Origin of the sequence: Rhodococcus qingshengii JCM 15477, assembly GCF_023221595.1 — a bacterium.
In the GTDB taxonomy this organism is placed as follows: Bacteria; Actinomycetota; Actinomycetes; order Mycobacteriales; family Mycobacteriaceae; genus Rhodococcus_F; species Rhodococcus_F qingshengii.
In genome coordinates, this window is the sequence record NZ_CP096567.1 from 460,523 (window position 1) to 516,925 (window position 56,403).

The following is a 56,403-nucleotide window of genomic DNA, read 5'->3' on the forward strand; positions in this document are numbered from 1 at the left end:
GATTCCTCGTCAACACCGAACCCCTCGAAGTCCTGGGCGAGAACAGCGTCACCGGACTGAAGGTCCGTGACACCGTTACGGGCGAGACGTCCACCCTCGACATCACGGGCATGTTCGTCGCCATCGGCCACGATCCGCGCAGTGAACTCGTCAAGGGCCAGGTCGATCTCGACGACGCCGGCTACGTCCGCGTCGCCCCGGGCTCCACCGCCACCTCCGTCGACGGTGTTTTCGCGGCCGGCGACCTGGTCGATCACACGTACCGTCAGGCGATCACCGCTGCCGGCACCGGATGCTCCGCTGCGATCGACGCCGAACGCTGGCTTGCCGATCGTGGCGACATCACCGCCAACACCCTCGACGCAGCGGGCCATGCCGTCGATGTCGTCGGCGCCCCCTGACAATCGAACCCAGAGACAGGAATTTTCGATGAGTACACCGTCAGTGCTGTTCGTGTGCGTCAAGAACGGCGGAAAATCCCAGATGGCCGCCGGCCTCATGCGCAAAGCCGCCGGCGACCAGGTGGACGTGTACTCCGCCGGCACCAAACCCGGCGACGCGGTCAACGCCCTGTCCGCCGAAACCCTCCTCGAAGTCGGGGTGGACATCACCGGACAAACTCCGACGCTGATCGATCCGCAACTCGTGCGCGATGTCGACCTCGTCGTCACCCTGGGCAACGAAGCGAAGGTCGACTCCGTCGCCGGCACCGACTTCGAGAACTGGGACACCGACGAGCCGTCCGAACGCGGCATCGACGGAATCGAACGAATGCGCCTGGTCCGCGACGACATCGCCGCCCGCGTCGACGCACTCGCCGATCGTCTGACCACGCCCTGACACCTCGATCAGCGCAGCCGCACAATCGAAATCCTGGATGAGGAAAGGACACTCGTGAGTTCACAGATGCCGATCTCCACCGACGTGGTCGTGATCGGAGGTGGTCAAGCCGGAATGGCAGCCGGGTACTACCTGCGCCGCACCGGGCGCGACTTCGTGATCCTCGACGCCGAAACATCGCCCGGTGGATCGTGGCAGCACTACTGGGACTCACTGCACCTGTTCTCACCCGCCGGGTACTCCTCACTGCCCGGTTGGCCGATGCCGGCATGGAGCCCGGGTTTCCCGCCCGCCTCACATGTCGCGGAGTACCTCACCGCCTACGAGACCCGATACGACCTGCCGGTGCAGCGCCCGGTCCGAGTCACCTCGGTAACCCGGTCCGGCGGTGGGTATCTCGTCGAATCCGATCGCGGCAGCTGGTTCGCGCGGGCTGTCGTTAACACCACCGGTACGTGGCGCCAACCGTTCTGGCCGATCTACCCCGGTATCCGCGAGTTCACCGGCACCCAAATCCATACCACCAGCTACAAATCGCCGGCACCGTTCGCCGGTAGCAAGGTTGCTGTCGTCGGCGGCGGAAACTCTGCTGCGCAGATCGTCGCCGAAGTCTCCACCGTCGCCGAGACACTCTGGTTGACGACGCGGGAACCACGATTCCTGCCCGACGACGTCGACGGCCGGGTCCTTTTCGACGTCGCGCGTGAACATGCCCGTGAAATCGCAGCTGGCGAAACCGATTCCGGTGGCATCGCCGGACTCGGCGACATCGTGATGGTGCCGCCGGTCAAAGCCGCCCGCGACCGCGGCGTGATGGTGGCGCACCCGATGTTCGACCGACTCACCGCCACCGGACTGGTCTTCGGCGATCACGTCGAACCGGTGGACGTGATCATCTGGTGCACCGGATTCCGTCCGGTACTGCGGCATCTGCAGTCCCTCGGATTACGGGATGCCGAGACCGGGCGCATCGACATGGACGGAGCGCACGTCGCCGGCGAACCCGGATTGATTTTCCTCGGGTACGGCGACTGGACCGGACCCGCATCGGCCACCATCATCGGTGTCGGCCGCACTGCCCGCGACGCCATCGCAGCACTCGACGACGAAGTCTTTGCTCTCCCCGTCAACTGAGCTAGACCACACCCAACAACTAGAGGACATCGCCATGAGCACCATCGAAGTATTCGAACCCGCCCTGTGCTGCAACACCGGAGTCTGCGGCGACGACGTCGACCAGGCACTGATCACCTTCACCGCCGACCTCGACTGGGTCGCGGGCAACGGCGGCACCATCACGCGCCACAACCTCGCCAATGACCCCCTCGCTTTCGCCGGAAACGACACCGTCGCCGCATTTCTCAAGCTGTCCGGCTCGGAAGGGCTCCCGTTGGCGCTCGTCGACGGAGTCACCGCGCTGACCGGCAAATATCCCACCCGCAGCCAACTTGCGAAATGGGCCGGCCTCACCGAACCCGCCGCCGCAGAGGCGCCGGCCGGGATCATGATGCTCGGACTCTCCGACACCTCGGCATGCTGCGCCACCGACGACGCCGACTCCACCACCTGCTGCTGAAAGCACCCACGAACGCTATGAAGTTCCTCAACGACGCGCCCCGATTCCTGTTCTTCACCGGCAAGGGAGGTGTCGGCAAAACGTCCATCGCCTGCGCGAGTGCAATAACCCTCGCCCGTGCGGGGAAGAAAGTGCTGCTCGTGAGCACCGATCCCGCCTCGAACGTCGGGCAGGTGTTCGGGGTGAGCATCGGCAACACCATCACCGACATCCCCGCAGCGCCCGGACTGTCGGCACTCGAGATCGACCCGGAACAAGCCGCCGCCGCCTATCGTGAGCGCATCATCGGCCCCGTGCGCGGGCTGCTCCCGGACAAGGACATCGCTGCGATCGCCGAGCAGCTCTCCGGGTCCTGCACCACCGAAATCGCGTCGTTCAACGAGTTCACCGGACTGCTCTCCGGCCAAGACGACATCACCGCCGCCTTCGACCACGTCCTCTTCGACACCGCCCCGACCGGGCACACCATCCGGCTGCTTCAACTCCCCGGATCGTGGACCGAGTTCCTCGACGACGGCAAAGGCGACGCATCATGCCTGGGGCCGCTGTCCGGGCTCGACAAGCAGCGCGCCATCTACGCCGACGCCGTCGCTGCGCTCGCCGATCCGCAGCGGACCCGCCTCGTCCTGGTCTCACGTGCCCAGCGCTCGACGCTCGCCGAAATCACCCGCACCCACCGCGAACTCGCCGACATCGGACTGACCCACCAACACGTCGTCATCAACGGAGTTCTCCCCGAACCCGCCGACGACACCGATCCACTCGAGACCGCGATCCACCGACGCGAGCAAGCTGCGATCGCCGCCCTGCCAGACGAATTGGCGCAACTGCCCACCGATCAGGTCCCACTCAAAGCGGCCAACATCGTCGGTATCGACGCACTCGAGGGCCTCTTCATCCCCGACACCGGCGCGGTAGCTGCACCGCCGGCTGCAGCCCCGCAGCCGCTCAGCGCTCCGCTCTCGGCCCTGATCGACGAACTCGACACAGACGATCACGGCCTCATCATGTGCATGGGCAAAGGCGGAGTGGGAAAGACCACCATCGCCGCCGCGATCGCTGTCGCCCTCGCCGGCCGTGGACATCAGGTGCATCTGACCACCACCGACCCCGCCGCGCACCTCACGGACACTCTCGGCGGAGAACTCGACAACCTCCAGGTCTCCCGTATCGACCCCGCGGAAGCCACCGAGCAGTACCGCAACCGCGTCCTGACCACCAAGGGCAAGAACCTCGACGAACGAGGCCGCGCCAACCTCGCCGAAGACCTCCGATCGCCGTGCACGGAGGAAGTGGCGGTCTTCCAAGCATTTTCGCGAGTCATCCACGAATCGAGCCGCAAATTTGTCGTCGTGGACACGGCCCCGACCGGTCACACGCTGTTGCTGCTCGATGCGACCGGCTCGTATCACCGCGAGATCGCCCGCCAGATGGGGGAGAACACGAACTTCACGACACCGTTGATGCGACTTCAGGACCCACAGGCCACGAAGGTCCTGCTCGTGACCCTCGCGGAAACCACACCGGTGCTCGAAGCTGCTGGTTTGCAAGCGGATCTGCAGCGTGCGGGAATTGAGCCTTGGGCGTGGGTGGTCAACAATTCCCTCGCTGCTGCCGAACCGACCTCGCCGCTTCTGCAGCAGCGTGCGGCGGGTGAGATCACCGAGATCGACAGCATTACACGCCGATACAGTCAGCGAACGGCGATCGTTCCGATGCTTGCCGAAGAACCCGTCGGCACAACCGCATTGACGGCTTTGTGTAAGGCCTAGCCATCCCGCGACAGAGACGAATCGGCTCGGTGAGCAATGACCAGTCTCGAAGACGTTGACGCGCTGCTGAATTCGGTCCCTGAATCGCACCTCGAACCTTACGAAGTCGGAACCGCGGTCAACTCGCCCCGCAACAACACCCCGGAGCTTCTCAATCCAGTCTGACCGCAGCTTCTCGCTTGGCGCCGAAGACCCGGCACAGTGATAGGGGAGGGGACATGTCGTTTCCTATGGTCAATGCACATTTCTTGGCGGTATCGGGCAGTAGTCGGACTATCGCCAGCGGTGACGACACCGCCCCCTGTGCTTTCAGGTTTCGGACCCGAGTTTGCTCGGGTCGGCCGATGCGGAGTTCATGGCTCGGTCGCGGGTAGAGAAGCTGTCGGCTGTGCTGCCTGGTGGTCCTGGGCGGCCGTTCGGCGCATCGTTTGGCGTTCTGACCTGGGGTGATGACATGTCCCCATTCTTTGTGGTGGATGGGTGCCGGCGTCTGCCGAGGGTGGGTTGTGGTGTCTAGTCGCAGGGGAGTGTCTGCCAGGTCGGTTACGGTACGGCGCATGCACAGTGACGAGGAGATGGCGCGGCTGGTGGCCGCGGTTCGCGAGCTGGACCCCAAGCCCCGGGAGCGGCGGTGGGTGAGCGTGAGCTTCTGCGTGCTCGACGCCGTCTACAGCATCGGTGCTCACTACGACAATCATGTTGTGCCGGTGGTCGAGCGGGTCGCAGCGGACTTCGAGGTGCAGTCGCCGTCAGTGCAGATGTCGGTGCCGGAGACAGCAGATCCGGTCCCGCTCGACGTGTTCCTCGACCGCTACACGTCGGTGGAAGCATTGTTGGACACGACGAAGAACCGACAGAACACCTCGACCCGCGGCGGAATACGCAAAGCCGACGCGGCACTCCGGTATGCGACGGTGCTGCACGAGCACGGCGTGCTCACCCTCAACGATGCCCGCCGACTACTGACCGACACAGTCCGGCTCGACGCGGTCGAAGCCGCGCTGCGACAGGTACCCGGTGAGGGCAGTGCGGGTGTGCGCCGCGGCTATCTGTGGATGCTGATCGGGGACCAGGACACAGTCAAACCCGATCGGATGGTGTTGCGGTGGCTTGCTCGCCACGGCGCGGAGACGACACCGGATTCTGCGCGTCTGCTTCTACGGAACATCGCTCGGGCACTGACCACGGAGACGGGTCGCGTGGTGACTGCGTGGGAAATCGACCACGCCATCTGGCGGGCCGCACGCTCCGGACACTGACGGCGTCGGGGCTGCATACTGCCCGTATGAGTGATCGTGTCGACGAAGAATTGGCGATGCTGTCTGATGTCTGCCGATACCTACGCTCGGTGGAAGGGCAGGACTTTTCGGTCTCGACGGCGGTTGTGGATCGGGTCCTCGACGAACGCAACGAAACCCGGATCCGTTAGACCGGAGTGAGAGCGGGGCAGCGGGTCCGCCCGATCTTGCGACTGCTCGATGGCGATCTGACTGAGGGTCAAGTGTGCGTGCGGCCGGCGATGAGGGGGACGTGTCATCGTCCCTGTTCAAGGTAGCTATTTGAGGGTTCCCGCCGCATACCCCCAGAAGGTGATTAACCCGTTGAAGAAGTCCGGGTTCAGGATGTTCTGGCCGCGCCGAGCGTTTCGTTGTCTGTCAGCCCGTGCCGATGTTGGCGACGAGTCGTATGGCGACGTCCTCGGAGTTGGTTCCGCGGCGCGTTTCGGCGACGCCACCGGCGTTCGGCCGGGTCGTTGAACATCAGGAAGCGAGCATATGACGCCTCGTGAGGTGGCTATGTGCGGAAGCCGTGTGGTTGGTCGCGTGCGAGTTCCGGTTCGAACGGTGTGAACCAGTCTGCGGGGTCGAGGTTGACTCCGTCCGAGATGGGTTCCGGCCAGAACAGTGTCAGCACGTCGTGGTCCTGGAAGAGGTAGTCGAGTGGGCCGTCCCAGTCGTCGTCGTCCTTGTATGGAGGAAGATCCGCGATGTCGTCGATGAACCGGTCTGCTGGCATGGCTGTGCGGGCAGCTCCGATGATCAGATGGAGCGCCATTTCCTCACCGGTACAGCGAGGTTCGGGATCGAGCTCCGCAGCTGCATCGGCGGAAAGATCGTCGAACGCCCTGGCCATTGTTTGTCGCCACGTCGCATCCTGGGTCCAGGTGCATTCCGGAAGCTCCGCGAGCACCATGCATCCGGAACCTGGTTGGACCGCGAGATCGCCGAGCATGTGAACGTCGGCGAGCACTGCATCCGCCAACTCCGACGCTACCCGCGAAACGATGTGACACTGGCGTGGTGTCAACGTCGGAGCATCCGGATCGAAGGTGTCGTCGTAGTCGTCGTCAGGGGTCGGGACCAGGTGCATGCCTCGCAGACTAGACCGCGTCCTGTTGTTTCGTTGGGCCACACAGCATTTATCTCTTACGGGGTAGAAGCGTTCGCGAGAGCGTCGCCGAGTTGGTCGGATGCTCGATGCCGAACGCCGGAAGATTCGCGTGGCCCCCTGAGCTACGGATCAGAAGGCGCAGCACTGACGCGGTCTGAGGGTAGATCGACCGGTTCGGGTGGTCGCAGGTTGTTGCTGCCCAGAATCTCGGTGTCACCCAGCGGCTGTCGGATCTTTATCGCGGCAAGTTGAGTAAGTTCTCGCTCGATGCCTTGGTCAATCTGGGTAGCAAGGTCGGTGTGCACGTCGGAGTGCATGTCGACACCGATGCCTAACCGATCACTGACGTGCGCCCGGTGCATGAACGGGTCCCGCGTGCAGGCAAGATTGTGGGCTGAGCACGGTAGTTGTCGCGAGAGGTCGGATTTGTCATGGGTTCAGTGCACGAGGTCATCGAGGCGTTCCGTGAGGCTCCGTCGAATTCGGAGCGGGGCACGAAGTTCGAGCAGTTGATGGTCCGGTACTTCGAGCTCGATCCGCTGCTTTCGCAACAGTACGAGAAGGTGTGGCGCTGGATCGACTGGCCTGGCCGTAAGGGTAAGCCGGACACCGGCATCGACCTCGTAGCCCGCGAACGCGACACCGGCGAGTACACCGCTATCCAGTGCAAGTTCTACGAACCCACCAGAACCCTCTCCAAGGGCGATATCGACTCTTTCTTCACCGCATCGGGTAAGGCTCCGTTTTCCAATCGGGTGATCATCTCGACGACCGATCGGTGGGGGAAGAACGCCGAAGAGGCTCTGGAGGGACAGTCGATCCCGGTGCAGCGGATCGGGATGGCCGAGATCGCCGAATCCCCGATCGACTGGGACATCGCCTGGCCCCAAGGGGAGCTGCAGGTCAACCTGTCGGAGGCGAAACGTCACGAGCCGAAGCTGCATCAGCAGACCGCGATCGACGATGTCTTCGCCGGGTTCGAGAAGGGGAGCGACCGCGGCAAGCTGATCATGGCGTGCGGTACCGGAAAGACTTTTACAGCGCTCAAGATCGCGGAACGTGCAGCATTGGAGAACGGCGGCAACGCCCGCATCCTGTTCGCGGTGCCGTCGATCTCCCTGCTCTCACAAACCCTGCGGGAGTGGACCGCGCAAACACAGTTGGATCTGCGGGCGTTCGCGGTCTGCTCGGACACCAAGGTCTCCCGCTCCGCCGAAGACTTCAACATCCACGACGTCGCGATCCCGGTCACCACCGATCCGGCGAAGCTGGCGGCGGAGATGGCGCACCGTAAACGCGCCAAAGGTTTGACGGTGGTGTTCACCACCTACCAATCCCTGCCCGCCGTCGCGAAAGCGCAAGAGCTGGGGGTGGATCCGTTCGACCTGGTGATCTGCGACGAAGCGCACCGCACCACCGGCGTCACCTTGTTCGGGGAGGACGATTCGAACTTCGTCCGCGTCCACGATGCCGAGTTCCTCAAGGCCACCCGCCGGCTGTACATGACGGCGACGCCGCGGATCTTCGACGAGACGGTCAAGGACAAGGCCGAAGAGCATTCGGCCGAGTTGACGTCGATGGACGACGAAACCGTCTACGGTCCGGAGTTTCACCGGCTTTCGTTCGGTGCGGCTGTCGAGCGGGGTCTGCTCACCGATTACAAGGTGATCGTGTTGACCGTCGACGAATCGTTGATGGCCGCGCCACTGCAAGATCAGCTTGCCGGCGTGCACAGCGAACTGCGTCTCGATGATGCGTCGAAGATCATCGGCTGCTGGAACGCGCTGGCCAAGCGCGCCGGTGAAACCCCCGAAGGAACAGGCTTCGCACCGGGGGAGGCGCCGATGCGCCGCGCGGTCGCGTTCGCCAAGGACATCGCCGCCTCCAAGCAGGTCGCCGAAGTATTCCCGACGGTCGTCGATGCCTACCGTGACCTGCTCGAGAACAGCGAAAACGACGGCGGCACGGTCGATTCCACCAACCTGGACTTGACGTGTTCGGTGCGCCATGTGGACGGCACGTTCAACGCGCTGCAGCGCAACGAACAACTCTCCTGGCTCAAGGCACCGATCCCTGAGGGGGAAGCCCGGATCCTGACCAACGCCCGCTGCCTCTCCGAAGGCGTGGATGTTCCGGCGTTGGATGCGGTGATGTTCCTCAACCCCCGCAACTCGGTGGTCGACGTGGTGCAATCCGTGGGCCGGGTGATGCGCAAATCCGACGGCAAGGACTACGGCTACATCATTCTGCCGGTCGCGGTGCCGGCCGGAGTCAGCCCGTCGGAGGCGTTGTCGAACAACACCCGGTTCAAAGTGGTGTGGCAGGTCCTCAACGCGCTTCGCGCCCATGATGATCGGTTCAACGCGATGGTCAACTCCATCGCCCTCAACGCCACCACCAACAAGAAGGACGGCAAGGGCAACGACCGCCTCCTCGGTGGGCACATCGGACCACTCGTCGAGGTGGGCGAGAGCTTCGACAACAACGGCAACAGCAGTAGCGGTAGCAGCGGTAATGGTGTCGATGGAACGGGTTCCGGCAACGATTCTGCGCAGGGTGTCGCCGACGGCACCAACACCGGCGACGGTGGTGGGATGGCGACGCAGATGGCGTTGTTCTCCCTCTCCGAATGGCAGGAAGCGATCTACGCGAAGATCGTCGACAAGGTCGGCACCCGCGCCTACTGGGAAGACTGGGCCGGTGACGTCTCCGACATCGCCGCCGCGCAGATCACCCGCATCAACGCCCTCCTCGCCGGCGCCAACACCGCAGTGGCGGAAGAGTTCGAGCGGTTCCTCACCGGTTTGCGCGACAACCTCAACGATTCGATCAGCCGCGACGACGCGATCAGCATGCTTTCGCAGCATCTGATCACCAAGCCCGTGTTCGACGCCTTGTTTGCCGAGCACGACTTCGCATCCCACAATCCGGTTTCGCGGGTGATGCAGTCGATGGTCGACACCCTCGACGACAGCGGTCTGGAAGCGGAAACCGCCAGCCTCGACGCCTTCTACGCCTCCGTGCGAGTCCGGGCTACCGAGGTGACGAGCGCCGAAGGCAAACAGAAAGTCATCGCGGAACTGTATGAACGGTTCTTCAAGATCGGCTTCAAGAAGCAGTCCGACGCCCTCGGTATCGTCTACACCCCGGTGGAGATCGTCGACTTCATCCTCCGCGCCGCCGATGCGGCACTGCGGGATTCGTTCGGACGTGGCCTCACCGACGAAGACGTGCATGTTCTCGATCCATTTACCGGAACTGGAACGTTCATGACCAGGCTGCTGCAATCCGGGCTCATCAACCCGACCGATTTGGCCCGCAAGTATGCGAATGAGTTGCACGCCAACGAGATCACGCTGCTCGCCTACTACGTCGCCGCGGTGAATATCGAAACCACCTATCACGCACTGGTGGATCAGGGCGGAGACGCGGCGTACGTTCCGTTCGAGGGCATCGTCCTCGCTGATACCTTTCAGATCACCGAAAGCGGTGACAGCCTCGACGCGGAGATGTTCCCGCAGAACAATGCTCGGATCATCCGCCAGAACGACACCCGCATCAACGTCGTCATCGGCAACCCGCCGTATTCGGTGGGGCAGACCAGCGCGAACGATCTGAATGCGAACGTCGGTTACCCGACGTTGGACGGCCGCATCGCCGACACCTACGCGAAGCTCTCGACCGCGACGAACAAGAACAGCCTCTACGACTCCTACCTGCGCGCGTTCCGTTGGGCGACGGACCGCATCGGTGACTCCGGTGTGGTCGCATTCGTTTCCAACGGCGGTTGGGTGGACGGCAACACCGCCGACGGAATCCGACTGAGCATGGCCGAGGAATACGCACACATTTACGTCTACAACCTGCGCGGAAACCAGCGCACCGCCGGTGAACTGTCTCGCAAGGAAGGCGGAAAAGTTTTCGGCTCCGGTAGCCGCAACACCGTCGCCATCTTCATCGGCATCAAAAACCCGGCGCATCACGGTCTGTGCGAGATCCACTACCGCGACATCGGCGACTACCTCACCCGCGAAGACAAACTCTGGATTGTCTCCGAAGGGCACCTCAATACCGTCGAGTGGCAGGCGATCACCCCAAACAGTCACGGAGACTGGGCAAATCAGCGTGACGACACGTTCACGACCTGGCCGGCCATCGGAGACAAGAAGGGGACCGCGAGTACGGCAGTGTTCGCTCAGTTCTCAATGGGACTCAACTCCGCGAAAGACGCCTGGTGCTATAACTTCGCAGGTGATGCGCTGACCTCCAACATCGACCGACTTCTCGAGAACGTCAATCTTGCCGCGACGACTTTCGAAACGCTCGTAAGTAAGGGGGAAATGGCACGAACCGGTGTCGCGATGAGCAAGTTCCTTGATCAGAGACCAGACCTGGCTGACGGCACGAAGCTGAAATGGAGCCGGAACCTGATCAATAGCGCGGCACGATACGCCCCGCTGACCGCCGACGAGGATGGGATGCGTATCGGCAGCTATCGGCCGTTCTGTAAGCAGCGTGCCTACCTTGACCGCAAGGTCAACGACATCATCTACCAAATCCCGTCGATGTTCCCCACACCGCACCACACAAACATCGGCTTCTACGTGGTCGGTACAGGCTCGGACAAACTGTTCTCAGCGTTGATGACCGACGAGATTCCCGATTTGTCCTTCTGGGGCTCGGGAAGTGGTCAGTTCTTCTCCCGATGGACCTACGTCAAGCCCGAATCGGCTGATGGTGAGCTAGATTTCGCTTCCACCGACACCACCGAGGTCGACGAGCACGGCTACCGCCGGGTCGACAACATCACCGACGGCGTCCTAGCCCTCTATGTCGGCGCGGTCGGCGATCAGGTGACCAAGGACGACATCTTCTACTACGTCTACGGACTGCTGCACGATCCCGCCTACCGCGAGACCTACTCGGCGGACTTGAAGAAGATGCTCCCGCACATCCCGACCCCGGACAGCCGGGAACGTTTCGAGCAGTTCGCCGCGGCCGGTCGCCGGCTGTCCGAACTGCACGTCAACTACGAGTCCGTCGCGCCGTACGACCTCGACGTGCAGCTCAAGACCGGCGCGAACCTGGACGACCGTGAGACGCTGCGGATTTCGAAGATGAAGTGGGGCAAGCGGAAAGACCCGGATACGGGTAAGAACGTCGACGACCGCACTACCATCGTCTACAACCCGAAGGTCACCATCACAGGTATTCCGGAGGAAGCTGAACGCTTCATGCTCGGCTCGCGTTCGGCGTTGGCGTGGATCATCGAGCGCTACCAAGTCAAGACCGACAAGGCATCCGGGATCGTCAGCGATCCCAACGGCTGGTGCGACGAGCATGACGACCCGACCTACATTGTCGAGTTGATCAAGCGTGTCACCACTGTCGCAGTCGAAACCATGAAAACTGTTGATGGACTTCGCGCATGAAGACAACGGATCGCAGCGCGTGGCGCGAATCGCGACCCCGTAGACAATCGCCGAGGTGTAGGGCGTGCCATGCCGTCGCAGTTCCGGGCGGCGGTAACCGTTGAGTGCGACGTCCAGAAGTCAGGAGCGCGACAACGATTTAGCGGTCTTACGTGACCAACTCGAACCCGTGATCGCGAGCCTTCGTGACCTTCATAACGGCGATAAACTTGCGGCGGGGTGCGAGCATCTCGGCCTGCCGACGCCGCCCGGCGAAGGCACGAAGGCCGAGCGCATCGGTGCGAGCTTCACTGCATTACCCGACAGTGACCTTCCTCAGGTCGCCGTGGCGGTCCTACGTGAGCTGAGGATGGCTGCAGCAACGCGCAATGCAGTTCAGGATGCGCTCTGGGCCTTGGCAGATTCACCACAGATCGAGCGCCGAACTCGGCGGGACATCGCACGAAGCCTCGACATCGAGGACGTGGCCATAGGTGGAGAGCGGCTCGTCTCGATGCTGGACGCACTGTGGATCCTCGACGACAGACTGTTCGGCGACCTCTTCAATGACCGGGGAAACCTGCGAGACCGCGTCCACCGGCACGTCATCCACAATCCTGGGGACTGGTCCACCGAAGAGTTGTTCGAGCAACTCGGAGCGTTCGAGGCGAGTGACCGGCGGTTCGCGATGTTCCTCGAACGACTGATGTCAGCTGACGTCGTCCTCGACGAGGCGGTCCAGCGACGTCTCGTCGACACAGTGAATCCGCACCTACATGCGGTGGGGCTCGCACTGATCGAGACCGGTGCAGATGGCGGCTACCCGGTGTTCGAAGTTGTTGCCACATCGGTAGCGCGCAACAGGCGGCCGAAGAACCTCGTCTTCGCCTCACCGGTGCGGCCGGACATCCGTTTCGTCGACGCTGTCGACAACGACATCGAGATCGTCGATCACGAGGATGCCGACACCAGAGCCCTTGTCTACGACCGCTCCATTGGCCCGGACGGTATCTGTTGGCGTGATTTGCAGGCCTGGTGGAAAGAAACGGAAGGTTTGGATGACGACGAACTAGCGAAATCGACGCTGTACAAACGTCTTCGGTCCAGTCTCCCCAAGACTTCCCCGCCACAGGCCTTTCTGTTCGACCAGTACCACCACATCTTCAAAGACTTCGTCCAAGACCTTCCCGCGCTCCTGCCCGAAGTATGGCTGCACTGGGACCCCAAAACGATCCGGCACCGCGGCGTGAATGCTCTGCCGAGACTCCGTATGGACTTTCTGTTGCTCATGCCGGGGAGCACGCGGATCGTCCTCGAAGTCGATGGGCAGCATCACTATGCAACCGATGGGAAACCCGACCCGCGGCAGTACGCGAAGAACGTGTGCGCCGATCGCGAGCTGAAGCTGCGTGGGTACGAGGTCTTCCGGTTCGGTGCCACTGAGCTGCGAAACGACGCGCAGTCGCGAAAGTTGGTCCAGGACTTCTTCGAAGCACTCTTTCGGCGGTACGACGTTCCGGGCCTCACGTAGTGCGCGGTGACCTGGAAAACGGAACTCCGCTAGCGACTTAGGACCACTGACAGTTCCGTGCACGCTGTGGTGGAATCGCCCCGATGGAGACCCCGCGCAAACCGATGACAAGTTGCAAACAGTGGAGACGATCGCGTCGGTGAATAAGGATGCTGTTGTTCGTTTTCGAAATCGACCCTCACCCGATAGCGTGTGTACCTGTGCTCGATACCAGTCATCCGGGACCGGACTACACACTTCGATGGCCGAGGGAACTGTTCGTTCTCGAATCCAAAGCGCTGCGCGAACTTGTATTGAGTAACAAAGCGGAGTGGAACAGGGGAGTCGAGTGGTTGCTCACTGAAGCATTCGTCGCAGATGTACCTGCCGACGATTTTCGCGAAGCTAGTCAAGGATTCCTTCGCTCAAGTGACGTGTGGGCATCGACTCCGGCCAAGCTGGGGCGCATAGGTACTAAACCGGAGACCCTGTTTCTGCAAGATCTGATTTCGGCCGCTGAAAGACTTCCTGAAGAACATTCACCGCGACCCTATTACGCCGCCCGAGTATCCAGTCGCTCGTCTGAAGCTGCCCACCGTGACAGTCCTGACCTGGCTGCTGCGCAACGGGATTGGTTAAGAGAAGTGGCACTCATTCAAAATCGTGGATATCTAGATCGAGTTGCCCCCCGCCCGTGCGTCGATGACGATTTTCCTGGATTGCAGGATCAAGACCTCAAGCTAGACGAGGTGATCGCTGAACGATTGGGCGAAGCTGGCTTGTGGTGGCCACGCCCAGAAGTATGGGACGAACAAACGTTCTACAGTCTCATCGAAGTTTTCCATGATCTCGTGGCTAGACCGCGGGATCGCTGGCTCCACAATTTCAACGGTTGCGGATGGCACTACGAACGATTTGCTCCCTATCCGGCGCAAGTGCTGTACCGGTGGACGGTCAACCGAATGCTGAAGCGTCACGGGATCGATCTGATTCTGACCAAGAGCGGGGAAGACACTGGACGACTGGCTCATCGAGTCGACGAGGGACGCCAAGACCTCATCGATTCTGCGTTGGACGCTCCGGATCAGGAACGGAGAGTGTCTGTTTCGCACGCCATCGCACTATTTCGCTCACGAAACGCGGGTCGCGATGAGAAGCGCAGTGCATGCACCGTGCTCGCAAGCTTGCTCGAAGAGCGGCGCGCGCTTCTGAAATCTGAACTCTTCAAGAAAGACGAAGGAGCGCTGTTTCAGATTGCAAACGAGTTCGCCATTCGGCATCGAGATGCCAAACAACACCCCGAGTATGACGATGCGTATCTCGATTGGATCTTTTGGTGGTACTTGTCCACAATCGAGCTCACCGACAAGCTAGTCCGCCGCCAGACCGACGGATAGCCGATCTGAGAGCTGAGGGGACTGCTGTTGCCAGAAATCTTCCCGACTCGTGACTTTTTGTTGCGTTTCAGGGCAAACTCCGTGAACAGCAACGGCTTCCGGAGACTTTAGTGTTCTTCAAGTTTCGTGGAGTTGGGGACTGCCCCCGTTCACAGTGAGGTCTTGTCCCATAAGATCGTTTCCAATAGGTTTTTCAGTCTGGCTTGGGCGGCTGGAGACTGCTGCTGCAACATGTGCGCGATCTCAGCTTCTGCACTATCGATCAGAGGCAATCGCCGGCGGAGCAAATCACTCGATTCCCCGCGGTACGTCTCTGCCTTCTCGTACGCCGCAATGACGTTGTCGAACCATTTCGTCAGTTCGTAGGCATCGTCAGGCCCGCAACCGGGGCCATCGCTCCAGGACGTTTCGAAGTCGTCGAACTGCTTGGACATGTCTTCAATTGCCGAACGAACTTCGGCCTCCAAAGTCACAGTCTTTGCGTAGAAGACCGCACCGGAAGCCGCGGCGATCCGGTCCCGCAGAAGTGAATCTGAGGTCTTTAACTCGTCTTTGTCACCGCGTCTCGCTGCGTCTCTGGAGCGCTCCAGGGCCGGTCGGATTGATCCAATCTGTGCCCACATGTCTGCGATGGCCTTCGTGTTATCTCGGCGATGGTTGAACTCGCGTTCGCGGATTGCGCGTGTCTCCGCAGTTTCCACCGACCTCTCCGCGATCACTGCGGACTGCTGAGCAATCCCAATTGACTTCCGAGACGAGGTGAGGGCAACCACTACGGCGATGAGGGTGACCGATGCTGCCACCCATGCGGAGAGCGGTCCAAATACCTGCGTATTCCAGCCACCCCGAACGGTGATACCGCCGAATATTCCACCCACAAAGCCAGCGATGACCAGGGCAGTCACAGCGCCCAAGCGTCTCAAAAATTTTTGCATCTGCCCAGCCTATGGAGTGGCACCACATAGCACGAAGAGATGACGAAGCTAGGCTTCTTCGGCGGAGCCGGTGCTTTGTATATCGACGACCCCGTACCCGATCCAGATGATAGTGCCACCGCTAGGGTTGCTTTATGCCGATTGAGCTTTCAGGTCGTCCGATCTTCTTGGCGTCGCCGGGGAACCTCGCACACGAACGGGATATTTGTCGAAAGACCGTCTCCGCGTTCAATGAGGAACGAGCCAACCCCGCCCGGGTTCACTTTCTCGTCCGAGGTTGGGAACAGTTCCCCGCGGGTGTCGGAAGGCCGCAAGCGAGGATTAATCCGTATATCGACGACTGCGATTTCATGATCTTGATGTTGGGAGATCACTGGGGCTCTCCTCCAAGCCTCGACGGGCCCTATTCGTCGGGTACGGAGGAGGAGTTCCATCGCTGCCTTGAGCTGTTGGAATCATCGGATGCCTGCATGCGTGATCTCCTCGTTCTGTTCAAGACGATTGACGCCGGCCGTCTCCGTGACCCAGGCCCACAACTTTGCAAGGTGATGGACTTTCGTGACCGCTTGGAGCAGTCGAAGAGCTTGTTGTTTGATTGTCAATGGCCACGAAGTTCTCCCCGTAGGCGGCCAGTAGTTCTCCCCGCTGGTGGCCACGGGTTCTCCCCGGTGGCGGCCAGTTGTTTTTCCCCACCCGCTTTCTGATTTGGGTTAGCTGAAGGGCTTCACCCCCTTGCCGGTGGTGGCTTCGGTGAGGCGGAAGGAGTCGCCGTCGGTGACGACGACGTGCGCATGGTGCAGGAGCCGGTCAACGGTGGCGGTGGCCAATGTTTTGGGCATGATCTCGTCGAAGCCGGAGGGGTGCAGGTTGCTCGAGACGGCAATCGCTCGGCGTTCGTAGGCAGCGTCGACGAGGCGATAGAATCCTTCGGCGGCGTCTTCAGAGACCGGGAGCAGACCGATGTCGTCGACGATGATCAGGTCGGAGCGGATGATCCTCGTCAGGGCTCGGGCGATGGAGTCGTCGGCACGGTGCCGGCGGACCAGGGCACCGAGGTCTTCGATGGTGAACCAAGACACCGCCAGCCCAGCTTCGACTGCGGCCTGCCCGAGTGCCTCGGTGAAGTGAGACTTGCCAGTTCCCGAAGGCCCACAGACGCAGAAACATTCACGCCGCCCGACCCACTCCAGGGTGCGGAGCGCGTCCTGGGTGGCGCGGGGAATCGACGATTTCGTTTCGTCCCAGTCGCCGAAGGTCTTGCCGGTAGGGAAACCCGCGCGTTTGCGGCGAGTGTGCAGGTTCGCCCGGTCCCGGCCGGCGGCTTCCTCAGCGAGGAGAACCCGCACGACTTCGGCGGGGTCCCAGCGTTGGGCTTTCGCGGTCGGGATGATATCGCTCAAGGACCTGCGGATATGGGGCAGTTTCAGGCGTTTAGTCAGGTCGATCGCCTCGGCCAACGGGTCGCCGTTAGCGCTGGTAACAGTGCGCAAAGGGGTGCTCATCAGGCGTCATCGCTTTCATCGTCAGTAGTGGCTGGGCTGGCCGGCGCTGGTGTCTGGCCGAAGGTGGACCAGGCGGCGGTGCCCGGTTGCAGAGTGTGGTTCTCGCTGCGACGGACCGGATCAGCGTGTTCGTGGGTGACTTGGTAGTCGAGGATCGAGATCAGGTCCCGATCGGCGAACCGGCCGGTCATCGCCGCCGTCCCCAACGCTCTGTCGACTGCGTCCGGGGAGTGCAGCTTCGAAAGGTCCACGGCCTCGGCCATCTTCGCCCTGATGCGGCGCGCTCCCGCGGCGGCAGCCTCGACCAGCCAGCTGTTGGCACCCTGGCCCAACTGTAGGAAGGCGAGCTCGGCGGCGGTACGAGGCTTGGGCACCCGGTCGGCGGCGTCGCGGTCTGGGCGGGGTGGGTAGTGGTCGTTGTCGAGGACCGGTGAACCGGGTTGGCCGCGGCGGTGCCGCGCGACTTCGACTGCACCGCCATCATTGTCGACGGCGGTCACGATCAGCTCCTCACCATGGAAGCGGGCCCAGACCCGAGTGTCGATCAACGTGTGCGGCACCGAATACCGCACCCCTTCCACCGAGATCGTCGACTCCCAGTTCACCCGCCGGGTAGTGCCGAACACCGCGGTGAACGGAGATTTCGGCAGCGGATGCAGCCGCTGCAACTCTTCGGCCAGCCGCTCGACCGGCCGCCGCCGAGTAGAGCTGTGGACGCGGGTGTTGACGTCGGTGCAGAACTGCCGGCAAGCCGACTCGAGCTCACCGAAAGAGTGATACTGCTCGCGCAGGTTCACCTCCTTCGGCAACAGGTCGGCTTTGGCGATCCGCACCGTCGCCTCACTTCCTCCCTTCGACTCCGGATCAGCAGGTAAACACGTCCGCAGCGTCGTGCCGTAATGCCGTGCCACCTCCACGATCTCCGGATTGCGGACCGCGATCCCGGCCACGTGATCGATCGTCGCGGTCTTCTCGTTGTCGGTGAGGACATAGACCGGAACCCCGCCCAAGCGGCGGAATGTCGCATCCAAACACGCCGCCACCGTCGGCAATGTCTTGTCCCAGATCGGGATCACCACCCGAAATCGCGACCACGCCAACCATGCGCAGAACAACGTCGTCTTCCGGCCGGAAATCGTTGGCCCGTCACCGAAGTCGTACTGTAACCACAGCCCAGGTTCGGTTACCCACGGCCGATACACTCGCCGCCGACCAGCCCGAAACTGGGCCTTCGCCTCCGCGACCGTCCGGCGCGTGGTCCGCTCACCGCCGGTGAACCCCAGCGCGACGATCCGTTCGTGGATGACATCCGCGCGGACCTTGCCCTGCGAGCGGACCACCAACTCCTCGATCTTCGGCAGAAAGTCGTCGATCGCCCGCGCTCGATGCCGCCGGCGGTCCGGCGGCTGCCCCGCAGCGCGCATCTGCACATACCGGGCCACCGTGTGGTGATCACACCCAGCCAGCTCCGCCGCCGCCCGATAACTACCCGTGAGGTCGTACGCCTCCAAAATTTCCATGATCTCCCTGCTCGATTTCATCCACCCAGCGTTGCCGGGACCGAATCTGACTCACAGCAGGTGGGGAACTATCTGGCCGTACGCGGGGAGAAACCATGGCCACAAAATGCGCCATAAATGGCCGCCAGTGGGGAGCTTACGATGGCCGTCGACATTTGATACGTTCGATTCGGACGACAGTCTGTCGGGCGTCATCACGCGGAATCTCGTTGAATGGGCGGCTCAACCGCTTGGAGTTCGCGTTCCACAGACGATCACGTTGCCCGCGCAGATGACTCCAGCTGAGCTATCGGCTTCAACACCGATGCATGAGCTTTCGGACTCAACACCGATGCAACTCCTCGCGACTGCCAAGAGGCACGCGGCGGCTGGGCACCTGATGCAGGCCGAAGCGGCCTTCTCTCATGCAATTAAGGACGGGGATCCCGAGGCATTGACGGAGTTCGCCCAGTTCATGAGGCGAACAGGGCGGCTCGAACGGGCTCTCGCGCTCAACAATCAGCTACTCGCAGATCCCGCCTTACTGGCCAGAGGCGACGCCGAAGCGGTCGCTTATAAAACAAATTCTTTAGCCAATATGGGTGTGATTCATCGTAAGCGTGGTGAGTTGACCCAGTCCAGGGACCTGTTGCACGAGGCCGTCGAAACTGCACGGGCAAGCGCGCAACCCATCAATCAGAAACTGTGTTACGCGCTGGACAACTACGGGTTGACCTTGTTGAAGATCACGGAACCTGATGCAGCCATTCAACTTTTCGAAGAGGCACACAGTTTGCGTCAGGATTTTGGGTCCCCGAAAGAACTAGCGCAGTCTGCAATCAATCTCGGTCGGAGCCAAATGCGCCTTGGCGACTACGCGGCAGCGGAAGCGAGGTTCGCCGAAGCAATCGACTTTCTACGAGACGATCACGATGATCACCTGATGGCCAACGCGTTGTCGGGTCTCGCGGAGTCGGGGCTGCGGCAAGGTGCGGCCGACGGGGCCCAGGGCCACATCGAGCAGGCACTCAAAATTAATGAACGAATCCAGAACTCCGATGGGGTCAGCATTGCGCACGCGCTGTTTGCGCAGCTCCTGTTGCTGGAAGGCGCACCGGATGAGGCTGAGAGGCATGCGCTCGTATCGCAGGAGAAGAGCGAGAAGTCGAACAATGCTGCCGGCCTTGGCACAGCAGCCTGGCTGCTCGCGGAGGTGGCATTCGCGAAAGGAGGGACTTCACGCGCGAGGGCGCTACTGAGGGAAGCGACTGTACACGCCAGGAAGGCTCAGAGCCCCTTGCTGGATCGGGACATCGAGCAAACCTCCGTGAAGCTCAGCGCAGCGGGGACCTAGTAGTAAATTCTCGTCATCGAATCGGCTTACAAGGCTTCGACTGAATCCAAGTGAGGCTCGGCCAGAATAGACAGGTCAGCCGGCCGTCGGGCAGCGTGCCGCAACCTGTGTCGATGAAGGCTCGATCGTGTTCGATCCGGGGGAGAAGGCGACGCTGAGGAGAGTGACCATAGATTGCGAATCGCTCGGTGTCCCCTGTCGTGTCGATCTCATGGGCCGGGCGTTCATGCGTTGCAACAACGCCGTCTACCACAACCTGATTGGCGAGCGAGTTCAGAAAGTCAATGTGTGTGGCGGGAACACTTTCCCGAAGCTGGGACAGTACGTCGGCTCGCGGCGCACCGACGTAGGACACAACCGTGGATGCTCCCCCGATCCGCAAGAAGCTGTCAAAACCGTCGCCCACTAGCGAGTCAAGGAAGGCTTGATCGTGATTCCCCATGATGAATGACGTAGAGATTCCCTTGGTCTGCTGCAGTCGGATCAGGAAGTCAATTACCTCACGAGAGTGCGGTCCACGGTTCACGTAGTCACCGAGGAAGACAAGGTGGGAGGTGCGAGAGCGTGCCGCTGTTACGAGTTCGTCCAGTTCTTCAATGCAACCGTGAATATCACCGATGAACCCGATCTCGTTCATAGAATTACTTTCGGAAGCTCGGCGTAAGGAAGGGATTCGTCCACGCCGAGAGCTAAGGTAGCCAGCTTCTCAAGGTCAGGATTGCTTGTCGATGAGCTAACGATGAGCGCGTGTAGGGATCCAAACGGGTTGTCGCCGGGTGCGCCTACTACCTCAATCAGGCGTTGGCGCAAATCGTCGAGGACACCGAGACTAGGAGCAGGATACTGCTCTGGATGCGACGACAGCAAGATAGTCAACTCTGGCTGATTGAACCGCACCGCCAATTCCTCGACTGAGAAGCATGGACGCCCATCGCGTAGAGCCAGGGTGTAGATGGCCGTGCGGAGTAAGTACCGAGCGACCTGGCACAACCCCGGCAGATAGATAGATTGCTCCTCGCGTGGCAGATCGAGAACAATTGCGAACTCGCGAATCCGTTGGAGTAACTCCTGTGGGTCGGGCGGGGTGAACGTGCTCAAGATTTCGGCCATTCGGCCTTCGGTGTCGTGCAAGGCAATCCCGTCCCTCGCCAGATGCATCCCGAAGAGGGTAGCTCGGGCATCGGCCAGTTGGGTGGGGGTGTAGGCGCTCAGGCTTAACTTGCCTTCCATTCCGGAGTCGGCCCGGAACTGTGACATAACGAGAAGGTCTAAGTCAGAAGTGGCTGATGCATCGCCCCGCGCCCAACTGCCGTAAAGCAGTACACCAATCGCGTTTCCCTGAACTCGCGTGCAGACCTGCTCAATGAGCATGTCGTCGACCAGAAGTTCCGCGAGTTTTTTGCGGATGGCCTCAAGATCGACCGGCGATTCAGGTTCGTGCCAATCTAACTCGAATGGATCAGTATTGGTCACACCTATCGTCCTTCCGTACTGATCAGCAATGGACGATGGCCTCGGGTGCACATTGCCCGTGTATGTACCCAAGCGATAGCGCTCTGCAGCGCCATTCAATTATGCACGGCAGCCTCGGGTGGAGCGCTGCCAGTGGGACCTCATCGTGTAATGCCCACATAGACCGTCCACACCCCGCCGCAGTGGCTCTGCTGTCAAAATTCAGGTGCCATTGACAGGTTGTGCGACGGGACGGTCCAGGCGAGCCGCTCAGCGGTGTTCGACAGATCTCGCGGTGAGGCATCGACATCGATGAAGCCAGCCTGCGTCGAGCCGTCTGACGACGCTAACGACTGATGCGCAATTTGCTCTACCGCTGAGGTTTCACCTCACCGATCTACATCGCGCTGCAGTCCGGGAGCTGAAGGGCTTTCAGCTGACCAAGCCCAAGGTTGCTGGCTGATTCCCCGCCGACTTGCAGCGTTAACTTCGGCATGTACTGCTGGCGTGTCAGACGGCGTGGACGAAGCCTTGAATGGGCGCGACCTCCGGCCTGTGTGGGCACCCCTGGCCGCAGACTTCGTGTGGGGTGCCGACGTTCCGTATGTACAACTCCCCGAAGCGAAACCCAAGCGTCGCCCGATCCAGCGTGAGTATCGACCTGCGGTGTACCGGCGGGGCGGGCGGAGAAACTGGGCAGGGAGATGCAGATGCTGTCGACACCGATCATCGATCACCGTGCAGCCGCGGATGGGCAGGTCTCGGCCGACAACGAACCCGCAGGGTGCCGGCACGGGAGGGCTCCCGATTGGCGCGCTACATACCCAACTCCGGAAGCAGAACGCCCACGCGCAGCGTGTGCTGCGGGCCGTCGAAGCAAGGAAACCTGTCGGACCGATAGGCGACGATGGCCCGTAGCGTCACAGAGACCGCCGCGACGGTATGCCGGCGCGGCAGTGAACGGCCCAGCGTCGTCCGCAGCGGCATCACCAAACGAGAAATGGAGACACAAGATGAGCGTCGACGGATTCGTGTTCGTAGATCTCGAAACCACCGGCACCGAAGCCGAAGTCTGCGAGATCCTCGAAATCGGGTTCGCGCTGTACTCTGCCGACCTCATGCCGATCGAGCGTTTCGAGGCCCTCGCAGTCACCACCGGTACATCTGCCCTGATCGACCGACTTCACACCGATCCAGCGTTCGACGTCGTGAAGCGAATGCACACTGACAACGGGCTATTCGCCGATCTACGTACTGAAATCGCAGCAGCCGGCGACAACGCACCGCAGGATCTGTCCGGCTTCGAATCCGATATTGTCGATCTCCTCGCGCGGTGGGGCGTCGACAGCTCGACTCCACTATGCGGCAGCTCCCACCGCATGGACCGCGAGTTCCTGGCGCGGTGGATGCCGAAGACAGACGCGTTGTTCTCCTACCGGATTATCGACGCCTCGTCGTTCCGCGAAGCTGGCTTGCGCCTCGACCGCGAACGGACGAAATCACGTCTCGATCTCGTCGCCAAATATGGGGCACCCGCTCACCGCGTTGTCGAGGACATGCACCACTCTGCGAACGTGCTGCGCGTATTCCATGACAGAGCCCCGATTCCCCTCGGCGCGTGACCTGTCGGACGTCTCGAACGGGCCGGTCACCCGAGAGCTCCGAGCTAGTCCGCGAACGCCGGCGATTGCGCGCATGAATCGCGTCGTGGAGAGTCCAGTCAAGGGTCGGTAGCGAGACTGTCGTCCGAGTTTTGTTGATGGACAACCTGATCGAGTGACGTCGTGGGAGTACAAATGGGCCAAGTTTGGAGCCCTAAGTGGTTCGTGTTGACGACGGTTGAAAACTGGTCCTGGCCCACTTTCCGTGATGGCGCTCGCGGCACCTACCATCGCGGCCTCAACGGACGCGGTGGACCACGCAAAAACCTAACAACCCCTGCACCTGAGTTAGTGTCAGCTATGTCATGACAACGCAGTGTGTCAACGGCATCTGAATCTTGATCCCTTTCCGGCATCTGAAAGTTGACCCCTGCGTGCGGTTATGCGATCAGGTCTCGGTTTTCTGACTGGGCATCGGACGGCCGAGATCACGATCCTTGAGGCGATAGCTGTCACCTTTGAGCGAAATGACATCTGCGTGATGGACCAGCCTGTCGATCATCGCCGCGGCCACGACCTCGTCGCCGAACACCTCGCCCCATCTATCTGGGGTTGGCACTTGTTCGTCTCCGTGGAAACCCGCAGCTCGCTGGGACTTCAGCATGTTTTCGCGTTCTAGCCTTCTCAAGCTGTGAGCGGTCTATATTAGGTGCTACCTTAATCGTTCAGGTGTGAAGAAGGTGTGCTGATGACCGAAGGTCTGCGGCTGATCCCGGGCAACGTCGTTCCGATAGAGTCGATCGAGTCAGATCCTGTTGTGTTCCAACGCAACTGCGTGGACGCCTTCGTCGCGTCCTGGCGAGCTCGGGGCTTCAGCCCAGTCACTATCGACAACGACATCGGGCTACTCGAGCGGACGCTGACGGCACTGGGCCGGCCGGCGTGGGAAGTCACCGCCGAGGACATCGACCGAGTCGTTGGCAGCCTCGCAGTCGCGGGCCGTGCTCCGTCGACTCGGCGGGAGTATGTGCAGATCTTCAAGGGATTCCACTGGTTCCTCCAGGTTCGCAAGGCAGCCGAGATCGAGGCCGTGTTCGGGGTGAAGCTGGTCTGCCCGGTGGATGAGTTCAACGCCTCCCGCCATGTCGGCGACGATTCGCCGGCGCTGGTGCCGCCTCCGACTCCGGAGCGCGTGCGGGAGTTCTTCGAGTTCATGAAGGCGCGCATCATCACCGCCCGAAAATATGGGCCGGCAGCTCGGGACTACGCGCTGTTCCGGACGCTCTATCATGCCGGACTGCGCTCGGAAGAGGCTGCGCTGCTCGACCTTCCGGATGTGCATTTCGATCGTGGTCCGTTCGGCAAACTTCATGTCCGCTTCGGTAAGGGCGCCAGGATGTCCGGTCCTCGGCCGCGATGGGTTCCGATGCTCGACGGTCTGGACCTGGTGCTGCGCTGGTTCCTGACCGACGTGCGGCCCAAGTTCCCGGACTCGCCGGTGTTGTTCGCCGCCGAGTCCGGCGGGCCGCTGCATCGTGGAACGATCCGCAACCGGCTGCGATATCTGATGGAGCTCGAAGGGCGCCCGCGTTCGGAGCGGTTCAGCCCGCATGCGCTGCGACGTGCGTGCGCGACCCACAACTATGAGCGTGGCGTGGATCTGGTTGCGATCCAACAGCTTCTGGGTCACTGGACCGTCGGATCGACGATGCGGTATGTCCGGCCATCGGAGACCTTCATCGAGGACGCGTATCGGCGCGCGGTGACCACCACCCTGGCCGAGCTCAGCGGAGAGGACGAGCGAGCGTGAGGATCAAGTGGCGACTGCGGATGGCCGCGGCCCAACGCGAAGTGTGGACCGGGACCGAGCTGCGCAGGCTACTGGCAGACAAAGCCGGGCTGGAGATGTCGGCGGCGTCGGTGTCGGCGCTGTTCACCAAGGAACCCACCCAGATCAAGATGACGACGCTGATCGCGTTGTGCACTGCCTTGCAATGCACTCCGGACGACTTGTTCGAGATCGACACCACTCCCGTCGAGCGTCCTGCCGAGCCGCCAATCCGACCGGCGCCGACGCAGCGCCAAGCCGTCAACGCCCGCGGCCGCTCGCTGCCGCCGATGTGACGCTTCGACCTGGAAGTCATTGCAGAACATGGGTAAACGCCAGCGTGACTGTGTCGAGTGCGGCGGACCGGTGGGCATCATCGGCCGCGACCTGTGCTGCCGGTGCACCGCCCGCGCCAAGGACGCGGCCGCCAAGCAACCGTGCCCTGACTGCAGCCGCAGTAGGGTGCTCGTCGTCGAGACAGGTCGTTGCGTGCTTTGTTCCCGCCGGTGCGCGCAGTGCGGTCACAAGGTCCGCTTCGCGGAGGCCGTGTTGTGCCGGGGCTGCCAACACAAAGCCGACCTGCAAGCTCGGCAACAGGACTGTCCGCGGTGCGGCAAACCCGGGTATCTGCGCGTGGACACCGGCTGGTGCGGTCACTGTTCGAGGCCGCGACCTTCGAAGAAGCCCCCGCACGTCTGCGTCGCCTGTGGCGTGTTGCGCCGCCATGCCGGCCGCGGCATGTGCTCGCGATGCTGGCAGCGCCATCCGGATCGGCCGCATGTGGCCGGCGAACATCTCCTAACACGTCTTGCCGACCCGCCGGATTGGCTGCCCGGCCTGATCACCTGTCTCGCCGACGGCTATTCGCCAGGCCGTGCGTGTGTGGCGGTCACCGAGCTGGGGCGACTGCTCGACGACGAGCACTCCAATCATTCGCCGTCCCTGCTCGATAGGGCACGCCGCTCAGGTCGTTCCATGGGTCCGCTGGCCAGATCGATGCAGGATTTCTTCACCGAACACGGGCTGGCGATGCCGACCGACCAGAACGAGCGACTCGCCGCCGGCCGTCGGCAACGGCGGATCGAAGCGGCCCCAGAGCCGCTGCGGCCGGCAATCGCAGGATTCGCCGAGTTCATGCTTACCTCCAGGGCCCGTGCTCGCCGGGCCGGAACACTGCCCCGCAGCGATTCGACCATAGAGGCCGCACTGGCGGCCGTTCGAGATTTCGCTTCGTTCTTGAACAGTGAACGCGGGAAACAAGATTGGGCGACCGTCGAGCTCGGCGACGTCGAGGCGTTCCTAGTTTCCCTGCCGAAGTCGCGCCAGCGAAGAATCACCGTGCTGCGCCAGTTTTTCCGATTCGCGCGCAGTCACCGTCTGGTCCTTGTCGATCCGACGAAGAGCCTGGACAGCAAAGAGGCCAAGGGTTTTCGTGGCCGGACGCTCACTCTCGAGCAACAGCGCCGGTTGTTCCAGCGGTGGACCACCGACCTGCTGGTGCATCCGCATGAATCCCTGGTCGGCATCCTCGCCTTGCTGCATGGCGCTTCCAGTCGCGAAGTCCGGCTGATGACCTGCGACGATGTTGATCCGATTCGACAGACCGTCAGGCTTGGCAAGCGACCGCATCCGGTCCCGATGGACCCAGCGAGCTGGACGATCGTGCAGCGCTGTTTGGCCCATCGCGCCTCCTGGCGAACCGCCAATCCGCACGTCATCGTCACCAAAGGGACCAAGGCCGGACGGTCACCCGCATCGGTCGCCTATCTGAGTCATGTGCTCGACGATTGCGGGTTCGGCCCACGGATGATCCGCTGCACTCGCCTTATCGATCTGGTCAACACCATGGATCCGAAGCTCGTCGCCGCGGCATTCGGCATGACCGCCGAGGCCGCCATGATCTACCTGGCAGACTTCGTCGACCCGACCCGACTGCCGAACCCGTGAAACTTCGGCGCCACTACGCACAGATTCGCGCGAACATGTGCGCTTTGGAGAAGGACTCGTTTGACGCGATCGCGACGGAATTCTTCTCCTCCCGTTCGGTCAACACCTGGAAAAGCAGCTCAGCACCTCGCTTGTCGAGTTCCATGTAACCGAGTTCGTCCAGCAAAAGTAGATCCACTCGGCCGTAGCGGGCGATCGTGCGGGCGAGTTGTTTCTCGTCGGCGGCTTCGACGAGCTCGTTCACTAATCGGGTGGCGAGGACGTATTTGACGCGGTAGCCCGCTTCGGCGGCCGCCGCGCCGAGCCCGATGAGTAGATGCGATTTCCCGGTTCCGGAGTCCCCGATCAAGCACAGGGGTTGGCCTTTGCGGATCCAGTCGCCGGTGGCGAGGGTGCCGATGGTGGCGGGATTGATGTTGGGGTTGGCGTCGAAATCGAAGTCGGCCAACCACTTTTCGCGAGGGAACCCTGCTCCCTTGATTCGCCGCACCACACTTCGCCGGTCACGGTCGTCGCATTCGGAAAGCAGCAACTCCGCCAGAAATCCGTAGTACGAAAGCTGGTCCTTGCGGGCGGCAGTGGCGGCGTCCGCGACGACGGCACGGATGGTGGGTAGCCGTAGCCGGCGGCAGGCTTGATCGACTGCGGCGGTGGCGGCTTCCTCGGTTAAACCTCGGCGGCGCAGCGTGGTGGAAACCGTGACGGGTGGACGAACCATGTTCGGGCCTTCTTTCACTCGGCTCGGGCGGCGGATGGGGCGAGATTGCGGCGTTCGGGGAGTCGCAGGAGTTGGTCGTAGTGATCGACCGTCGGTGCGGGCCGAGAATCGGCTGGCAGACCAGCGATGATCGCTGCCGGATCGGCGAGACGGCGTTGGGTCAGGCTGACAACGCGTTGCTCGCGGCCGTCGCGACGAGCAACGAGATGACGGCCTGAATCAGACCCACCCGCATCGACCTCCGATGATGCGTGTCGGCGGGCTTCGACCGCGACGACATCAGCGGTCACTGCACCCACGGTCAGCGCGGCTTCGATGCCCGCGATTACGTCATCGCTATCGATGGTGCGGTGCAGGAGCAGGACATCGATGAGTTGGCGGGTTCCGCCGGCGTCACCGTCGGTTTTGCGGGCCGCCGCCCAGAACGCGTCATGAGCGGCGGTGAACGTCCCGTTTCTGCGGGCTGCGGCCAAAGCGCTGGCCCCTGGCAGGGCACCGGGTTTGGTGCGCAGTACTTCCAGGTAGTGGTCGAGATCGAGGCTCTGACCGCCCCGGGCGATGACCCGTTGATGGCGAGCGATCGCCGCCCGTCCGTCGAAGACCACCACTTCCGATGCCCGCAACGACACCCGCACCTTCCTGCCGATGAAACGTGCTGGGACAGAGTATTTCGCCATCCGCACCGTGATCAACGCTGACCGATCGACCCGCGGTTCCAGCGACAATCCAGGATCGAAGCCCTCGCCTGGAACAGGGCGCAGAAGCGGTGCTTCGACGGCGAAGTCCTGCCCGACAGTGCGTATCCGGTCATTGATGCGCCGACTGTCGTCGGCGGTGTCCCAGCCGCGGATCTTCTCGTTGAGCTCATCGAGGGAGTCGACAACAGGCATCGGGGACAATCGGTTTCGGCGGAACCGGCCCACCTCGCCCTCTACACCGCCTTTTTCGTGCGCCCCGGAGATACCAGGCTGGCAGTAAAACGGGTCGAACCCGAAGTGCGAACGAAACAGCACCCACCGCGGGTTCTCCACACGAGCACGAGATTGCCCGTAAATCACTTTCTGCACTGCACTGGTCAAATTGTCGTAGCGAATGTGACGGGTCGGGACACCGCCGATCTCGTCGAACGCGGCGATATGACCTTCGAGGAACGCTTCCTGCCCTTGGGTCGAGTACACGCGGTGCACGGATTTCCCCGAATGCGAGAGCCGGAAGGCGAACATGTGGCATTTCGTTTTCACCCCGGCCAGGATCACCCATACTTCACCGAAATCGACTTCCGCTTCGGCACCGGGTGCGTGTTCCTGCGGGACGAATACTTCGATGCGGCGTCCGGCTTCGACGTCGATCTGTGCTCGCCGGACCCGCACGTAGTCACGCACCGTGGAATACGAAAGGTGCTGCGCTCCATGTTCGTCGGCCAGCCTGGCGAGGATTCGGCGGGCCGTGTGGCGTTGTTTTCGTGGTGCGTCGATATCGGCGGTGAGCATGGCGTCGATCGCGGCTTTGAACGGATCCAGTTTCGGGGAACAGCGCACCGGGATCTTTCTCGGTGGCGGCTCCGCTTGCGCCAACGCCATCCGCACCGTTGCCCGGCCGACCTGGTGGCGGCGGGCCAACTGCCGGATCGAATACTCCTCGATCCGGGCGTCACGTCGAATTCGGGCGAACAACTCCATTCGAGTCTCCATCACTGCCCTCCAGCAGTTGCTGGCATCCGAACAAGCCAGATGGCACCAACTCTGAGGTGGGCTCAGCTCAAACCGTCATCATCGGTCCGGCGAGTCGCAGATGGGTCTGGGTCTGGCCGTCACGGTGGTCTCGACTCAAGCTGTCATAAACAGATGTGTACCCGTCAAGTGCTATGTGGTGAGCGCGGTAGTACCAGAACCAACGGTCCGGGCCGACGCGCAGCAGCTTCGCGATTGTAAGCGGCTGGTCCGAAGATAGGGTCGCGGTCGACCATTCGTGTTGCATCCAGGAGGTAGCTGCTCCGACGGGATTGTCGAATCGGCGAAAGTCCAGCCTTTCGCCGACAACGGCGATGTTCACGTCGTCATGCAGTTCCGGGACACCGTCCGTCACGCGTAGGTGAAGGCCTGCAATACCGAATTCACGGTGAGCGATGACCGTTGCGGATTCCAGGCGGTCTGCGTCCAGTTCTCCGGTCAACTCGGCATACTGCGCAATGACGTACGGGGTTGTGGGGTCGAGCGTCTGCGCGAAATATAGAGACCGTTGCGCGGCCGTCAGTGACGTCATACTCGGGCCCGGATAACGACGATTTCCTTGATGTCCTGTCCAGGTTCGATGACGCGCATCGACTCGAGATATGTCCTGCGCGACAACTGGGCTGTACCGTCCCAGCTGTGTGCGGGGCCGATTCGCGGCTTCCGGTTGCATAGCGACGGAACGTTAGGTGGGGTCGCTATGACGAGGTCGTATCGACGACCGCGCAACAGGGGCAGGAGGCCCCCACAGCTGACGCGGATTCTGGCGCCATGGAACTGTCCGCTCAACCACGGGCAGACTGCAGCGCGGCGTGAGATGTCGGCAGCGAAAACTGATTCGGTGCCGGGACCGGCTGCACAGGCGTTCACAGCGCCACGACCGGAGCGCGGGTCGAGTACCTGGGACGAAGCATCCATGTGTTCGGCGAGTGCGGCATCCGAAATCAATCGGGTACGGCTTTGTGGTGCATACACTCCGGGGAATCGAATCATCACACTGCGCTCCTGTCGTCGACTCGCTCTAAGGGGATTTTTGCGCCTGTTCCTTCCGCACGGTCCTTGCTCCGCTCTCACCGATTCGATAGACGTAGCAAGGGGAGTTGTGTTCGAGCCGTTCACTTGCGTCGGTGGTGATCGGGACTAGGACCACGGTGACCTCTGTCGTCAGTGCAGGCAATATTTCGAGTCGTATGCGTGCATTCGGCCAGAGAACTGTACAGAGAACCAGAATCGCGGAAAGCGGAACGAGCACGACGACACAGCGGACGAGAAGTGGACGCGCCGACAATCCGCCGATCCTGGTCAGTCCCACGCAGACCAACGTAGGGAGCATTTCTTGGAGAGTTCTGGGGGCACGTGCTCGCGTGGATTCTCTTGCCGGAGTGCATTGCCGTCCCGACCTCGCGCACTTTCAGCCGGCTGCCGGAAGGATGAGTTCGAAGGCGGAGCCGACCCCTGGCGTCGATTCGATAATGACTTCGCCGCGATGTGCATGTGCGATCTCGCGGACCAACGACAATCCGATTCCGTATCGGCGCGAACCTGCAGGCTGCATCTCCCCATGCGAGAACCTGTCGAACAGAATGGGGACGACCTCGGGAGCGATCCCGATTCCGGTGTCGCTCACACGGACTTTGACCTGATCACGATCACGTTCGACACGGAGAAGGACGTGACCGCCCGGTCGCTCATGCGCCAACGCATTATCTACGAGCGCGAGAACAGCGCGGCGCAGAGCAGATTCGATCCCCAGGACCACAGGTTCGCCCGTACCCGACTCACTGGTTTCGACGGAGACCCCCGATTTCTGGGCGTGATCTGCGACGCTGCCGCGCACTTGCTCACAGACCGCCGCCATATCGACCCGATGCCTCGACTGTCGTCTGTCATCCATCGACGCCGCCATCAAAAGATCTTCGATCACTTCGCCCAGAGCGCGAGTGTCGTCGACCAGTCCGTTCAATTGAGCTACCAGCTCGAACGACTCGATCGAATTTCCTCGACGGGCCAGAAGTTGTGCGCGAGTATGCAATACGGTCAATGGTGCGCGGAGTTCATGCGACGCATCGGCGACAAATCGTCGCTGCAACTCGAGAGCCTGGCTCAGCGGCCTGATCGCACGCCGTGACAACAGAAACACGACACCCACGGATGCAGCAATACCGGTGATTTCGGCGAATCCGAGCGCCAGGAGAAGTCGCTGTCTGCCGGTTTCGTATGGCTCGAGTGCTGCGACAACTGCCACACGGCCTTCGGCGCCATCCGAGACGAGGGCGCGATAATTTTGAGCTGCACTGCTGAAATCGGTATAGCCGACCGGCGAGTCGAGGAGACCAGTGGTACCACGAGGTGCGCGTGGGCTGACAGCAACGGCACCATCGGCCGAGCGGAATGCGAGCGACATACCAGGGGGCGGATCATCCGCATCGTCCGCCGTCGCCGCAACCTCGGTCAGTGCAGAGCGGATTTGACGATCCTGTGCCCGCGCGTAGCCGAGGTACGATACGGCTCCCACGATCAACAACACGGCGCCCAGCGCGACGGCAGCCTGTATCGCCGCGGATCGGCCGGCTCGCCGTAGACGCGCCTCGTCGCCGAAGCCAGTGGTAGATCCTCGGTGGCCCTTGACTTTTCTGCGGCAGATCATTCTCCGAACCGATACCCGAGGCCGTGAACCGTTGCGATGACATTCCGGCCGAGCTTACGTCTGAGGTAGTGAACGTAGGTATCGACAGTGCCCGGGGTGTCTGCGCTTCCGAACACGTGCTCGAGCAGTTGGCTGCGAGAGAAGACTTGTCCAGGTGACGCGCACAGAAGTCCGATGAGTTCGCTCTCTCTTTCCGACAGTGAGGTCACCGAACCGGACGCCGTGTCCGTGGCTGTCCGGTTGGCGCGATCGACTTCCCATCTGCCGACGTGGATCGGACTGGCCGAGGCGCGGCGGCGAAGCAGGGCGCGTATTCGAGCCAGCAATTCGGGAATCTCGAAGGGTTTGACCAGATAGTCCTCTGCGCCGGCATCGAGCCCCTCGACACGATCAGTGAGGGCACCACGTGCAGTGAGGATCAACGCGGGGACGCTAGAGTCGCGTGCTCGGAGGGTCCTGAGTAACTCGACGCCGTCGACGACCGGCAAACCTCGATCGAAGACGAACACGTCGTATGCCCGTGTCAGCGCCAAATGAAGGCCAGCTTGCCCGTCGTGCGCGACATCGACATCGTGCCCTTCGTCCTCGAACAAGTCCGCGAGCAAGCCCGCTAGTTGCCGATCGTCCTCGACGAGAAGAATTCGTGGGTTCGGGGCCATGAGTGCGAGCCTGCCACGTCTGTTCTGAGAACTCTCCAAGATTGTGTCTGGATCGTGGACGTCAGAGCCAGCGAGGGGTGTTGCGCCGACTCACAGCGGCTTCACAGCGACCGTCCAGGTGTGTATCAGCACCGAGGCCGATTGTTGAGTTCTTCATCGAGCATTTGAGAGCGGGCATCAGATGAATACACCGGAAGACGGATTCCGAAAGGTACGAGCAGTCACCGGAACCCTCGTGGCATTGGGAGTGGTCGGGGTCATCGGCGGAACGGCCCTTGCTTACTCCGATACCCAAACGGTGGCGACTGTGACGACGGTCAACGACATCCCTTCCGCTAACTCGGGCGCGGGCACTGCCTCCACCCCGACGTCCACAACTGCAACACCGCGCCTGTCGAGCGGGAGTTCCGGCGCTCACGGCTCCCACGCTCGATCGGCCGGATCGTGACCGCGGTGTCGCCTGTCGCGAGGTCGGAGTGGACGTTATGGGGAATCGAGGCGTCGATAGTGGTGACGGACCCTGAATCTCTCCTACCGGCCAGGTTGATCGTGGACGAATACCTAAACCGAATAGAATTGGCATGCAGCCGATTTCGCGATGATTCCGAGATTCGGCTGATTGAGAATGCCCGAGGTATCCCGGTCGAAGTGAGCAGCACTCTCGCACGCCTACTCCGAACAGCGCTTGATGGCGCCCGGATCACAGAAGGCGCGGTGGATCCAACCATCGGGGCGGCGATGATCGCACTCGGTTACGACCGCGACTTTGCACTGATCGAGGGCCGGGAGGTACCGATCCGAACGTCATTCGTCTCGAACCCACTGTGGAGTTCGGTCCGACTTGACGGGCAAACCGTCACTGTCCCGGCCGGTGTTCAACTCGACCTTGGAGCAACAGCGAAGGCGCTGGCGGCGGACGACTGTGCACTAGCAGTCAGCGCGAAGCTGAATTGCGGAGTGTTGGTGTGTCTGGGAGGAGACATCGCCACAGCAGGCCCGTCACCCGACGGTGGTTGGACAGTCCTGGTGCAAGACGGCGACGACGCTCCTGCCAGTAACGTCGTTCTTCCTCCGGGAGTGGCCGTCGCCACCTCGAGCACCAGGAAGCGCCGGTGGTCGCAGAACGGTCGAAACGTGCACCACATCATCGATCCTCATAGTGGTCGCAGTGCAGATGGCACATGGCAGACGGTCACTGTTGCAGCCAACAGTTGCGTGTCGGCCAACCTCGCAAGTACTGCGTGCGTTGTACGAGGGTTTGCCGGTGCGCAGGAGCTCGAGATCGAAGGTTTGCCGGCGCGGCTGGTGGGCTCGTCGGGTGAGATCCGTCTGCTGAACGGGTGGCCGTCAGATCGCGAGATCGTCAGTGCCAGGGAGGGTTTATAGCCATGGACGAGGCATTCTGGGCGTTCGGGCGTGGGACAGGAGTTACCGCCCTTGCCTTCCTCACGGTGTCGATGGTGCTCGGAATCTTCACACGCTCGGGGAGAGCGCTTGCGGGGCTTCCTAGATTCGGGGTACAGAACGTACACCGGGCCGCAGCATTGATCGGGCTCATATTGGTCGTCGTTCACATGCTGTCACTTCTCGCCGACCCGTACGCGCAACTTCAACTCGTGGATTTCATCTTCCCCTTCCTAGGTGACTACCGACCTGTCTGGTTAGGACTGGGCACTCTCGCATTCGACATTCTCCTTGCAGTCTCACTCACCGGAATGCTCCGAAATCGCATCGGGAACAGAACCTTTCGACTAGTTCACTGGGGCGCATACGCACTGTGGCCGATCGCACTCGCGCACGGACTTGGCAACGGTACCGATTCCGGGCACGCATGGTTTCTCGCGATCACCGTTGGTTCGGCGATCGCGGTCGTCGGATCAGTGAGTTGGCGGCTTCGGACCGACTTCATCGAGTACGCGACCTTACGTACTGCAGAACGGACATGACATGACCATCGGACTACTCGCCGCACGTTCACCCGACCTCGCCACGCACACAGCACTCTTCGGCCCTCTCCCGAACTCCCTGCAGCCGGGCACCTTGACGTGTCTACTCGCAGATGCCGAACTCGCAGGCAAGGGGGGAGCGGCGTTTCGTACGGCGAGCAAACTCGATTCCGTCACCGGAAGGCGCGTGGTGGTGATCGCGAACGGCAGCGAAGGGGAACCGCTCAGTCAGAAGGATGCGGTACTTCTCGAACATGCACCCCACCTCGTGATCGACGGATTGCTGCTGGTCGCGCACGAGACGAGTAGTCGAGAGATTTACCTTTATGCGGGAGAACGTCAGCTCCGGTTCGTGCGGCAAGCATTGGAGGAGCGGCGGAGCGCTGGATTCGGTGAGCTTCCCGTCAACCTCGTCGAGTCTCCGACAACTTTCGTCAGCGGCGAGAAGTCAGCTGTGATCGGGATGATCGAAGGGGGAGGAGCCCTACCTCGAGATCGATTCGCTCACAACACTTCATCTGGACTTCGCGGGCGGCCGACAGTAGTTCAGAACGTCGAGACCCTGGCGCACATCGCACTGATCGCCCGATACGGACCTGAGTGGTTTCGCTCGCGCGGAGTCAACGGTGGAGTGGGGACGATGCTGGTAACGATTTCAGGCGATGTGGCAGTCGGCGGTGTCGTGGAGGTGCCGATGGGGATCTCGGTGGCGAAGTTGGTGTCCGGGTATTCCCGCACTGATTCGGCAGGTGTGCGTGCTGTCCTGATCGGTGGGTATCACGGTGGTTGGATCGATGCGGTGGAGCTGTCGGCAACCATCATGTCAACCGCGTCGCTGGGCTTTGTCGGCGCCTCCCCGGGCGCCGGTGTCATTCACGTGCTCGACCACTCACGTTGCGGCTTGCAGATTTCGGCCGATATCGTGCAGTATCTCGCCGGTCAGAGTGCACGCCAGTGCGGGCCCTGCGTCAATGGATTGCCTCGACTGGCCCAGGCACTCTCTGAGGTTGCTTATCGGGAAGGCCGTACTCACAGTGAAGATTCAATCCACTACCTGGCAGATCTGGTCGACGGTCGTGGTGCGTGCAAACACCCCGACGGTACAGCGCGATTTGTGAGGAGTTCACTGCGTGTATTCGGGCGGGATCTCCGGTTGCACGCGGACGGTCGCTGCGAGGTCGGCGCGCATATGGAGGCCACGCCATGAGTAGGAGGGTGGGCAAAGTCCTGCATATCGATTGGACTGCATGCGACGGTCGCGGACTGTGTACAGAATTGTTGCCGACTTTGTTTGGGCGTGACGAGTGGGGATATCCGTTGGCGCATGACCGCCAGCGAGAGTCGCACGTTCCCACAGAACTCGAATCGGATGCTGAGCGCGCTGTTAAGCTCTGCCCTACTGCAGCTCTGCGACTCCTGCCGTAGGTGGGTTGATCTGTCATGAGGATTTCGGACAATGGAGATGACTAATTTCAGGCCGCGATCGCGAGCTGCTGATGACTATCAGTGAACCTCGTTCGGAGGCCGGCAGTCGAGCGTCGAGTGACGACGTCGCGGGTTGCAGAAACCTTCGATGTATCCCACAATATCTTGTCGCGCTTGATCTTTCGTTGCGTCGACGGTCCGGAAGACGAACTCGTTCTTCAGCGCGGGGAAGAATCTTTCGGCCGTATTCCTGTCCCAGCACACCCCGTGCATCCCATAGATGATCGCAGCTCCAGGCCGGACATCAGGTGACGAAATGCCCTGGAGTTGTATTGATTACCGCGATCCGGGTGGAAAACAGCTCCGGGTTCGATAAGCGTGGCAGCAGCAGCAGCAGCACCAGCAGTCGCTTTCGTCAACGCCTACGCGGTCAGGTCGATGCGCATATGGTCTGCGATCGACCACCCCACAACCTTTCGGGAGTTCAGCGGGTAAGCCCCAAAGTTCGAAGCTTCGTAACTAGTGTTTGCAGAATGCCGCGACTGATTCATCTGAATGGGGCCTCCGGTATCGGGAAGTCGACGATTGCCCGGATGTACGCCGACCGTCACCCCGGAGTGCTTAACCTCGACACCGATCATGTGGTCAGTCTCGTCGGTGGATGGCAAGACAACTTCTGGACCGCCTTGGTTGCGGCAAGAGAGCTCGCCGTCAGCATGGCGGCAACCCATTTGCAGAGTGGGCACGATGTGGTGATGCCGCAGCTAGTTACCCGAATTACCGAAATCGAGGACTTTGAGGTGGCGGCGAAAACTAGCGATGCCGAGTATCTCGAGGTCGTACTGATTGGAAGCAAAGAACAGGCGCTCGCTCGATTCGCCGAACGAAGTACGCACTTGGAGATCACCCATCAGCAGCAACTCGACCAGGTGATCGTGCAGAACGGAGGAGATGGACTTCTTGAACGAATTCACGACCATCTCACCCAGTACCTGCGAATTCGCTCGAACTACCTCGTAATCGACGCCGACCGTTCCACCGCAGAGGGAACCTACGAGTCATTGATCGCAGCACTCGCAGCACTCGCAGCACTCGCAGCTAGTTGAGCCGAGATAGAGGCAAGTGCATCGAGGGAAGCTCGATCGCGGCCGCCTCACTGCACGCGACTGCATTTGGACCTACCGGGCGTCCCGATTGGCGTTGGTCAGTGCACGCGGGGCAGTGCGATCCCGTATCTGCTGTCAGACTCCTGCAACTCCGAGTAGTTGCCCTACGGCGTAGGTGATGATCATCGCGAGGGCGCCGCCCAGCACCACACGAACTACCGCGCGACGGGGATTCGCTCCGCCCAGACGCGCGCTCACCGCGCCGGTCAGCGCCAACGCAAGCAGGACCGCGACGAAGGTGACAGGAATCCGAGCCCCAGTCGGTGGGGCGAGGATCGCGATCAAGGGAAGCAACGCTCCCACCGTGAACGATATTGCCGACGACAGTGCCGCGGAGATCGGGTTGGTCAACTCGTCGGGGTCGATACCGAGTTCGATGTCGACGTGTGCGGCGAACGCGTCGTGAGCGGTCAACTCCTCCGCGACTTTGTGGGCGGTTTCCTCGCTCAAGCCCCTGGCCTGGTACATGGAGGTCAACTCGTCGAGTTCTGCACCGGGCGTCTGCTCGAGTTCGCGGCGTTCTTTCTCCAACAGGGCGCGTTCGGTGTCACGTTGAGTGCTCACGGACACGTATTCGCCGAGCGCCATCGACACAGCGCCGGCGACAAGACCTGCAACACCGGCGGTCAGGATCGGGCCGCGGTCGGGTGAGAGGGCCGCGACACCGACGACGAGGCCTGCGACGGAGACGATGCCGTCGTTGGCTCCGAGTACCCCGGCGCGCAGCCAGTTCAGCCGCGAGGACACACCAGCGGTGTGTGGTTCGTCGTGAGCCGGTCGACGGTTTTCGCTGTCGTTGTCGGCTCCTCCTGATGAGCTCGGCGATCGAGGCGAATCTGTCATGACGGGCCGGGTTTCGTGAATTGTGCTGTGGCACGGGTATCGCCGTTGCACACGAACCACGCGGTGCTCGTTTCTGCGTGGTGGGTGGTTCGGATTTCGACGGTCTCGTCGATGGTGATGGGTTTCGTGTATTCCAGAACAGCTCGGTACGGAGCCTTTGGCAGGGACGGATGCCTTCTCTGCGACGCTTCGGCCGGTTGCCAGTACACGGCGTTGTTGACGTGATCGAATGGATCGATATCACTGGGCCGCAAACAGAATTCGGTACCCGCAGTGTTTGGCGCTACGTCGGTGATCCATCGTCGCCAGGTGAGGCGATGCTCGTCGGTTGTCGTGGCGAGCGGCGCCATGAAGTCATCGCTGATTCGAGACGGCATCCCGTTCTGTGGATTGATGTTGATCCAGAATCCTTCGGTTTCGATCAAACCGCCGCCGTCTGATTCGATACGCACTCGCATGGTGCACCAGCGGCTCGAGAGGGCGGAACACCATCGATGTAATCGTACGGTGTCGGGCCAGCTGATCGGTCTGATGACGTCGATGACCGTTCGACGTACCACCCACAGTGGGTGGGTCTGGGCTGCGCCGTTTGCTTCGAGGTTGTCGAAACCCAAATCTTGCAGGTAACGGGCTATGGCGTCGAGTCGTAGGCTTCGGTCCGGGTGGATGTCTCCGGTACGGACGGGCCACGAGTTACTGAAGACTGCCCCTTCGGAAGGGCGCGGTGCGAGCGGATCGGACTGTGACCCTCCGCGGTTCGCGGACGTGTGTGGTGCCGAGGTTGTCACGGGCAGAGCTCTTTTCGTTGTTTGTTCTCGGCTGGTCTATCCGAGTTGGTCGTTCCACACGGCTTTCGCTCCGCTCTCGCCGATCCGGTACACCTGCACAATCGAGCCGGCAGCGACGAGGACGGACAGGGCAGCGATTGTGATGACGACAATCCGCCAGAGTTTCGGCGACGCCGATGTGTCGGGACGATCCGCTCGCCACGTTGCGAAGCGTGTCGAGTGAAGGACCCACCATGCGGCGGCGAGGACGAACACCCCGATGGACCAGAACAGCATCTGATCACCCAATTCGGCATGTGCCTGGACTAAAGGATCTTCGGGGATTTGGTGTTCGAGCCATTCACCGGCGTCGGTGGTGATCGGCACGGCTATGAGTGTGATCAACGCGATCGCTGCTGGTGCCAGTCCCAGTCGGATTCTTGCAGCGGGCCAACATACCGCGAGAACGAGCAGTAGTGCTGATATCGGTACGAGGACAACGACGAGGTGGACTAGAAGTGGGTGTGCGGGTAGGCCGCCGATCGTGGTCAATCCCATATTTGATCTCCCGATCTCGTGCAACGACGCGAAAGTCAGCCGCGTGTCACGCGGCTCCGTGTCAACGTATCGACTGATTCTTGGAGAGTTCTCGGTGGAAGCCTATGTCCTTCAGAGGGGCAGTGCAGAGTTAATCCGTGCTCGCACGGGGCGTTTGCGTCATCGAACCCCGCCGGTCACATAGGGGGTCGAATTGCAGCTACCGGGGTATCCGCAGAGTGAGGCCTGCGGGAAGCGCTGATGGAGGGCAGCGCCGACGATGCGGCCCGCCGGGAAAGACGATCCTGGAAGTACCAAGGGCAATTCGAGGAGCCTTGACATGGTCAAATCCGAAGACCCAGACATGCGGTAGCCGGTGAAGAAGCCGCCGAAGTGGTCGCCGCCCCACGGCCGAGCGTGAAGTATGCCGTCGAGGCGATCGGGACATTCTTTCTGGTGTTCACCGTTGGGGGTGCCGCAGGCAGCGGCAGCCCGTTCGCACCGCTGGTGATCGGCGCGAGCCTGATGGTGATGATCTACGCCGGCGGCCACGTCTCCGGTGGACACTTCAACCCGGCGGTGACCCTCGCGGTGCTGGTGCGCTGCCGGATCGGGTGGCGTGACGCGGCCGGATACGCGATCGCGCAGCTCGTTGCCGGGCTGCTTGCTGCGGTGGTGGTGCGCGTGGTCGTGGATCCGGCGCGGGCCGCGGCCGTCGCGACCCTCACGCTGGCGGGTCGCACCCTGGTGCAGCGTTCGTCGTCGAGTTGTTGTTCACGTTCGCCCTGTGCTTCGTGATGCTCAACGTCGCCACCAGTAGGAGTCACCCGGACAATTCGTTCTACGGCTTGGCGATCGGATTCACAGTGATGGCAGGGGCATTCGCGGTCGGTGACATCTCCGGGGTGCGTTCAACCCGGCGGTTGCCTTCGGTGCGGTGGTGATGGGGATGTTCGCCTGGTCGACGTTGTGGGTGTACTTCGTGGCCCAGTTTGTTGCCGGTGCCGTCGCCGGTGCCGCGTTCCTTGTGCTCAATCCCGACGACAGATGAATGGCGCCGCCGACGGGACCGATCCAGGTTCCCTGGGCCGGCTTCGCCGCCGGACATCGAGAAAGCACCGCCCCACCCCCGAAAGGCACGACAATGACCGACATTGAGCCCACACCGAGGACGACGACGGATTCCGGCATCCCGGTCGAGAGCGACGAGCACTCACTTACCGTCGGACCGGACGGACCGATCCTGCTGCACGATCACTACCTGATCGAGCAAATGGCGCAGTTCAACCGCGAACGCGTCCCCGAACGGCAACCGCACGCCAAGAGCGGCGGCGCCTTCGGCCAATTCGAGGTGACCAACGATGTCAGCGGCTACACCAAGGCCGCGGTATTCCAGCCGGGTACGACGACCCCGCTGGTGATCAGGTTCTCCACTGTGGCCGGCGAACGCGGTAGCCCCGACACCTGGCGTGACCCGCGCGGCTTCGCGGTGAAGTTCTACACCATTTGATCCATCCGATCCGCTCGACATTGCCAGGTCAATTCCGGCTTTACCGAACTGTCGAGCTTTCGCCGGGGACTGACGGTTCCGGTGAAAGAACTTGAAGAAACCGGGTTTTCGTCCGAGGTTGAGTAATCCGCGTACGTACGCTGTCGACAGAAATCCGCATGCGGCATCACCTGCGACAAATGCTGGTGAGTGTCAGTGTCAGCATCTCTCGAGGTCTTTGGCGCCTTCGAGTGGCGTCTTCAGGACACAGCGTTGGTCAGCCCAGAGAGTAGGGCCGTATGACTGTGCGGCCGGTGGCCAACGACTCTCGAGCAACCGGTACGCGACTTCTACCTTTAAGGGCAGCAGTCGTCTGAGGTTCGCGTGCACCGCAGTTAGCTGCGCGCATCGACCGATGTCACTCGATGAACGGTCCCAGAGAGGACAAAATGCGCAGCGCTACATCATCCAATCCCTCAGCCGGGTCGGCGTCGGAGGCCGCGGCGGTCGAATGCGACTGTCCGGTGGCCCGCGTCCGACACCGACACCGATGCAGGCAGGCAGAGGGGGAACGGCCGTGAGCGTCGACAGGCGAATAACTTCAGGTCAAGTGTGTAGTGATCGACGCTGCAAAGGATTTTGCGGTGATCGTGACGTAGACAGTCGGAGTACACGGTGACCGACATACCGCCGACCGCCCAGACGTCGTTGCAGCGACTTCGGTCGCTGCTCGAACCGGCTCTGGTGGTGGTCACGGTGACAGCGCTGATTCTCGGCGGGATCGCGTGGGTCGTTGGTTGGCGTGCGATCGCCGAGGGGTGCTGGGTGGCAGGAACGCTGGTCGCCGTGGTGCCCGCGCTGGTCTGGGTGATTGTGGCATTACGCAACGGCCGGGCGGGAGTGGATCTGCTCGCAGTGTTGTCGCTGGTGGGCACTCTGTGGGTCGGCGAGTACGTGGCCGGTGCGCTGATCGCGGTCATGCTGTCCACTGGGCGTGCCTTGGATGCGGCCGCACAACGGCGCGCGTCGCACGACTTGCGGGCCCTGCTCGAGCGTGCGCCGCGGTCCGCGCGCCGGCGTATCGGCGACGTGATCACGGTGGTGCCATTGGACGAGGTCGTGGCCGGTGACCTGCTCGTGGTCGGCCCCGGAGAAGTGGTCCCGGTGGATGGCCGGGTCGAAGACGCGGTGGCGGTCCTCGACGAGTCGGCGCTCACCGGTGAACCACTTCAGGTTGAACGCGCGGTCGGTGAACCGGTGCGCAGCGGTGTGGTCAATGCCGCGACCGCTTTCGAGATCCGAGCCACCGCAACCGCCGACGCGAGCACTTACGCCGGGATCGTGCGGTTGGCGCAGCAGGCGGGCGCCGACAGTGCACCGATCATTCGGCTGGCTGATCGCTATGCAGCATGGTTCCTGCCATTGGCGCTCGCTGTCGCCGGCGCCGCGTGGCTGGCCAGTGGGTCAGCGGTACGAGCGGTGGCAGTGCTGGTCGTGGCGACGCCGTGTCCGCTGCTGCTCGCAGCGCCGGTGGCGATCGTCTCCGGCTTGTCGCGGGCTTCGCGACAGGGTGTGGTAATTCGTAGCGGCGGGGCGCTGGAGAATCTCGGCCATGCGACGACGCTGGTGATGGACAAGACCGGCACGCTGACCGCCGGTCGACCCGTCGTCGTCGACGTCGTGGCGGCGCCCGGCAGCGACACCCCCGAGATCCTGCGACTGGCCGCCTCGGTGGACCAGATGTCACCCCACGTGCTTGCCGAGGCCATCGTCACCGAAGCCCTCGCACGGCACCTGTCGCTGTCGTTGCCCGTCGAGGTGATCGAACACCCCGGACGCGGAGTCACCGCCACGGTGAACGGCGCCAGGGTTGCCGTCGGCAAGCTCGCCGGCGAGGCATCCGAGGCGGATTGGGCCGTGGCGGTCGTCAACCGGGCCAGCCTCGATAGCGCCGCAATCGCGTGGGTCAGTACCGACGACGAGCTCGTCGGCGCGGTTCTTTTACGAGACCCGCTGCGCCGCAACGCACCCAGGACGGTTCGGAGGCTGCGCGCTGCCGGAATCAACCGATTGGTCATGCTCACCGGTGACCGTGCGGCACCCGCGCGGGAGGTGGCCACCGTGCTGGGCTTGGACGAGGTGTACGCCAATCAGAGCCCCGCCGACAAGGTCGCTGCCGTGCGGGCCGAACGGGAACGAGCCGTGACCGTGATGGTCGGCGACGGCGTCAATGATGCCCCTGCTCTGGCTGCGGCCACGGTCGGCGTCGCGATGGGCGCCCGCGGTGCAACGGCCTCCTCCGAGGCCGCCGACATCGTGTTGACGACCGACCGTTTGGACAGGCTGGCCGACGCGATGGACATCGCACGTTGGTCACGGCGCATCGCGGTCCAAAGCGCGGTGGCGGGGATGGTGCTGTCCCTGCTGGCGATGGGTGCTGCCGCAGTCGGACTGCTGCCGCCCGCGGCGGGGGCTTTGCTGCAGGAAGGCATCGACGTCGCGGTGATCCTCAACGCCCTGCGTGCGCTGCGAGGCAACCCTGCCGCCGGGATCGAGCTGCCGGATGGCACCGACGCGATGCTGCGCCGCTTCTCCGGCGAGCACGACAAGTTACGCGATGGACTGACGCTGCTGCGTGATGCCGCCGACAATGTTGCCGCCGGGTCCGGCAAACCTGCGATCGATGCCTTGACCCGAGCCCAGAGCTTCCTCACCGAACGACTATTGCCGCACGAGGACGCCGAACAGACCGAGCTGTACCCGGCGTTGGCGACGCCGCTGGGCAGCGCCGAGGCAACGGCCACGATGAGTCGAACCCACGCCGAGATCCACCGGCTGACCGACCGCATCGGCAACCACCTGCAACTGGCTCACGAGGCCGGTGGCATCCAACCCAGCCAGGTCGACGATCTGCGGGCCTGCCTCTACGGGCTGCATGCGTTGCTGCACCTGCACTTCCTGCAAGAAGAAGAGAACTACTTCACTCTCGCCGACACCGAACTCCCCGAGGGACGAAAGACAGCACTGACCGTGCGCGCCCGTCGATACCGGGAGAAGGGAGCACGTGACATCGAAGAACGGATTCCCTCAGTCCGCGGCTGACTGGAGTGTTCCCGATTTGATGGACACGCTCAATTCCGGGAGCGCTGTTTGCGGTGCCCGGACCTCTGAGGCGGGAATTCCGTCCAGAGCTCCGGTGTTTGGCGGTGTTTCATGAACTATGTGCTCGCTTGGGTAGCGCCGTCGCAGACCAACCATCCGGTGACCCAAACGAGGTGTGGGATTGCATCGAAACTTGATGCTCTCGTCCGACCCGTTTCCGCTTTCCAGGCAGTTGTTCCGATCTCTCCTTCTCGGTGTCCCGGCCTGCACCCGGGTATACCCCCGGGGGTACTTGACATACCCTAGGGGGTATATGGCAACCTGTAGTCATCGCACTCCACAGAACAGGGAAGGTTGTCCGATGATCCTCGAGCAGTACTACATCGAGTGCCTCTCGCACGCGTCGTACCTCATCGGCGACGAGAGCACCGGCCGCGCCATCGTGATCGACCCGCGCCGCGACATCACCGAATACCTCGAGGACGCAACCCGATACGGCCTGACCATCGAGGGTGTCGTCAACACGCACTTTCATGCGGACTTCGTCTCCGGTCACCTCGAGTTGGTCGAGGCTACCGGCGCGTGGATCGGTTTCGGCGACGCCGCGGACACCGATTACCCGATTCGCCGACTGCGCCACGGCGAGCACCTGACGCTGGGGGAGGTGGACATCGAAATCCTCTCCACCCCCGGCCACACGTGGGAGTCGATCAGCCTGCTCGTTCGCGAGAATCGAGACGCTGAGCCGTCCGCTGTGCTGACCGGGGACTCGCTGTTCATCGGCGACGTCGGTCGCCCCGACCTGGCCAATCTCGGCGACGGCACCAATACCGACCTGGCTCGGGCGATGTACCGCACCGTCCACGAGAGGCTGCTGACCTTGCCCGACGCAGTGGCCGTGATGCCGGCTCACGGCGCGGGGTCGTCCTGCGGCAAGAACCTCTCTTCCGAGTTGACCTCCACCATCGGCGAGCAACGCCGCACGAATCCGTCGGTGCAGCCGATGAGCGAAGACGCGTTCGTCGCTCTCGTCGCCGACGGCCAGCCTGCGGTGCCGGGGTATTTTTCGGCCGCCGTAGCTTTGAACAAGTCGAATCGTGCACTCCTCGAACAAGATCGGTTTGTCTCCGAACTCTCACCGGGAGAGCTCCGGGTCGAAATGGCCAGCGGAACACGCGTTCTCGATGCCCGCACCCCCGACGATTTCGCCGCCGGGCATCTGCGTGGCTCGATCAATGTCGGTTTCGACGGTAGGTTCGCCGAAACCGGCGGCATGGTCGCCGATATCGGCGAGCGCATCGTGCTCATCACTTACCCGGGTGAGGAACAGGTTGCGGCAATGCGTTTGGCGCGCATCGGATCCGACAACGCGCTCGGATACCTCACTGTCGACGTTGATGGAATTTTTCCGGACGCGCTCGCCGACCTTGTCCGTACCGCGCCGCGCACCACGGTGTCCGAGCTCGAGGGTCTCCTGGCCTCGGGCGCGGTCACGTTGATCGACATCCGCAACCCCGGCGAGCGTGACTTCGGTGCCATCGACGGCGCCCGGTCAATTCCCCTCGCACAGTTGCGTTCCCAACTCGCGGACCTGCCACGAAGCAAACCGATCGTCGTTCACTGCGCCGGCGGCTGGCGCTCCTCCGTCGCCGCATCACTGTTGCGTGCCGACGGCATCGAGAACGTCAGCGACCTGGTCGGCGGATACACGGCCTGGGTCGAGCGATCTTCCGAATAGCGCCTATTCAGAAAAACTCTCGTGCCCCATACGCGGCACGACGTCTGACAAGGAGATACCAGGTGTGTTACACCACGACATGTTCTTCCTGCTCCAAGACCACTTGGGCAGGATGCGGCCAGCACGCCGACCAGGTGATGGCCGGCGTCCAGACAGCGCGGCGCTGTACCTGCACCCCTGCTCCTGACCCGGGGTCCGGGTTCTTCCGGTCCTTCTTCGGCCGCTGACCCGCCGCACCGGATGACCCGGTGCCATGACCCGGTACCCGCCCATACTCGCACCCATCACCCCCTTTTTTCAGGAGTCAACCAATGTCCAGTAACACCAAGGTCAGGGACGGCGTTCCGCCGATCTCACACGCGTCCGGCGGCGTACTCGGCCGCATGGGCGCATCGATGGCGGGCAACGCAAAATGGGTGCTCGGTGTCTGGCTGATCGTGCTCATCGCACTCGGCGCGGCCGCACCGTCGGTGTTCAGCTCCCTCGCCGGCGCCGGATGGCAGGCCAACGGATCCGAATCCGTCCAGGTCCGCGAACTCGCACAGGAACACTTCGGCGGCAACTCTTCCGCCGCCGTCCAGGTTGTCGTGCATTCCGATGACCGGACCATCGACAGCCCCGACATGCAGCGCACCCTCACCGAGGTCACCGATGTCTTCGCCGGGGACCCTCGCTTCGGTGCGATCATCGCGCCGCAGCCGGGAATGTCCATCAGCCCCGACGGGCACACCGGAATTCTCATCGCGGGCGCGAACGCAAGCACCGACGAGATGGTCAAGGCCGTTGACGATCTCAAGGGGGAGTTGACCGCCCTGTCCGGGAACGGCATCGAGGTCTATCCCACCGGCGCATCGGCACTGTGGAGTGATTTCAACAAGGCCAACCACGACGCGATGATTCAGGCCGAACTGTTTTCCTGGCCGGTCACCCTCGCGATCATGGTGCTCGCCTTCGGGTCCCTCGTCGCCGCCGGGCTCCCACTGCTGCTGACCCTGGCCGGGCTCGTCGCCTCTGCGGGCGGCCTGGTTCTGCTCAACCAGATCACCCCGATTTCCGTGTGGGCGATGAACTTCGCGATGATGTTCGCCCTCGCCCTCGGTATCGACTACGCCCTGTTCATCGTCTCCCGGTTCCGCGACGCGATACGTCATGCATCGTCGCCGCGGGCGGCGGTCGCGGAAACCATGGATACCGCGGGCAAGGCCGTCGTCCTGTCCGGAATCACGGTGCTCGTGAGCCTCTCTGCGGTCCTGCTGGTTCCGGCACCGGCCGTGCGGACGATGGCTATCGGCATCATGCTCGCCGTGTTCTTCGTCCTCCTGGCCTCGATGACTCTGTTGCCTGCCGTTCTCGGGATGCTCGGCACCAAGGTCAACGGTGGATCCTTGCCCTACGCCAAGCGTCAGGAACACCGCTCACCGAAGTTCGCCGCCTGGGGCGAGCTGCTGCACAAGCACCCGTGGCCGTTCGCCATCGGTTCTCTCCTGGTGCTGATCGCGCTGTCGATCCCGGTGCTCGGGCTCAAGGTGGCGATGCCCTCCATCGCGGTTGTCCCCTCCGACGCCCCGGTCCGCCAGGGCTACGAACTCGTCCAAGCTCAGATGGGGGAGGGGGCGCCGGGCATGTTGCAGATCATCGCCCCCGCCGCGGAGGGCGCGCAGACAGCGAAGGCTGCTGCCGCGACCGAAGGTATCGCCATGGTGACGCCGCCGCAGTCCGCACTCGATGGCAGCGATTTTGTGATGTTGCAGGCCATGCCTACCGTCGATCCGTCCGACGCACAGATGGGAGCCATCCTCGACACCTTGCGTGCGGACCTTCCCTCGGGCGCTCTGGTGGGCGGCGCACCGGCGGAGAACCTCGACCTGCAGCAAGCGCTGAACGACTACCTCCCGCTGATCGTCGGCATCATCCTGGTTCTCGGGTTCCTGCTGCTCCTGGTGGCGCTGCAGGCGCCGTTGATCGCGATCCTCGGTACCGTGGTCAGCTTGCTCTCCACCGCCGCCGCATTCGGGGTCGCGAAGTTGATCTTCCAGGACGGGCACGGCGCGTCGTTGCTCGGTTTCACCCCGCAGGGGTTCCTCGACGGGTGGGGGCCGGTGTTCTTCTTCGCGATGATCTTCGCGATCGCCATGGACTACACCGTGTTCTTGTTGGCCACGGCGAAGGAGCATTACGAGCGCTCAGGTGATCCCAAGGTTGCGCACGTCGACGGTCTGGCTCATTCGGGGCGGGTGATCCTCGCCGCTGCCGCGGTGATGGTGGCCGTGTTCTTCACCTTCGCGCTCGCTGATCCGTTGCCGCCGAAGGAGATGGGCATCATTCTCGGTGTCGCTGTACTGCTCGATGCGGTACTGATTCGGCTGATCCTGCTGCCGGTGCTCCTGCGGTTGACCGGGCATGCCGCGTGGTGGTCCCCGGCGTGGCTGCGAAAGGTATTGCCCAACATCAGTTTCTCGCACTGACAGGTCCGGATGGCGTGGTTCGGCCACTGTGACGCACAGATCTGACGAACCACCCACCCGGATATACCCATAGGGGTATATTTGAGGTTACTGATTGATCTTCGGAAGGAACTCCCATGGTCGGCGACGACGACAGCATCGCATTGGTACTCAACCGACTCCGCCGCGCGCACGGCCAACTCGCCGGAGTGATCTCGATGATCGAACAGGGCCGAGACTGCAAGGACGTCGTCACCCAGCTCGCCGCGGTCTCACGCGCACTCGACCGGGCCGGTTTCAAGATCGTCGCCACCGGCCTTCGCGAATGCATGACCGGCAACCGCGAGAATGGCAAGGAACCGATGACCGAGGCGGAACTCGAAAAGCTCTTCCTCGCACTCGCCTGAGACCGCGGCGGCGATCGCGGAACAACGAACAGAAAGGACGGTACGGACAGTCATGACAGCTCTCCCACGGCACCACGGCTGGACCATCGAACGGATCGTTCCACTATTGGGCGGGGTAGTCGTCCTGCTCAGCGTGGCCTTGACACTCGCCTTCTCCATTTGGTGGCTGCTTCTCACCACGTTCGTCGCTGCGAATCTCCTGCTCTACAGCGCAGTGGGATGGTGCCCGATGAGCCTGATACTCCAACGCCTCGGCATCCCGCGGCTCGGCACCCGCTGACCGATCCCAGACCCCGGATCCCCCGAAAAAAGGACGTAGATCATGCAACTCGCACTCACGACCACCCTGAACACCACGTTCGACGACGCTGTCGAACGCACCCGTAAGGCATTGTCGGAGCAAGGTTTCGGGATACTCACCGAGATCGACATGAAATCGACCCTCAAAGCCAAGCTCGACGAAGACCTGGAGGACTACCTCATCCTCGGCGCCTGCAACCCGACGTTGGCACATCGAGCAGTCGGAGTGATGCGGGGGATCGGATTACTGTTGCCCTGCAACGTCGTCGTGCGCGCCGATCCCTCCGCGGAGAACACCGTCATCGTCGATGCGATGAACCCCGCCCTCATGGTCGAGGTGACCGGCGAACCCCGACTGCAGTCCGTCGCCGACGAGGCCACCGCCAGGCTGCAGGCAGCTCTCGATTCGCTCACCGCACAACAGAACTGAACTAGAACAACAACCGCATGCCGCCGAACGTCGGTAGACGAAAAGGACGCCGATGACTCTCGCAATCGCACTCGCTGCCGGGGCAGTCATCGGTGTCCTTCTAGGACTCCTCGGCGGCGGCGGATCCATCCTTGCCGTACCGGTCCTGGTGTTCGCCCTCGGCCTCGACATCGACCAAGCAATCCCGATCTCACTGATCGTGGTCGGTGTCGCCTCGGCTGTCGGCGCGATCCCGAAAGTCCGTGCCCATCTTGTGCAGTGGCGACTGGCCGCCGTGTTCGCCGCTGCCGGTATCCCCGCAACCTTCCTCGGTAGTGCCCTCGGGCGAGTGCTCCCGCAGTCCGTCGTGATGATCGGGTTCGCCGCGGTCATGATCGTTGCCGGTGCTCGTATGCTCGCCGACCGCGGCGATACCGGAACCGCCTGCAGCGTAGGTGATTCCGGTATCAATTGGCGTCGCTGCGCACCTCGTGCGATCCCAGCAGGATTCGCCGTCGGTGTGCTGACCGGGCTCTTCGGCGTCGGCGGCGGATTCCTCATCATCCCCGCCCTTGTCCTGATGTTGGGAATAGACATGCAGATCGCGATCGGAACCTCGCTTCTGATCATCGTCGCGAACTCCGCCGCCGGCTTGATCTCACATCTCGGTAGCGGCGTCACCATCGATCCGGCCATCACGATCAGTTTCACCGGAGCTGCGATCGTTGCCTCCTTGGTCGCCGGACGGTTCGGCAACCGCGTCGACACCGGAAAACTTCAACACTGGTTCGCGTACCTGGTGTTCGCCGTCGCCGCGTACATTCTGTTCGATACTCTCGTGTTGAGTCGCTGACGCCGTGACACACGAGGGAGCCGTACTCGTGTGGAACTCCGCTTTTCCATATCGGCGACCGGCCTCGTTCGCCATTCGTCGTATCTGTTTTCGGCGTAGACATCGGCAACCGATATCTACGTGGTGACCAGGCTGTCGGCGCCCGAGAAGTGCCCGCTGGCAACGGACCACTCCTCCTTTCCGAGTAAGCGCTCCGTTGTCGTGGCCGCTCCACCACGACCAATGTCACCGACTTTCGTGCAAGATGAGTGGGGGTAGATGTATCGCCACCAAGGTCGACATGGGGCGGAGGGCCTGATTCACAAAAGTCACCGGCCGCTGTTGATGATCCCGACAGAGGCCCGGTTCTCCGGATGCACGGCCGTGCCGTGACCGCTGCTCCCTGCAACGTGGGCAAGAAGAGAAGAAAGGTGGACAAAAAGAAACGGAACGACGCACACATGACGTTCGGTCGGGCCGATGGTTGCTCTGCCACCCATCGCATAGGCACACTCCGAACGTCGTCGACGTGCAAAACCGATGAGAGAGGACTAGTCATGACCTCGCAGCTTTACCTCGTCCGCCAGGGACAACGGCCCTCAACGCCAACTACCGCAACTGCGTGACCCTACTGAATCAGTTCGATCTCGTCGGTGTCGTATCCGAGTAGACCGGCGACGGTTGAGTGGGCGTCGTCGCCGTACAGCTCTTCTTGGGTCTCGTCGCCGAACATCTGGGAATGCAGCTCCTTCATATCCCTGGGTTGGGATGAGCGGGGGGCAAACCGAACTTGTACATCGGTGGGGCTACCGATGGGCTGTGTGTATGCGACGAGGGGTGGAACGCTTGCGCTTCCTGGGTGAACCGCAACTCGCAATGCGTGTTGCGGTCTGTGCCCTCGTGCGCCGCCGATGGTCAGTTGTTCCGACAGCGTTCGAGCCAGCGTCGTGTCCCGTATGTGAGTGTCGCGCACAAGTTGTGTCAGTGATCCCTTCTGCATTTTGATGCGGCGGCGGGGTTGATGTTCGTTGAACTCCCGGGCGGTCTCCCAGAAGTCGTTCAACAGCGTGACTGCTGGATCGTCGATCAGACCGCTGGGCTGTATGCGCTCGGTGATGTGGTGGGTTCGCTCGCCGGGACGGAGCGTTAGGTGATGTTCGAGTCGGGCGAATCTGAAGGGGAGGTCATCCTGGAGTAGTGCGATGTGCTCGGGAGTCATTTCCACGACACGGGTGCTTCCACGTAGTTCCACGAAAAAGTAGGTATCGTCCGGAGCTTGTCCGACGGCGGCACCTCTCAGTTCCCTCAACGCATAGACCTCTTGTTCGAGATCGTCGACACGGGTCCGCAGTATGTCGGCGAGGGTGATCTGGCGCTGGACGTACTCACTGATCGGGAGCGGAGGTCCGTCGTTGACCATCTGCCAGTTTCTTGTTCCCTCACGGTTACCTTCCACCGGTCGTCCGGTGGCTAGGTACACGGCTTTGAACAGCCGCATCGACGGAATCGTCGACATCTGATCCTCGAAAGTGCGAACAGTTTTTACTCGGCGGCCGTAGGACACTTCGTCTACGGAGATCGCGGCCTTCTTCGCTTTCTGCCGTTCGGTGTCTCGATTGAAGATCGCTGCCATGCTGATGGGATGCCCGCCATAGTCCACCCACACGGCCATCATCGGGTAGACGGTTCTGCGTAGAGGATTGAATCGGTAGAAGGGTTGGTTGTTTGCGTTACGAATGAGCTCGATGGCATCTGATCTGCCGGGATCGGTGAGCACGAGCGATGATTCCAGTCTGAGCGCCTCGAAGTGTTCGTGCACGATGCGACCGGTGATTTGCGGGATGGCGGTTTTTCCCAGGATGTCTTGGATCCGGCCGTGCAGCACGATGTGGCATTCGTCGGTCGGGTCGGCGCTGATGGTGACGGTGACGTTTGGATCAGCGTTGATCTGTTCCGTTTGGTCCGCGGTTTCGATGAATTCTTGTTCGATCAGGACCGGAAGTGCGGCGAGTGCGTCCCCGCGATCTGCGCCGAAGATGTTGTGCGCGTAGATGAGTGCGCTCTCCGGCGGCGTCCATCGAAGATCGTGATCACCGAGGGGAATGATCTCGATTTCGATCATCGACGCCAGGACAGCCAGCTGCGCCGACGTCAGATCGAGGATCTTCGCGAGTTGCGGATTGGCCGCCTGACTGTCGCGAGCGAACCGAGCAGTATGTGCGATCGGCACCATCAAACCGATCGAGGAGCTCATGTCGTCGCGATATTGCGCGAGAAGGGCCGAGTACGCAGGCTGGCCGATCTCGAACCGCTCGCCCTCGCTCAACATGCGGTCCCACAGATGTGATCTGCGGCTTTCGTGAAACCAGAGTTGTCCATTGCGTTCTACGCTGAGGATGTTCTCCCGCTCGAGAGACTGCCGCAACACACCCCACTGAGTTGAAGTGAGATCAAGATAGGCAGTGATCGTCGATTCAGGCGGTGGCAATTCGAAGACCGACAGCCAGCGTGCAGCGATCTGCGCATCGCCTGGGAGTCGAGCCAGCGCATCTTCCAGCGAGCGGACGAATGCAGTAGGGGGCGTGTATTCATCCAATGTACCGCCGCTGCGGAGCTGACCGATCAAACCTTCGACGATGATCGGGAATCCGCTGCTCAGGAAGTAGACACGATCCGTGTTAGCACTTGTGACGCCTGCCCGGTTGAGCATGGTTTCGACATCTGCTCTGCTGAGTCCGCCGACGATTATCTCCCCGCATCCGGTGTCTCGAAGTCTGGTGAGTCCGGTACGAGCCTCGTGCGCCGCCGACGACCAGGCGATCACGAATCGTGCGCGTTTAGGGGGCGCGATGCAAAGACTGGCCAACGCCCGTTGGTCATCCTCTGTCAGCCGTTGGCACTCGTCGATAGCCAGAATCACGTCGCGTTTGAGCACAGTGGCAACCTCGTCGCACAGCCGTACCAGGAGCTTGACGACGTTGGTATCGCTTCGCGACTGGAGATCTCGCCGTAGATCAGCGGTCGTATCCTGGCGTAGGCCTTTGAAGAACGCTGCGAGACCTTCGCCCGCATGTTCGCCGATTCGCGCCTTCACCAACGCCATGACTTCCTGGGTCACGGCCTTGGCCAGGCTCTTACCGACTTCGGCCACCATTTCCTTGCCTGCGGTGTCGAGTCGGTTCTGGATGGTGCGCCACGCGGTCCGATCCGCCATCGAGGTGACCAAGGCTGTGACGAGGCCATTCAGGATGGCGACCTGCAACGCGCCGCTGTCGAACGCACAGGTGACCGGCGGCGGCGCGATGGCTGCACCACGTGAGAGTTCGATCTGATGGTCGGCGAGGATCGATGACTTACCGGTTCCGGAGTCACCCGTGACTACTACAACAGGATGTGACATCGACAGAAGATCGGTGAGTTCAGGCCGCATGAGCACAGTATGCGGCTGACCTCCGACACCTTCTATTGCAGGTCACCGCCGCGAGCCGAATAGCGTTGCGTCGAAGCGAATCCGTTCTACAGACAATTTGAGCAAATTGAGAGACTTATGCCTGGCGCCACACTCGATCATTCCACTTGCGCAAACCGTGGACGTCGAACTATCCTATGGCCAGTAGCTGGAGATGAAATAGTTCTCTGAGCGCTAATTCCGGAACCCACGCCTAGGCGTGGGTTTCCGCGTATCTGGAGGGCAATAATCGTTCCATGCTGCTGGCGTACATTGACGAGATCGGCGAGACAGGGGCATTCGTTGCGCGCGATCACGCTCGCTTCAACACCAGTCCCGCGTTCGGCTACGCCGGCCTGATCCTTCCCGCTGACAATGCTCGAAAGTTCGGTCAAATCTTCACGCTGAAAAAGCGGGAGATCTTCAAAACCGAGATCGAGAAGGCAGAGCACCCTGGACGGTGGGAACGTAAGGGCGCGAGTATCTTTCGTCCCGACACTTTCGACAAGTATCGGCAACAGATCCGAGTATTCAACACTTTGGTGCGCAGCGTACGCAGCCTCGACGGCGCCCTCTTCTACTACGCCGCGGAAAAACCTCTCGGAACCCCGAAACAGACGGACCTCGATACGGACGCCCGAGAAACAGCTGCGATGCGCGAAGCGCTCAACCGCATCGCCCGGTACGCCGACTACAAAGGCTCGAACGTGATGGTCATGATCGATCAGATCAACGAGAAGACGCGCGCAGCTCGGCTGCCGGCCATGTACGAGCACATCTTGGGTCGTGCGAGCGGATATCCGGAAATGAAGCGGATCATCGAGCCGCCAATGCACATAGACAGTGTCCTGAGTTCGAACATTCAGTTCTCCGACTGGATTGCCGCATGTGTAACGAGAGCGATCGAGTACCAGATCATCAAGGAATCCCCCTACCAGTGGGTGACGGGGGACAACGCACTCCCGTCGGTCAGGGGCGCATTCACTCATGAGTCGAAGATCCACTTGTGGCAGCGTGACCTTTCCGATCTCAATCACTCCGACATCTTCCGCAGTGATCGACTGCTGCATCCGGCGGCGGCGGGACAGTTGGTCGGCGACCAACTTCCGGCCGATCGATTCCGTCGGATGAAGGCCGCGGCCGAGCGAGCACAGATCCGACAGTAATGCACTCTCTCGGGTAGTTGCATGAGTTTCGCTTGGATAAAACTGCTGATGACAACTGAAACCAGCTTCTGGTCGACTTTCCGCGATCATGTCGAGCGAGTGCTCGGGCCCAAGTGATTCATCCAGCCGGGTGAATACCAGCCGAGCGGGGGACTGTTTCTGGACGATTCGTTCGAGCCTGTTCGCGGACAACGATATTCGAGAAGTCCGATAGAAAACGATCCACTCGAAAGCCGCCTCGCGAAGCGGTTCCGCACTGCCCCATCGCTGCATCCTCACGCGACCACTTCGCGTTCCGAGGACAAGGGCGCGTACCGCGTTGTCTCGGTCCGTATTAACGCACCCGGTTTCCGTAGTACCTACGCCGTGGAGGTTCAGGCCGCTGTCGGATTCGAGTTCGCGGATGAGGCGTTCACCGTGACGGTTGACGCTCCGCAGGGCTTCGATCAGGCTGCGCGCCGCGCAGTCCGGAAGTCGGTTGCTCGTGCGGGTGAGTGGAACGCCGACAACCCTGATGCGATTGCTCCGCGTCTGGAGGACGCGGACGCGTATCGCGTTGTTGCGGTTCGCGTGAGCGTGGATCGGTAGGCGATAGAGGACCGGCCCGAAGCTACCGGGCCGGTCCTCTTCGTTGCGTGCTCCGAAAATGGCCTCTCACCGTGCGGTGGGGGGCTTTTTCGTGTGTTGGGGGTGTGGGTGTGGCTATTGCTGATTGGTGAGGGTGAGGAGGAGCTGTGAGACCTGTTCGGTGGTGGCGTCGGCGAGGCAGTCGACGATGCAGGCGGTGAGAAAGATCTTGATCGTGTTCGGTACCCGTTGCGCGAGGGCGCGGAGCTGCTCGCCCCTGGTGGGGCGGTGGTTGTCGGGGGTCTGGTCGTCGTGCTCGTGCATTTCTGCTCCTCGTAGTGGATTGGAGTTCCGCGTGGGTGCGTCCTCATCTCTTGTTGTTCGAGCTACGGGCGAGATCACATGTTCGTGTAGGGGAATTGAGTTGTTGCTGGCTTGTGACCTGCGGTGATGGCATGTCCCGGGGTGGTGTGTTCGTGGAGTTGGGGCGCCGGCGAATTTGGGGCCGGCTGATGGGGCCGGCGGGGTGCTCGGGTTCGGTGGTGGGGGAGTGTCGGGGGGTGCTCGGCGGGCGTGTGTGGGCCGATTTTTGGGTGTTTTTGAATGTTGTTGTGTTTCAGTAACTTTGGGTTATCGGTTGGTGGGTAATCTGTTTCGGTGGTTACGCATGGAGGTGTTTTGGGGAGACTCGAATTATGTTGTGGTGGTTACGATTTCGACGTTTCGTGGTTCTGTGTTGTTTTGCGGTTTGGGGTGGGGTCCTGTAGGATGGGAAGCATGATGACGATGAGTTGGCAGACGCGAGACGGGGTAGCTTTGAGCGACCTCCGCTCCTCCCCAGCCTCGTTTGGTACTTGGGTACCGAATTCTCAGTTCCGATCAAATCCTTTGGTGACAAAGACAATTCAGGAATTTAGAGGCGCGCAGCGACTCGATCGACGGCAGTCTGGCTGGACCCACTGCGAGCCGCGCAGCGGCTCCCTGGTGGGGAGCGAAGCGAGCCGCTTCCGTTCCCGATGCGGAGCATCGGGAGAGCGCCGCGGGAGAT

At 61.9% G+C, this 56,403-nt stretch carries 49 protein-coding genes and 6 pseudogenes (1 of these 55 running past the window's edge); 35 read left to right on the top strand and 20 right to left on the bottom strand.

What is annotated here, in order from left to right; genetic code table 11:
* From trxB to M0639_RS33345, 8 genes and pseudogenes are all read left to right on the top strand, one after another.
* Nucleotides 1–401, top strand: the final stretch of a protein-coding gene (gene trxB / locus M0639_RS33310; protein WP_058038022.1) for a thioredoxin-disulfide reductase. 595 nt of this gene lie to the left of the window's left edge; only the last 401 of its 996 coding nucleotides appear in the window; its start codon lies off the left edge, out of view; it ends in the stop codon at nt 399–401.
* Between the two features lie 28 nt (nt 402–429).
* Nucleotides 430–840: an arsenate-mycothiol transferase ArsC gene (locus tag M0639_RS33315; protein WP_054802002.1), complete on the top strand. Its 411-nt coding sequence runs from the start codon at nt 430–432 to the stop codon at nt 838–840.
* Between the two features lie 66 nt (nt 841–906).
* Nucleotides 907–1,974, top strand: a complete 1,068-nt coding sequence (locus M0639_RS33320) for an ArsO family NAD(P)H-dependent flavin-containing monooxygenase (RefSeq protein WP_058038028.1) — start codon at nt 907–909, stop codon at nt 1,972–1,974.
* A gap of 34 nt (nt 1,975–2,008) precedes the next feature.
* On the top strand, nt 2,009–2,416 hold the full coding sequence (gene arsD / locus M0639_RS33325) for an arsenite efflux transporter metallochaperone ArsD (protein ID WP_058038021.1): 408 nt from the start codon (nt 2,009–2,011) through the stop codon (nt 2,414–2,416).
* A 17-nt stretch (nt 2,417–2,433) separates the two neighbouring features.
* On the top strand, nt 2,434–4,188 hold the full coding sequence (arsA, locus tag M0639_RS33330; protein WP_064075214.1) for an arsenical pump-driving ATPase: 1,755 nt from the start codon (nt 2,434–2,436) through the stop codon (nt 4,186–4,188).
* A 48-nt stretch (nt 4,189–4,236) separates the two neighbouring features.
* Nucleotides 4,237–4,353 (top strand): annotated as a pseudogene (locus M0639_RS33335) (SOS response-associated peptidase); the annotation flags it as partial.
* Between the two features lie 392 nt (nt 4,354–4,745).
* Nucleotides 4,746–5,447, top strand: a complete 702-nt coding sequence (locus M0639_RS33340; RefSeq protein ID WP_058038019.1) for a vWA domain-containing protein — start codon at nt 4,746–4,748, stop codon at nt 5,445–5,447.
* A gap of 26 nt (nt 5,448–5,473) precedes the next feature.
* A complete protein-coding gene (locus tag M0639_RS33345) occupies nt 5,474–5,617 on the top strand; it encodes a hypothetical protein (protein ID WP_172827053.1) in 144 nt (47 codons plus the stop codon).
* 365 nt (nt 5,618–5,982) lie between these two features.
* Here the strand turns inward: M0639_RS33345 and M0639_RS33350 are convergent, their stop codons facing one another.
* A complete protein-coding gene (locus M0639_RS33350) occupies nt 5,983–6,558 on the bottom strand; it encodes a hypothetical protein (RefSeq protein ID WP_054801997.1) in 576 nt (191 codons plus the stop codon).
* Nucleotides 6,559–6,803: 245 nt separating this feature from the next.
* On the opposite strand from M0639_RS33350, the gene M0639_RS33355 reads away from it, so the two are divergent.
* From M0639_RS33355 to M0639_RS33370, 4 genes are all read left to right on the top strand, one after another.
* The gene (locus M0639_RS33355; RefSeq protein WP_428481024.1) at nt 6,804–6,914 is read left to right on the top strand and encodes a hypothetical protein; all 111 of its coding nucleotides are present in this window, start codon (nt 6,804–6,806) and stop codon (nt 6,912–6,914) included.
* Between the two features lie 96 nt (nt 6,915–7,010).
* Nucleotides 7,011–12,011, top strand: a complete 5,001-nt coding sequence (locus M0639_RS33360) for a DEAD/DEAH box helicase (protein WP_058038017.1) — start codon at nt 7,011–7,013, stop codon at nt 12,009–12,011.
* 169 nt (nt 12,012–12,180) lie between these two features.
* Nucleotides 12,181–13,521, top strand: coding sequence for an AbiJ-related protein (locus tag M0639_RS33365; protein WP_197486208.1), 1,341 nt, complete (start codon nt 12,181–12,183; stop codon nt 13,519–13,521).
* A 200-nt stretch (nt 13,522–13,721) separates the two neighbouring features.
* A complete protein-coding gene (locus M0639_RS33370; RefSeq protein WP_058038015.1) occupies nt 13,722–14,897 on the top strand; it encodes a hypothetical protein in 1,176 nt (391 codons plus the stop codon).
* A 149-nt stretch (nt 14,898–15,046) separates the two neighbouring features.
* Here the strand turns inward: M0639_RS33370 and M0639_RS33375 are convergent, their stop codons facing one another.
* The gene (locus M0639_RS33375; protein ID WP_197486209.1) at nt 15,047–15,802 is read right to left on the bottom strand and encodes a hypothetical protein; all 756 of its coding nucleotides are present in this window, start codon (nt 15,800–15,802) and stop codon (nt 15,047–15,049) included.
* A gap of 164 nt (nt 15,803–15,966) precedes the next feature.
* Between M0639_RS33375 and M0639_RS35320 the strand changes: the two genes are divergently transcribed.
* Nucleotides 15,967–16,536 (top strand): DUF4062 domain-containing protein, encoded by a 570-nt coding sequence (locus M0639_RS35320; protein WP_082893273.1) that lies wholly within the window; start codon nt 15,967–15,969, stop codon nt 16,534–16,536.
* Nucleotides 16,537–16,542: 6 nt separating this feature from the next.
* On the opposite strand, the gene istB (M0639_RS33380) is transcribed toward M0639_RS35320, so the two are convergent.
* Together istB (M0639_RS33380) and istA (M0639_RS33385) are read right to left on the bottom strand one after the other, a co-directional pair.
* Nucleotides 16,543–17,334 (bottom strand): IS21-like element IS1415 family helper ATPase IstB, encoded by a 792-nt coding sequence (gene istB, locus M0639_RS33380; protein WP_003944771.1) that lies wholly within the window; start codon nt 17,332–17,334, stop codon nt 16,543–16,545.
* Nucleotides 17,334–18,875, bottom strand: coding sequence for an IS21-like element IS1415 family transposase (istA, locus tag M0639_RS33385; protein WP_030538069.1), 1,542 nt, complete (start codon nt 18,873–18,875; stop codon nt 17,334–17,336). Before istA (M0639_RS33385) ends, istB (M0639_RS33380) begins: the two co-directional genes overlap by 1 nt.
* A 310-nt stretch (nt 18,876–19,185) precedes the next feature.
* Between istA (M0639_RS33385) and M0639_RS33390 the strand changes: the two genes are divergently transcribed.
* Complete coding sequence (locus tag M0639_RS33390) at nt 19,186–20,187, top strand: tetratricopeptide repeat protein (RefSeq protein WP_064074606.1); 1,002 nt, start codon at nt 19,186–19,188, stop codon at nt 20,185–20,187.
* 13 nt (nt 20,188–20,200) lie between these two features.
* Here M0639_RS33390 and M0639_RS33395 read toward each other — a convergent pair whose 3' ends face one another.
* Nucleotides 20,201–20,824 (bottom strand): metallophosphoesterase, encoded by a 624-nt coding sequence (locus M0639_RS33395; protein ID WP_064074605.1) that lies wholly within the window; start codon nt 20,822–20,824, stop codon nt 20,201–20,203.
* On the bottom strand, nt 20,821–21,660 hold the full coding sequence (locus tag M0639_RS33400; RefSeq protein WP_064074604.1) for a nucleotidyltransferase domain-containing protein: 840 nt from the start codon (nt 21,658–21,660) through the stop codon (nt 20,821–20,823). The genes M0639_RS33395 and M0639_RS33400 overlap by 4 nt, the downstream gene beginning before the upstream one ends.
* 992 nt (nt 21,661–22,652) lie before the next feature.
* On the opposite strand from M0639_RS33400, the gene M0639_RS33405 reads away from it, so the two are divergent.
* Nucleotides 22,653–23,261, top strand: coding sequence for a 3'-5' exonuclease family protein (locus tag M0639_RS33405; protein ID WP_064074603.1), 609 nt, complete (start codon nt 22,653–22,655; stop codon nt 23,259–23,261).
* 427 nt (nt 23,262–23,688) lie between these two features.
* Here M0639_RS33405 and M0639_RS33410 read toward each other — a convergent pair.
* A pseudogene (locus M0639_RS33410) lies at nt 23,689–23,844 on the bottom strand (ATP-binding protein); the annotation flags it as partial.
* 144 nt (nt 23,845–23,988) lie between these two features.
* On the opposite strand from M0639_RS33410, the gene M0639_RS33415 reads away from it, so the two are divergent.
* Nucleotides 23,989–25,050: a tyrosine-type recombinase/integrase gene (locus M0639_RS33415; RefSeq protein WP_050655551.1), complete on the top strand. Its 1,062-nt coding sequence runs from the start codon at nt 23,989–23,991 to the stop codon at nt 25,048–25,050.
* Nucleotides 25,047–25,364, top strand: coding sequence for a helix-turn-helix domain-containing protein (locus M0639_RS33420; protein ID WP_050655421.1), 318 nt, complete (start codon nt 25,047–25,049; stop codon nt 25,362–25,364). Before M0639_RS33415 ends, M0639_RS33420 begins: the two co-directional genes overlap by 4 nt.
* 16 nt (nt 25,365–25,380) lie before the next feature.
* Here M0639_RS33420 and M0639_RS33425 read toward each other — a convergent pair whose 3' ends face one another.
* The gene (locus M0639_RS33425) at nt 25,381–25,725 is read right to left on the bottom strand and encodes a hypothetical protein (RefSeq protein WP_231915142.1); all 345 of its coding nucleotides are present in this window, start codon (nt 25,723–25,725) and stop codon (nt 25,381–25,383) included.
* A gap of 123 nt (nt 25,726–25,848) precedes the next feature.
* Here M0639_RS33425 and M0639_RS33430 point away from each other — a divergent pair, with 123 nt between their 5' ends.
* A complete protein-coding gene (locus tag M0639_RS33430) occupies nt 25,849–27,015 on the top strand; it encodes a tyrosine-type recombinase/integrase (protein ID WP_231915141.1) in 1,167 nt (388 codons plus the stop codon).
* 16 nt (nt 27,016–27,031) lie between these two features.
* Here the strand turns inward: M0639_RS33430 and istB (M0639_RS33435) are convergent.
* From istB (M0639_RS33435) to M0639_RS33460, 6 genes and pseudogenes are all read right to left on the bottom strand, one after another.
* Nucleotides 27,032–27,733: pseudogene (gene istB / locus M0639_RS33435) on the bottom strand (IS21-like element helper ATPase IstB); the annotation flags it as partial.
* Nucleotides 27,734–27,778: 45 nt separating this feature from the next.
* Nucleotides 27,779–29,424 (bottom strand): annotated as a pseudogene (istA, locus tag M0639_RS33440) (IS21 family transposase); the annotation flags it as partial.
* A 67-nt stretch (nt 29,425–29,491) separates the two neighbouring features.
* Entirely contained in the window at nt 29,492–29,995 is a 504-nt protein-coding gene (locus tag M0639_RS33445) for a condensation domain-containing protein (RefSeq protein ID WP_058037343.1), read from the bottom strand.
* Nucleotides 29,992–30,456: a class I SAM-dependent methyltransferase gene (locus M0639_RS33450; RefSeq protein WP_058037342.1), complete on the bottom strand. Its 465-nt coding sequence runs from the start codon at nt 30,454–30,456 to the stop codon at nt 29,992–29,994. Before M0639_RS33450 ends, M0639_RS33445 begins: the two co-directional genes overlap by 4 nt.
* A 418-nt stretch (nt 30,457–30,874) precedes the next feature.
* The gene (locus M0639_RS33455) at nt 30,875–32,110 is read right to left on the bottom strand and encodes a sensor histidine kinase (protein ID WP_058037341.1); all 1,236 of its coding nucleotides are present in this window, start codon (nt 32,108–32,110) and stop codon (nt 30,875–30,877) included.
* A complete protein-coding gene (locus M0639_RS33460; protein ID WP_058037340.1) occupies nt 32,107–32,769 on the bottom strand; it encodes a response regulator transcription factor in 663 nt (220 codons plus the stop codon). Before M0639_RS33460 ends, M0639_RS33455 begins: the two co-directional genes overlap by 4 nt.
* A gap of 181 nt (nt 32,770–32,950) precedes the next feature.
* Here M0639_RS33460 and M0639_RS33465 point away from each other — a divergent pair, with 181 nt between their 5' ends.
* The 5 genes from M0639_RS33465 (at nt 32,951) to M0639_RS33485 (ending at nt 36,140) form a co-directional block, all read left to right on the top strand.
* Nucleotides 32,951–33,217, top strand: coding sequence for a hypothetical protein (locus tag M0639_RS33465; RefSeq protein WP_058037339.1), 267 nt, complete (start codon nt 32,951–32,953; stop codon nt 33,215–33,217).
* Between the two features lie 101 nt (nt 33,218–33,318).
* Nucleotides 33,319–34,155 carry an FAD:protein FMN transferase gene (locus tag M0639_RS33470; RefSeq protein WP_231915143.1) on the top strand — a complete coding sequence of 279 codons (837 nt, stop codon included), beginning with the start codon at nt 33,319–33,321 and terminating at the stop codon, nt 34,153–34,155.
* A 2-nt stretch (nt 34,156–34,157) separates the two neighbouring features.
* Nucleotides 34,158–34,715, top strand: coding sequence for a ferric reductase-like transmembrane domain-containing protein (locus M0639_RS33475; RefSeq protein ID WP_058037337.1), 558 nt, complete (start codon nt 34,158–34,160; stop codon nt 34,713–34,715).
* Nucleotide 34,716: 1 nt separating this feature from the next.
* Nucleotides 34,717–35,922, top strand: a complete 1,206-nt coding sequence (locus tag M0639_RS33480) for an NADH-ubiquinone oxidoreductase-F iron-sulfur binding region domain-containing protein (RefSeq protein WP_058037336.1) — start codon at nt 34,717–34,719, stop codon at nt 35,920–35,922.
* Nucleotides 35,919–36,140, top strand: a complete 222-nt coding sequence (locus M0639_RS33485) for a ferredoxin (protein ID WP_082661328.1) — start codon at nt 35,919–35,921, stop codon at nt 36,138–36,140. The genes M0639_RS33480 and M0639_RS33485 overlap by 4 nt, the downstream gene beginning before the upstream one ends.
* A gap of 78 nt (nt 36,141–36,218) precedes the next feature.
* On the opposite strand, the gene M0639_RS35325 is transcribed toward M0639_RS33485, so the two are convergent.
* Nucleotides 36,219–36,413 (bottom strand): integrase core domain-containing protein, encoded by a 195-nt coding sequence (locus M0639_RS35325; protein ID WP_082661327.1) that lies wholly within the window; start codon nt 36,411–36,413, stop codon nt 36,219–36,221.
* A 59-nt stretch (nt 36,414–36,472) separates the two neighbouring features.
* Between M0639_RS35325 and M0639_RS33490 the strand changes: the two genes are divergently transcribed.
* Complete coding sequence (locus tag M0639_RS33490; RefSeq protein ID WP_156423094.1) at nt 36,473–37,246, top strand: P-loop nucleotide/nucleoside kinase family protein; 774 nt, start codon at nt 36,473–36,475, stop codon at nt 37,244–37,246.
* A 135-nt stretch (nt 37,247–37,381) separates the two neighbouring features.
* Here the strand turns inward: M0639_RS33490 and M0639_RS33495 are convergent, their stop codons facing one another.
* From M0639_RS33495 to M0639_RS33505, 3 genes are read right to left on the bottom strand one after another with little or no spacing between them, the layout of a single operon-like run.
* A complete protein-coding gene (locus tag M0639_RS33495; protein WP_058037334.1) occupies nt 37,382–38,149 on the bottom strand; it encodes a VIT1/CCC1 transporter family protein in 768 nt (255 codons plus the stop codon).
* Nucleotides 38,146–38,937 (bottom strand): acyl-[acyl-carrier-protein] thioesterase, encoded by a 792-nt coding sequence (locus tag M0639_RS33500; RefSeq protein ID WP_058037333.1) that lies wholly within the window; start codon nt 38,935–38,937, stop codon nt 38,146–38,148. Before M0639_RS33500 ends, M0639_RS33495 begins: the two co-directional genes overlap by 4 nt.
* 36 nt (nt 38,938–38,973) lie before the next feature.
* The gene (locus M0639_RS33505; RefSeq protein WP_058037332.1) at nt 38,974–39,474 is read right to left on the bottom strand and encodes a DUF2231 domain-containing protein; all 501 of its coding nucleotides are present in this window, start codon (nt 39,472–39,474) and stop codon (nt 38,974–38,976) included.
* Between the two features lie 396 nt (nt 39,475–39,870).
* On the opposite strand from M0639_RS33505, the pseudogene M0639_RS33510 reads away from it, so the two are divergent.
* The 9 genes and pseudogenes from M0639_RS33510 to M0639_RS33555 all read left to right on the top strand — a co-directional run bounded on the left by M0639_RS33510 (nt 39,871) and on the right by M0639_RS33555 (nt 50,195).
* Nucleotides 39,871–40,504 (top strand): annotated as a pseudogene (locus M0639_RS33510) (MIP/aquaporin family protein).
* Nucleotides 40,505–40,597: 93 nt separating this feature from the next.
* A pseudogene (locus tag M0639_RS33520) lies at nt 40,598–40,957 on the top strand (catalase); the annotation flags it as partial.
* A gap of 660 nt (nt 40,958–41,617) precedes the next feature.
* On the top strand, nt 41,618–44,044 hold the full coding sequence (locus tag M0639_RS33525; protein ID WP_231915138.1) for a heavy metal translocating P-type ATPase: 2,427 nt from the start codon (nt 41,618–41,620) through the stop codon (nt 44,042–44,044).
* Between the two features lie 361 nt (nt 44,045–44,405).
* Nucleotides 44,406–45,782 (top strand): MBL fold metallo-hydrolase, encoded by a 1,377-nt coding sequence (locus tag M0639_RS33530; RefSeq protein ID WP_058037330.1) that lies wholly within the window; start codon nt 44,406–44,408, stop codon nt 45,780–45,782.
* Between the two features lie 311 nt (nt 45,783–46,093).
* Nucleotides 46,094–48,247, top strand: coding sequence for an MMPL family transporter (locus M0639_RS33535; RefSeq protein WP_058037329.1), 2,154 nt, complete (start codon nt 46,094–46,096; stop codon nt 48,245–48,247).
* A gap of 116 nt (nt 48,248–48,363) precedes the next feature.
* Nucleotides 48,364–48,633, top strand: coding sequence for a metal-sensitive transcriptional regulator (locus tag M0639_RS33540; RefSeq protein WP_054802216.1), 270 nt, complete (start codon nt 48,364–48,366; stop codon nt 48,631–48,633).
* 52 nt (nt 48,634–48,685) lie between these two features.
* Nucleotides 48,686–48,913: a YgaP family membrane protein gene (locus M0639_RS33545; protein WP_058037328.1), complete on the top strand. Its 228-nt coding sequence runs from the start codon at nt 48,686–48,688 to the stop codon at nt 48,911–48,913.
* Between the two features lie 42 nt (nt 48,914–48,955).
* Nucleotides 48,956–49,363 carry a DUF302 domain-containing protein gene (locus M0639_RS33550; RefSeq protein ID WP_054802217.1) on the top strand — a complete coding sequence of 136 codons (408 nt, stop codon included), beginning with the start codon at nt 48,956–48,958 and terminating at the stop codon, nt 49,361–49,363.
* A 52-nt stretch (nt 49,364–49,415) separates the two neighbouring features.
* A complete protein-coding gene (locus M0639_RS33555; RefSeq protein ID WP_058037327.1) occupies nt 49,416–50,195 on the top strand; it encodes a sulfite exporter TauE/SafE family protein in 780 nt (259 codons plus the stop codon).
* Nucleotides 50,196–50,802: 607 nt separating this feature from the next.
* Here M0639_RS33555 and M0639_RS33560 read toward each other — a convergent pair.
* Nucleotides 50,803–53,604, bottom strand: coding sequence for an ATP-binding protein (locus M0639_RS33560; protein WP_058037326.1), 2,802 nt, complete (start codon nt 53,602–53,604; stop codon nt 50,803–50,805).
* 275 nt (nt 53,605–53,879) lie between these two features.
* On the opposite strand from M0639_RS33560, the gene M0639_RS33565 reads away from it, so the two are divergent.
* On the top strand, nt 53,880–54,788 hold the full coding sequence (locus M0639_RS33565; RefSeq protein ID WP_024487937.1) for a DUF3800 domain-containing protein: 909 nt from the start codon (nt 53,880–53,882) through the stop codon (nt 54,786–54,788).
* 366 nt (nt 54,789–55,154) lie between these two features.
* On the top strand, nt 55,155–55,376 hold the full coding sequence (locus M0639_RS33570; RefSeq protein ID WP_058037325.1) for a hypothetical protein: 222 nt from the start codon (nt 55,155–55,157) through the stop codon (nt 55,374–55,376).
* 114 nt (nt 55,377–55,490) lie between these two features.
* Here the strand turns inward: M0639_RS33570 and M0639_RS33575 are convergent, their stop codons facing one another.
* A complete protein-coding gene (locus tag M0639_RS33575) occupies nt 55,491–55,679 on the bottom strand; it encodes a hypothetical protein (protein WP_042447579.1) in 189 nt (62 codons plus the stop codon).
* Nucleotides 55,680–56,403 lie beyond the last annotated feature (724 nt).

What these genes read in the sequence shown, in the direction of transcription:
- M0639_RS33315 (WP_054802002.1), top strand. Translation starts at nt 430, where the DNA reads ATGAGTACACCGTCAGTGCTGTTCGTGTGCGTCAAGAACGGCGGAAAA.
- M0639_RS33320 (WP_058038028.1), top strand. Translation starts at nt 907, where the DNA reads ATGCCGATCTCCACCGACGTGGTCGTGATCGGAGGTGGTCAAGCCGGA.
- arsD (WP_058038021.1), top strand. Translation starts at nt 2,009, where the DNA reads ATGAGCACCATCGAAGTATTCGAACCCGCCCTGTGCTGCAACACCGGA.
- arsA (WP_064075214.1), top strand. Translation starts at nt 2,434, where the DNA reads ATGAAGTTCCTCAACGACGCGCCCCGATTCCTGTTCTTCACCGGCAAG.
- M0639_RS33340 (WP_058038019.1), top strand. Translation starts at nt 4,746, where the DNA reads ATGCACAGTGACGAGGAGATGGCGCGGCTGGTGGCCGCGGTTCGCGAG.
- M0639_RS33345 (WP_172827053.1), top strand. Translation starts at nt 5,474, where the DNA reads ATGAGTGATCGTGTCGACGAAGAATTGGCGATGCTGTCTGATGTCTGC.
- M0639_RS33350 (WP_054801997.1), bottom strand. Translation starts at nt 6,558, where the DNA reads ATGCACCTGGTCCCGACCCCTGACGACGACTACGACGACACCTTCGAT.
- M0639_RS33360 (WP_058038017.1), top strand. Translation starts at nt 7,011, where the DNA reads ATGGGTTCAGTGCACGAGGTCATCGAGGCGTTCCGTGAGGCTCCGTCG.
- M0639_RS35320 (WP_082893273.1), top strand. Translation starts at nt 15,967, where the DNA reads ATGCCGATTGAGCTTTCAGGTCGTCCGATCTTCTTGGCGTCGCCGGGG.
- istB (WP_003944771.1), bottom strand. Translation starts at nt 17,334, where the DNA reads ATGAGCACCCCTTTGCGCACTGTTACCAGCGCTAACGGCGACCCGTTG.
- istA (WP_030538069.1), bottom strand. Translation starts at nt 18,875, where the DNA reads ATGAAATCGAGCAGGGAGATCATGGAAATTTTGGAGGCGTACGACCTC.
- M0639_RS33390 (WP_064074606.1), top strand. Translation starts at nt 19,186, where the DNA reads ATGCAACTCCTCGCGACTGCCAAGAGGCACGCGGCGGCTGGGCACCTG.
- M0639_RS33395 (WP_064074605.1), bottom strand. Translation starts at nt 20,824, where the DNA reads ATGAACGAGATCGGGTTCATCGGTGATATTCACGGTTGCATTGAAGAA.
- M0639_RS33405 (WP_064074603.1), top strand. Translation starts at nt 22,653, where the DNA reads ATGAGCGTCGACGGATTCGTGTTCGTAGATCTCGAAACCACCGGCACC.
- M0639_RS33415 (WP_050655551.1), top strand. Translation starts at nt 23,989, where the DNA reads ATGACCGAAGGTCTGCGGCTGATCCCGGGCAACGTCGTTCCGATAGAG.
- M0639_RS33445 (WP_058037343.1), bottom strand. Translation starts at nt 29,995, where the DNA reads ATGACGTCACTGACGGCCGCGCAACGGTCTCTATATTTCGCGCAGACG.
- M0639_RS33450 (WP_058037342.1), bottom strand. Translation starts at nt 30,456, where the DNA reads ATGATTCGATTCCCCGGAGTGTATGCACCACAAAGCCGTACCCGATTG.
- M0639_RS33455 (WP_058037341.1), bottom strand. Translation starts at nt 32,110, where the DNA reads ATGATCTGCCGCAGAAAAGTCAAGGGCCACCGAGGATCTACCACTGGC.
- M0639_RS33460 (WP_058037340.1), bottom strand. Translation starts at nt 32,769, where the DNA reads ATGGCCCCGAACCCACGAATTCTTCTCGTCGAGGACGATCGGCAACTA.
- M0639_RS33465 (WP_058037339.1), top strand. Translation starts at nt 32,951, where the DNA reads ATGAATACACCGGAAGACGGATTCCGAAAGGTACGAGCAGTCACCGGA.
- M0639_RS33475 (WP_058037337.1), top strand. Translation starts at nt 34,158, where the DNA reads ATGGACGAGGCATTCTGGGCGTTCGGGCGTGGGACAGGAGTTACCGCC.
- M0639_RS33480 (WP_058037336.1), top strand. Translation starts at nt 34,717, where the DNA reads ATGACCATCGGACTACTCGCCGCACGTTCACCCGACCTCGCCACGCAC.
- M0639_RS33485 (WP_082661328.1), top strand. Translation starts at nt 35,919, where the DNA reads ATGAGTAGGAGGGTGGGCAAAGTCCTGCATATCGATTGGACTGCATGC.
- M0639_RS35325 (WP_082661327.1), bottom strand. Translation starts at nt 36,413, where the DNA reads ATGCACGGGGTGTGCTGGGACAGGAATACGGCCGAAAGATTCTTCCCC.
- M0639_RS33495 (WP_058037334.1), bottom strand. Translation starts at nt 38,149, where the DNA reads ATGACAGATTCGCCTCGATCGCCGAGCTCATCAGGAGGAGCCGACAAC.
- M0639_RS33505 (WP_058037332.1), bottom strand. Translation starts at nt 39,474, where the DNA reads ATGGGATTGACCACGATCGGCGGCCTACCCGCACACCCACTTCTAGTC.
- M0639_RS33530 (WP_058037330.1), top strand. Translation starts at nt 44,406, where the DNA reads ATGATCCTCGAGCAGTACTACATCGAGTGCCTCTCGCACGCGTCGTAC.
- M0639_RS33535 (WP_058037329.1), top strand. Translation starts at nt 46,094, where the DNA reads ATGTCCAGTAACACCAAGGTCAGGGACGGCGTTCCGCCGATCTCACAC.
- M0639_RS33540 (WP_054802216.1), top strand. Translation starts at nt 48,364, where the DNA reads ATGGTCGGCGACGACGACAGCATCGCATTGGTACTCAACCGACTCCGC.
- M0639_RS33545 (WP_058037328.1), top strand. Translation starts at nt 48,686, where the DNA reads ATGACAGCTCTCCCACGGCACCACGGCTGGACCATCGAACGGATCGTT.
- M0639_RS33550 (WP_054802217.1), top strand. Translation starts at nt 48,956, where the DNA reads ATGCAACTCGCACTCACGACCACCCTGAACACCACGTTCGACGACGCT.
- M0639_RS33555 (WP_058037327.1), top strand. Translation starts at nt 49,416, where the DNA reads ATGACTCTCGCAATCGCACTCGCTGCCGGGGCAGTCATCGGTGTCCTT.
- M0639_RS33560 (WP_058037326.1), bottom strand. Translation starts at nt 53,604, where the DNA reads ATGCGGCCTGAACTCACCGATCTTCTGTCGATGTCACATCCTGTTGTA.
- M0639_RS33565 (WP_024487937.1), top strand. Translation starts at nt 53,880, where the DNA reads ATGCTGCTGGCGTACATTGACGAGATCGGCGAGACAGGGGCATTCGTT.
- M0639_RS33575 (WP_042447579.1), bottom strand. Translation starts at nt 55,679, where the DNA reads ATGCACGAGCACGACGACCAGACCCCCGACAACCACCGCCCCACCAGG.